Raw genomic sequence first — 49702 nt, forward strand, 5'->3', positions numbered from 1 at the left:
GAAAGATCTAGTCTAATTGTGTAAATTTCACTGTGATCGCCTGCTGGCAAGCCTTTCCATCACTGGCTAAGCGCTAAAAGCTCTCGATTTGCGAATCACAGTGATGGCTTCCTCGGGCAGAACTGGTGGGGTGACACCCAATGCCCGGCAAGTGAGCAATTTTAATGCGGTGACCTCGATCACCTCCGTGATATCCGCTGCCGACCGTAGATTACAGGCTGCCACCACCAGCCCGTGATTCTGCATCAGTACTGCCGCTTCGTTACCCAGCGCTTCAGCCACTGCGTCTCCGAGTGCAGGGCTGCCCGGCATGATGAAAGGTACCACTGGGATGTCGCCCAGCATGGCTGCTTCGTAGGAGATGGGTAAGAATTTTGTCCCGCTAAGGGCCAGCAAGGTAGCCTGGGGAGCGTGGGTGTGTATCACCGCTTCCACGTCTGGCCTGCTCCGATAAATGGCACAGTGCACCCGGTGCTCACTGGATGGAATGTAACCCGTCTCCGCCTTGACTGTGCCTTCCAGGTCGATGTGCACCAGCATTTGTGCTTGCAAGTGGCCTTTAAATATGGCAGCTGGACTGATCCAGATTTCCTGGGGGTTTTCTTCATTGCGGGCACTGATATTGCCTCCCGTGGCTGTCAACAGACCCAGGTCGTATAACCGTCGGGAGATTTCTACAATCTGCAGGCGTATATCGCTTTGGGTTGCCGGGGTTGGGATCAACATGAGTACCCTCCAGCTTAATTGATGGATAGTTCCAGGCGTTGATATTAAGATTATAGTATGAATGCGTAAACACATAGCGGCCGCCTTATTCTGTTTTATGTTATAGTTTGACAGGCAGCGTTGAGGAGTTCGCCAGACTAGTATGAGGGGTTGGTTGAACCAATCAAGCTGCAAGAATATCGTGGAGGAAAATGAAGATGGCAGATGTCCAACCTTACCTGCAAAAGATCGTTGACCAGTTCAGTAAGCCCCAGGTGCAAACCAGCTTGAAGGGTTTCACGCGGGTGATCCTGTTTCGGTTCACAGATACGCGCGAAGACTGGTTGATTCACACTGTGGATGGGAAAGGGGCATCGCTGGAGAAGTCTACCGTTTCCAATCCAGATCTGGTTGTGACAACCACCACTGAGGTGTTAACCGGGGTGATGGATCGCCGGATCAATGCTATGGCCGCCTATATGGGGCGCAGGATCCAGGTTAAAGGCCCCATGGAAGACCTGATGAGGTTGCAGAAACTGCTGTTTTAACCTTAACTCAAGCGAGGCATTAGGGGATGGCAGTTATGAAGCGTGCGGTTGAGAAGAGGTCAGCGAGCTTCTTGCTGGGGATGAACACCCTGATCCTGGGGGCTAACCTGGTGTGGGTGTCGTACAACACGATCCTGCTGCCTACGCTGGTGGAAAAAGTGGCGAGTGGTAATAAAGCCCTGGTAGTAGGTTTGATTGGTTTTTTTGGCACCCTGCTTGCCCTGCTGGTCAGCATCCTGTGGGGCATTCTCAGCGACCATTCCACCAGCCGTTTTGGCAAGCGCAGCCCAGCCATCCTGACCGGAGCGCTGATCGCCCTACCGCTTATTATCTTGCCAACCCTGCTGCTGGCACCTTCTTTAACAAATACGCTCTTACCCTTTGCCCTGGTGATCATTATCGTCAGCTACTTCGGCATGCAGTTCTCCACCAATATGAGCAATGGTGCCTGGTGGCCGCTGCTGGTGGATGTTGTGCCCGAGAATCAACGTGGCTTGGCTTCGGGCATTGGGGGATTCTTAACCCTCCTGGGAGCAGCGGCAGGCATCCTGGTCGTCACCAGCTTGAACCAGAACGGGCAGACAGCCTGGGCCTTGTGGTTGATCGCCATCGTGTTTACCCTGACGGGGGTGATCAATGTGTGGGTTATCAGAGGTAGCGATCATCCCGCTGATAGCACTGAGCGCCTCAACATATGGAATGCCCTCGTGGATATTTTCAACGTGCGCAGGCGTGTGGTGGTGTTTTTCTGGCTGGTATTGGCCCTGTTGCTGGCCAATATGGGCATCAACAGCCTGCAATTTTATGCCCGCTATTTCTTCCAGGTATATTTTCCTCAGGTCAGCCCGGATGCAGCTTACCGGGCCATGGGTGGCATTAGCCTGATTGTCACCATGCTGGCTGCCTTACTCTCCGGCCTGCTTTCTGACAAAATCGGTCGGCGGGCAATGATCTTATGGGCCATGCTCACCTGTGCCTTGTGTACATTCTTGATGGGCTTTACCAGTAATTTTGCTGCCTTCCTGTTATTGGCTGGTTTACGGGCCGCTACCACGGGGCCCATCCTGGCCACTGCCCCGGCCCTAGCCAGCGATCTCTCGCCCAAAGACGAGGCTGGGCGCTATATGGCTTATAACAACCTCTCCACCGGCTTATCGGGTGGTATTTCCGCCCTGGTATTTGGTATCTTATTAGTCAATATGACCAGGACCACCTTCATGTACCTGTTTGTCATCTCAGCCGCCTTGTTTCTGGCGGGGGGGCTGGTCTTTTCGTCGTGCGTTTCTCAAAAGAAGCTGGATGAGCAGTTCAAGGCTGCAGAGGAGATCGGAGAGACGATATGAAAGAGTAGATCTTCGTGGCGCCGCATTTCGACGATATTGTGCTTTCGGCTGGGGGCCTGGTGTGGGAGCTGACCCAACGGGGAGATCGAGTGGAGATCTGGACTGTTTGTGCCGGCGCTCTGCCCGACGGCAAACCGTTGCCAGATTACGCCAGGATGTTGCACATCTTCTTCGAGCTGGAAGGGAAGGATGTGCCCTATGAACGCAGCCTAGAGGATGCCGCTTGCTGCCGGGTGTTGAGAGCTGCCTATCGGCGCTATACCGTGCCGGATTGTATTTACCGCTTCCACCCTGGCACCGATGACCCGCTAATCAAATTACCTGATGACATTGAAGCAGAGCCTGAGCCAGAGGAAACTTATATTATCCCAACGGTCACCGATTTTCTGCGTAAGAATTTACCCTCTGAATGCGAGCTGGTCATCCCGCTCAGCATTGGCCATCATCGCGACCATGTGATCGTGCGCAGGGCTGCCGAAGGATTAAGCATCCCCTTGTGGCACTATGTTGATTACCCGTATATCATCCGGGAGCAGGTTGATTTGGCGGAATGGATTCCGGTAGGCGCTGAGCAGTTCTCGTTGGCCGTTTCTCCCGAGGGGTTACAAGCCTGGCAGAATGGCATAGCTTGCCATCGCTCACAGATCGTGTTCTTCTGGCCAGACCTGGACGCGATGCGGCTCGGTATTGAAGAGTACGCTAAATCAGGTGGGGGTTTTACTCTACGGCGTTTTTAGAGTACCTGCTTCAACCACCTCGTGCCGTTGCGGATCCTTCATCTGGGTAATCACTCCCAGGATGACCAACAATAAGACCACAGATAGAACCAGTGATGGAGTAAATGTGCCATCTGCGCTCTTCATGGCTTCCATAAGATAGACATAAGCCACGGATACCTGCCCGAACCACTGTAATATGCCGGCAGACGTTCCTTCAGGGGCAGGGTAGGTGACCTCAGCCACATATTGCATCCCGATCGGCGCCACGCTGATCAGGAAGAATCCCAGGAAAAACGCCGATATCAGCAATAACCACATGCTTTGGGCGAAGGTGACTCCGATCAGGCCTGGAATAGCCAGGGCGACTCCCAGGAACATATACCGTTGGCGCTTATGCTGTTTATCCGAAATGGCCGGGATGACCACCGCACCCAGGATGCCGCCCAGGATCATAATCGCGCCCATCGTACCTGCGTCCGTGGGGGTAAATCCCCGTGGGCGGATGATGTTCTCAATCCAGGTGCTGATGCCGTTAAACAACCCCAAGCCGACGAAGTAGACGATCACGAACAGCCAAAATGGTACTGATCGCACGATCTGCTTCAAGCCGTCCAGCATCAGTGAGCGCACTTCCATTCCTGGCGGGCAAGGTGGGGTGGCTGGATGCTCACGCGAAAGGATGATGAAGAGCACTGCACTGACCGCTGCCACTGCGCCAAATATGACCTGTACGGTTGGGATCGGCATAGACTCGGTCAGGATGGGTGTGAGCGCCATGCCTACGGCGGTTCCCAGCAGGTTGGCCAACGTGACCAGCCCAACAGCCGTAGCGCGTTCATTTATAGAAAACCAGTTGGCAGGTACTTTGGTCCACGCATTCATCAAAAACGGCTGGCCAATTGCAATGCCGATCGTGCTTAGCAAGACCAGGGTATAGTTAGCCCCTACCAGCCCACGGATTAATCCAAACACACCGATAAAAACAGCTCCGATGCTAACTGCTAAGCGGAAGCCGTACCGATCGATCACCCACGAAACCGGTATGGAAAGCGAGATGACGTAAACGAGCATAAAGGTCATAGCCAGCAGGCCAATTTGAGTGTCGGTGACACCATAAAAGTCTGCAGCCGGCCCGGTGATGGGCGCATAAGTGATCCACAACATTTGCACAGCTAGGTTGACCAGCATGAATACCCCCAGCACCACCCAGCGGTAACCATAGACACGGTACGTTTGTTCATTCATGATGACATCTCCGCTATAGCATGCAGGATACGCTTGTGATTAAGAAAGATTTCCACGAATAAGCTATTGTATACCCGAGGTAGGAAAATTCCAACCGAATCTCATCCGACATGCTAACAACCGGAATGATTTCTCCCTGTCTTTCGATGGGTCAATGATGAACCTTACGCCAGATAGTCATTTTCTGCCTGGCGTAGATCGTTTAGATGTGCATTGAAATAACCGTCGTTCAGGAAATCGATGCCCCAGTCTGGAGAATTTTGGGTGTGCACACCCATGTGCCAGAGGTAGCGGGCACATACAAACAGGGGAATTGCTTCCTCATCCCATTCGTGGAGGTGACGTGTTTCCTGGTAGCTTTTCAAATAAGGCTGCCATCGGGCTGCCACTGCATCTTCCAGGCGGCAGCACCACAGGAAAACCGCCAGGTCATAAGCCCGGAAACCGTAACCCCCGCAGTCAAAGTCATAAAAGGTCAGGGTGCCGTCAGGGGTAAGGTTGGCATGGTAACCTTGCAGGTCACCGTGGCATGTGCCTTGCTCAAGTAGATCTGCCGGCATTGCCAGGATGCGCTGGCGCAGCAATCCGCTGAAGTGCAGCAGGTAGCTCCAGTCATCCGGTCGGTTCACCAGGAACGGCTGGATATTGCGTATTGGCTGATCGATGAAATGGTCAAGATCCAGGTGGAAGCGCAAGTGTGGGCTGGAAAAATCATCCAGGGCGTTGTGCATGTGTGCCACAGCCCGCCCATAACGCTGGGCCTTTTCGGCTGGCTCGTTATCATACGAAATCTCTCCACCAGGTGCTTCTGTAAAGAGCGCCAGGTAGCGCGTGCCTTCTGGGGCGGGTACTGCGTAGAAATAATGGCCATCCTTGTCAGGGATAGGTTGAATAGCCGGATAACCCTTTCTCTTCAGGTGATTGAGCACATCCAGCTCATAGCGAATATCCGCTAATGTTCGCCATTTTGAGCGATATGCCCGCAAGTAATAGGTGATGCCTTTGCTACTCAGGATGCGATAGGTGTGATTGAATCCACCAGAATAGAATTGGCAGTCTTTCACTACTCCTATTCCAAAGCAGGGCAGGACTTTTTTGACGAGTGCTTCAGGCGCCAGGATGGAGGCGATCGTTGGAAAAGTGTCTGTGGGTGGTTTCATAATATTACCTGTGTTGATTATCGGCACACATGGATGGATTCCAGCACCCACCCACGATCAAATTTTACAAGTTTGATATGCAGGTAGTGTGTGCGAGGGCCGTGGCCTCCCAGGTGCAACACACTTTCGTGGTCGGGAAAGGAGGTAATACGACCACCATCCAGGAATACGCTCTCCAACGTATCGGTTGCCTCGATCTCCCGCAGGGATGCAAAGATGCGTTCTTTCCAAAAACTACTGGTATCTTGGGAAAAGGCCGCATAAAGCGTGCGCGGGTCATCCTGTTCCAAGCAGGCACGCATAAACCCGATTGCTTGCTTTGGGTTTGTAAAAAGCGGTTGGGTCGGCATGTTCAGCTCTTCTCGCTGGCGATTATGAGTGTTAATGGATTTCGTCCTGTTCATACTCTGTTAAAGATTATCGCACATATTTATGAACCCGTTATTGCAGATACCGATGGCAAAAGCTGTCGGAAAGGAGCCTGCTGGCGAACCTGCTAATACCGATCCAACAGTGTTTTTTTGGTTTGTTCCGTTGATTGAGCACCAGGTGTTCTAATGAATCATTGAAGGTAAAGCATGTTTTGTGAGTAGATCGTAGCGCTGATAACACACCTCGGATTGCTCCTAGTATGGGCACCGTCAGGAGAAATAAAAAAAACCTCCTGCACATATTATTCATGCAGGAGGGGTTATTTTTATTGAAGTGGAAAGCTTAAGGGATAACTTGGCAATCATGACGTTCGCAGTAGTCCGAACCAGTGTAATAGTTATCTGGGACCGCAGTCGGTGGAACGGGTGGGTGCAGGAAGATGTTGTCAGACCCGGCCAATCTTTCTTCGGACGCAGATTCAACTGAGTTGGCTGCTGGTGCTGATTGGGCAGAAAAAACTAGCACCGCAAGCAAGACAACTACCAGTAATCCGGCTATAAGCATGATCCTCATCGCAATTTTCTTAGTCATTTTGACCTCCTTTCTTGTTGAATTAGGAAAACTATCTTGCAAATACTTTAGTGTGGTCTTGTTGTTTTTTTGCACGCTGCTCATAATTACTCTCTCTATTTGGAACTCCTTTCTCTGTGGTCTGGCTGAAAGATCCTTTCACTGTTTATTTATTCTGTTCATAGCATAGCGAAAAATGATCGCAAAGCCACGAGCCTTCGTGGGCGATTTTTTTATACTGAGGATGTATTTACAAAGATTCCCTGGGGTTAATTGGTTTGCCCAAAAGTAGCATTCACATTAACACATCGTCATACGCTCGAGTTAAACAGAGAGGGGTTGCCAGCCTCAGAAGTATTACCGGCAACCCCTCCAAAGTATTGTTGTATTCTATTAATCCGTCATTCCCGGCGGACGATTCCCTCTTGCCAGGCATACGCGGCAGCCTGTGTGCGGTCAGCCAAATGTAATTTACTCAGGATATTACTGACATGCCCCTTAACCGTGCCCATGCTGATCACAAGCTCATCAGCAATCCTTTCGTTTGAATAACCTTTAGCGATCAGCTTAAGCACTTCCATTTCACGCTCAGTTAGTGTAATGAAGGGAGTTGCTTCTTGCGGATCGAGATTACGGAATGTTTTGATCACCCGTGCAGCTATCCTGGGGTGTAGGGTGGCGTCTCCGCGCGCTGCCCGGCGGATGGCTTCTGCAAGTTCCGATGCCTTTACGTCTTTAAGCAGATATGATATTGCCCCTGCTTGAAGCGCAGGAAAAATATATTCGTCTTGATGAAAAGAAGTCAGGATTATGATCTGAGTGCGCGGGCTGATGTCCTTAACCTTTCGGGTAGCCTCAATCCCATCCATGCCGGGCATGACCAGGTCCATTAAAACCACGTCTGGGACAAGTTCTTGGGCCAGTTTTACAGCCTCTCCACCGGTCCCTGCCTGGGCAATAACAGTTATATCAGGTTGGGCTTCCAGGTAGCTGCTAGCCCCCTGGCGCACCATTTCATGGTCGTCTACGATCATCACAGTGATTACACTCATTGAATCCGCCATACCGCCTCCTTACCCCTGGTTAGGGAGAGTAACAACGATTTCGGTCCCCTGGTCTAGTCCACTCTTCACAGAAAAACTGCCACCTAAGACCTCGCTACGCTCTCGCATCGAGGAAAGACCCAGCCCACTATGTGGTGCATTAACATCAAACCCCTTGCCATTGTCCTGGATGATCATGGTCACCATATTTGATTCCATTTTCAGTAATAACTCTGCTCGGCTGGCGGAGCTATGCCGAACAATATTTGCCAGGGCTTCTTGCGTAATGCGGAACAGGGCCTCCCTGTTTTCTAAGGATATATTATCACTACCTTCAATATTAATGATCGCTTCAATATTACTTCTCTGAGACCAATCAAAGGTATATTCTCTCAGTATTTCCTGAAAATCCTGTTTGTCGAGCGCTTGTGGTCGTAATTCGTGGACTAAATTAGTGAGCTCCTTGCGGACTGCATCAACCAGAGCATCCGCTTCTTCGAGGTGTTTTTTCGCATCCTGTGGGTCACTTTCAAATAAGGTCAGAGCAGTTCCCAATTGAAACGAGGCCGCCAGTGCTTGCTGTTTGGCGCTGTCATGCAGGTCGCGCGCCAGGCGGTTGCGCTCTTCAGATACCGCCATTTCTTGGCGTCTGCGCATCAGCTCTTGCAATTGTTTAGCCATATTATTCAAGCGCAGGGCCAATTGAGTAATTTCATCCTCAGAGGTGTCAACAATAAAACTCGAGAAATCACCTTCACTCCAGCCATCGATGGTGGTGGACAACCGCTTAAATCGTTCAGATAACCCGCGCGCAAAAAAAGCACCGAAGAGCGTCCCCATGAGACCTATTCCAAAGAGAAAAACCAGCAAACTTTTTCCAGCAATATTTAAGATTTGTGATGGAACGATTTCCTGCGTGGGGAAGGCATCCACAAAAAGCACCCACACTCCTTCAACATGATTTTCCTTTGTGCCAGCGTAATTGATAATCGGGACTGCTAACACAAATCGATGGTTTGGCTCGTATACGGTAACCAGTTTTTCCGGATTGGTTTCTCCAGCTAATGCAGCTTTGTAAGGAGCCTCTAAATCGATATATTGGGTGGGATCGAATTGTTCTCCAACGGCTAAATCCGTGGAACCCATCCCATTCATTCCTAATATCGTTCCATCTGCTCCAATAATGAGAGAACGAAAAATGGCGATCGTGTTTACATTAAACTGTAACGCTCCGACCCGCAGAATCTCAAAACCAGTGATATTAGCACCAGTATCTTCGTATAATATACGCAATAACTTCGTGTCTACTGGAGACTGGGAGAGAATATGGCTGAGTAGAGGTATGGAATTTCTTTGTAAATGCCATATGATTCCCTCTGGAGTTAATCTATTGATAGGGATAAATATGCGGGGTAATATCAGTCCTCCAAGGATTACCAGGACCACCAGGAAGGCACTCATTGTCACAATTGTATAATTAAGGGTTAATTTCCAGCGTAATTTACGAAAGATATTCATGCATCTACCTCCTCCGGCTGATTATTCGCATGCTCTTTCATAGATTGCACCTCGCATCAGCTTCCTGGCAATTCTTTTCCGCAAGCCTGATGATTTTTAAAAATTTTGTCATTATATTAGCATAGCACAAATTGGGAACACAGAAACCCATCTGGAGGATGGTTTCTTGCCAGCCTATAGATTTGTTTCTTATTTAATTCTCCTGGTGCTAGACAGTTCATCATGGTCCCCCATAAAAAAACTGGCTGGGTGCTCCCAGCCAGTAATTACCTGTTGTTTCCTTTATTCCTCACGCGTCCGCCGCGGGGGGAACAGGATCACCTCGCGGATATTGGGGTTACCGGTGAGCAGCATCACCAGGCGGTCGACACCCATGCCGAATCCGCCGTTGGGTGGCATACCATAGCGCATGGCGCGCAGATAATCTTCATCCATGGGGTGGCGCTCTTCGTCCTCGGCCGCGTAATCGCGGCCCATTTCCAAAAAGCGTTTCTCCTGGTCAAGCGGGTCGTTCAGCTCAGTGAAAGCGTTGCACAGCTCGAAGCCTGCCACGTATCCCTCAAAACGTTCCACAGTCAGCGGATCGCCCGGTTTGCTCTTGGCCAGGGGCGAAATGTCGCGTGGGTAATCATATAAGAAGGTGGGTTGGATGAGCGTGGGTTCCAGGAAGTCTGACAGCAGCTGATCGATCAGCTTGCCGCGCGATTCACCAGGCTTGCTTTCAATACCCCGTTCCTTCATCGCTGCCTCCAGGCTGTGGGCAGTGGGGTATTGGGCGATGTCAATCCCCGAGCTGTTGATCAATCCTTGCCGTAATTCCAGGCGCGGCCATGGAATATCGAAGCTGATCTCGTGACCATCATAGGTGACTTTTCGGGTGCCCAGCACGCGGTCGCACACGTAGGCGATCATCTGCTCAGTCATCTCCATCACCTTCAGGTAATCGGCATAGGCACAGTAAAACTCCAGTTGAGTGAACTCAGGGTTGTGTTTGTACGACACACCCTCATTACGGAAATCGCGCCCGATCTCATACACGCGCTCGAGACCCCCCACCAGCAGGCGCTTGAGATACAGCTCAAACGAAATGCGCAGGTACAGGTCCTGGTGCAACTGGTTGTGGTGGGTGATGAACGGTTTGGCAGCAGCCCCCCCGTAGATGGGCTGTAAGATCGGCGTTTCAACTTCCAGGAAACCCTGCCCGTCCAGGTAACTGCGTAAGGCAGATACAATGGCTGTCCTGTTCTTGAAGATCTGGCGTACTTCCGGGTTAACCGCCAGGTCAGCATAGCGCTGGCGATAGCGCGTCTCAGGGTCTGCCAGTAGGGCATGGCGAACGATCTCTCCCTCCACCACTTCGTCCTTGGCAGCGGGCAACGGCGCGATGGCCTTGGCCAGCATCTGGAATGCTTCTACCCGTACTGAAACCTCTCCTGCTCGAGTGCGGAACACCTCACCAGTGGCCTGGACAAAATCACCCAGGTCAAACTGATGGTTGAACAGGTCAAGCTGTTCCTGACCGATATCATTGGCACGCAAGAACAACTGCAGCCTGCCTTCGCCATCCTCAATGTGCGCAAAGGTGATCTTTCCCATCGGGCGTATGGAGCGCAGTCGGCCAGCCACAGCCACCCGCACTGGCGCTCCCTGCTGCCCCTCAGCGGCTGCTACTTCAGCGGCTTCAAACTCACGGTAAGCTGCCTGGCTGGTGTGGGTACGCAGCGTGCGGGTAGGGTAGGGTTCGATCCCTATGAGGCGCAATTGCTCGATTTTTTCCAATCGGTTCTGTTCGAGGTTGGATAATTCGTTCGTCATAGCATTTCTCCACGCGATCTACATTATTAAGCAAAAACCCCGCGCAAGGAAACCAAGCGCGGGGCCGATTCTAAGCCCCTTGTTTACTCCACCTTCACCAGGCTTACGGCGAAAGAGCCACCGGGTGCATCTACGCGGACCACATCGCCGGGGTGATGATCCATCAGGGCTCGCCCGAGTGGCGACTCGTTGGAGATGCGCCCATCGCGCGGTGATGCTTCAGCTGGGCCCACAATGGTGTAAACTTCCTCAGGATTATCGCCTTCCTTTATCGTAACGGTCGAGCCAACCTGGACGTGATCTTCCTTGGCAGCTTCTTCGATCACATGCGCGTTCGCCAAAAGCATCTCCAGGTCCTGGATGCGTCCTTCTACGAAAGCCTGCTCGTTTTTCGCTGCTTCGTACTCAGCATCTTCAATTAGCTCTCCGCCTTCCATTGCCTCATGTAATCGTTCGGCAACTTCGTGGCGTTTTATCGTTCGCAAGTATTCCAGTTCTTCCTGTAGTTTCTGGAAGCCTTGCTTGGTCAAGAATGAGGGAGGCATCTTCCTAATCCTATCTATAAATATTAAAGAACCACTCCCCCAAAGCGATTCTTTACATTAAATTGGGACACCGGTGCTAAAACCTGAAATGCCCCTTATGAAAAGTATGCGGTATGTAGGGAAACGACTTTTCCCGTATACCGCGGCGTGATTTTAGCACAGATTCAATGGAATCGCAAGATGATTCGGGTCTCGCACGATCTTGTCAAGGGGCAGCTTGCTGTTTTGATAATTCTATTTCATCTGTTTATTCTGGTTAATCTTGCCATGGCCAATCGATGAGCTGCCACTTCCCTTGGCTGGCCGCCGGGTACCCTCCGAAGGTGTACCAGACTTGTTTCTCAGCAGGGCAGGCTACGTTTGCGTACACGGTCCACCAGTTTTCCCGGTGGGCTTCGATCCGTCCATCGGCCAGGCTGGCAATCAGGTCTTCAGGATAGCTGATTTCCCCTTGTCGATTGACTAATCTCTCAGTCATGCGGGCTAAAAGTTCTTCCCGCAGCTTAGAATTTTGGTAGCCTTCAGGCAAAGGCCGGTTGCAGAAGTGATTGGTTCCCACCAGCCAGCCTTGCGCCGGAGTGCGCTTAAATACCTGGCTGCAAGAGCATTCATAGATAGCATACTCATCGGTCTTGCCATCCACCGCGAACAGCATCATGCCTCCGTCTCGATCATTCAGCGCAAGGCTTTCTTCAACATCCATCAAGGTCTCGCAGGTTTCGAGCATGTCGGTCAACAATACGAAAGCCGGCATATGAGGTTTGCCAACTCGAGGCTTATCTTCGGCTAATAAAAAATTATAATGAAGCCACAGCCGCTCCTGGTTGATTCCGGTAGGGGTAACTACATCTCCTTCCATGCAAAAATTAATCGTGGGGATGCGTTCTGCCACCTCTTGGATGGTCAGATACCCCCACAGTTCAGGCACATTGATGTCATTGTTGCGACCAACCCAGGCATGCCCATCCAATGTACAGATGAACGCGCTGCACCGTAGATCCAGGAATTCATCCAGGTAGGCCCATTCCGCAATGGTCTGCAGCGGTAAGTGGGCGCCTTCTGCCAATCCATAGTATTCCTCCTGGAAGCGGGGCGGTAAGCCGGTCAGCCAGGTTAAAGCCCCCGTCTTAAGTTTTTCAATATTAGACATGCTAGGATTTTCCGGTCGTTTTTGCAGGTAGGTGTGGATATTTTGCTCCAGCCTGGCCCCTAGCGCCTGCCCCTTGGCAACCCCGATCTCATAGGCAGTACCCTTGAAATGACGTGTACGGGTGTCTGCGTTCATTCGTGGAGTTTCTTCCATAGGCGTACCTCTCCTTCCTGTAGCACGTGATAGGTTATTTCCTGCTTTATTTTTCCCATATCAACCTCAAAGGTGCTGCTCTGCGAGGCATGGGCGGCGATCGTGCAGCTCGCCTGCAAAGGCTGATAGATCGCCTTGCGGTGCTTTTACTGCGCACACCGTCCATATGCTCACGGGTTACCAGCCTTCACCTGCTCCCATGCGAGCCTACCGCACGAGAAGGCCACATCGTCAGAATGGGGAGAAGGTAAATCCAATGCACCTCATCATTGTACCGCACGAAGTCAGCATGGTATCCGTGCGGAACCTGCCTTGATTGCCATTTTACAAACTTGGTGTTATCATCTACCCGCACCAGGTATAGCTCATGACATCTGATCCATTTGCTCGCTCCCGATTGCGCAAGGTTTTAGTTGTCGTGATTCTCGCCACCATTCCATGTTATTGTACTGGCCTGGTAGCCGTGTTGCTTGCCCCAGGGTATCTCATCCGCTCTCCTGGCACCCCTACTCCTTCGCCAACCTGGACTCCCCTGGTGAGTTTAACCCCCACCATCAACTTTACCACCCTGCCGTTCGTGACCATCACCTCCGGGCCCAGCCCAACGCTGACAACCTCGGGGACAGTCACCTCCACTCCGACCATTACGCCAACACCCACGGTGACGGTGACGCCAACACCTTCCAATACACCATTCCTGCCGCCCACTTTCACCAAGACACCCAATTATTCTCCTACTTTCACGCGTACACCCACCCCAACCCGTACGCCTACCCCAAACACTAGCAGTACAGACTCCACCAATCCCTTAAAATTCCCTTCAACCACTCCTGGGCCTTCATCCAACAACTAAATCCCTCATCAACGATTACCTTGCCATTCAAACCAGATTACAGGCTGCAATATGACAGAATTACTCTCCTTGTTAACCGAATTAATCTCTGCACCAGGCATCAGTGGAAATGAAGGCGGCGTACGCCCACTTATCGAAAAAGCCTGGGCTCCGCTAACCGACCAGCTGACCGTCAGCAAGCTGGGAAGCCTGCATGGCTTGCAGAATGGCACCGGCGCCGCACCCCGCCCGAGTATCATTGTAGCCACCCATATGGATGCGATCGGCCTGATGGTGAATGCCATCGTCGATGGCTTCCTACGGGTCACCTCCATCGGGGGGATCGATGCGCGGATGTTGCCCGGGCAGATGGTGACCGTGCATGGACGCCAGGACTTGCCCGGCTTAATTATGGCTACCCCTGCCCGGCTTATGCCATCTTCGATCAAGCCCGGGGTGATACCCATGGAATACCTGCTGGTCGATGTAGGTTTGCTCCCCGACGAAGTTAGCAGCCTGGTGCGGGTGGGAGACACGGTTTCATTTGCCCAGGAGCCATTCGAAACTGGCGGTGAGACATTGACGGGCCATACCCTTGACAATCGGGCTTCGGTGGCGGCATTAACCCATTGCCTCGAGCTGCTGCGCGCCAGGCCCCACGTCTGGGATGTATGGGCAGTGGCTACTGTGCTGGAGGAAATCTCCTATGGAGGAGCGATTACATCAGCATTTCAGTTGCACCCCAGCCTGTGCATGACCATCGATGTGACCTTTGGTAGTGAGCCTGGCAGCCCCAGCCACCTGACCTTTCCATTGGGGAAGGGACCTACCCTTGGCTGGGGGCCGGTCGTGCATCCTTACCTGCATAAAACCATGAAAGAGCTTGCTCAACACTTAGAGATTCCAGTTGCTACCGAGCCGACCTCCCGCTATACGGGCACCGATGCGGACGCCATGGTCATGTCCGCGGAAGGTATCCCAAACCTGGTGATCGGCATCCCATTGCGCTATATGCACACACCGGTCGAGATGGTGGCATTAAAGGATATCAGCCGTGCTGGGCGACTGGCAGCGGAGTTTGTTGCTCAATTAGATGAAGAGTTCATGCAAAAACTGACCTGGGAAGATTAATTATGGCCGACATAACGCGCGACACGTATTCTCCCCGGATTGGGGATGAGCAAATTACTCTCCTGGAACGCCTGTCGAATGCCTGTGCAGTATCGGGCGATGAGGGGGAGGTACGTAAGATTGTGCTTAGCGAAGTTAAACCTCATGCCGATGAGGTCAAGGTCGACGCCTTGGGAAACGTGCTTGCCACCAAATACGGTTCTGGGGAGGGTCGCCTGCGCGTGATGCTGGCTGCTCACATGGATGAAGTGGGTTTCATGCTTACCCACAGCATGGGGGATGGCATCTACCGCTTTGAGGTGGTGGGGGGCATCTCTGCCTCTGACATGGCTGGTAAGGCGGTTTGGATCGGCAGGGAGCATATCCCTGGCGTGATCGGCATTACCCCAGTGCATCTCATGCATGATAGTGATCCGCAAAAGCCGGTTGATGCACAGGAGCTGCACATCGATGTGGGGACCGAGGTGGGCAAGGAGAAAGTGGGCGATCGTGCAACCTTTGCCACCAGGTTCACCCGGCTTGGTCCTAGCTTGCGTGGGAAAGCCCTGGATGACCGCCTGGGGGTAGCGTCGCTGATCGCGCTTGTCAAACACGCCCCGCCCAACATTGACCTGCTGGCCGCTTTCACCGTGCAGGAAGAGACTTCCCATTATGGTGCACGCGTGTCTGCTTATGCTCTCAACCCCCAGCTGGCGTTCATCCTGGAATCCACCCCGGCATTCGACCTGCCCGCCTGGGAGCTTGACGAAAACGACCGTTATAACACCAGGCTGGGGGCTGGGCCAGCAATATACGTGGCTGATTCCGCCACGCTGTACGATCCGCGGTTGATCCGTTACGTGACAGAAATTGCTGAAACCCATGGTATCCCTTACCAGATACGCCAGCCAGGCGGTGGCTCAACGGATGCCGCCGTGGTCCACAAGCAGCGCCTGGGGATTCCCAGCCTCGCCATCTCCGTTCCTGGCCGTAACCACCACAGCACCGCTGCCCTGGCGCGCCTGTCAGATTGGCAGCACACCTTCGATTTGGTATTTACGTTATTGTCCGTTCTGACCCCCGCCATTCTGGCCAGTGAGCGCTAAGCCTAGTGCTAAGCCTAGTGCGAAGCCTAGTGCTGAGCCTGCGGATAGGCTGGGTTATGTTTTAGAATTTTGCTTATTATGAATGATGATGTAGGAGAGCGCATGAAACCATTGATCCAAAAACTTGTTGAAACCCAGGGACCATCTGGATATGAAACCTCCATCCGTTCGGTCGTGCGGGCTGAAGTGGAGCCATTTGCTGATGAGGTGCGCGTGGATGCCCTGGGTAATTTGATCGCCCAGAAGGGCACCGCCAAGGCGGGTGGGCTAAAGATCATGCTGGCTGCCCACATCGACGAAATCGGGGTCATGGTCACTCAGGTGGATACCAATGGATTTGTCCGCTTCACCACCCTGGGCGGCGTGCGGGCTTACACGTGCGTGGGTGGCCGGGTGAGATTTTTAAATGGCGCAGCGGGCGTCATCCACATGGAACCCCTTGAAGATATGACCAGGGTGCCAACCTTCGAGCAGTTATATATCGATCTAGGTTGTTCCAGCCGTGACGAAACGCCGGTGCGCGTTGGTGACGTCGGGACGTTCGACCGCCCCTTCCTCGACCTGGGACAGCGCTTGGTGGCAAAATCGATGGATGACCGGATTGGGGCAGCCGTCCTGATTGAAACCTTGCGCCAGCTTCGCGATACACCTCACCAGCTGTACTTTGTCTTTAGCACCCAGGAGGAAGTCGGCGTACGTGGAGCGACGGCCGCCGCCTATGGGCTGGACCCTGATCTTGGCCTGGCTGTCGATGTGACTGCTACCGGCGATACCCCTCGCCGCACGAAAGTGCGTATGGAGGTCAGCCTGGGCAAGGGACCGGCCATTAAAGTACGCGACGGTGGTATGCTCGCCGATCGGCGGGTGGTGGATTGGATGATTAAGGGCGCCGAAAAGCGGGGCTTGCCCTATCAGATGGAAATTTTGGAAGGAGGTTCCACCGATGCGCGCGCCATGCAGCTGGCTCGGGCGGGTGTGCCGGCCGGATGCCTGTCCATCCCCTGCCGATATGTGCACTCGCCGTCAGAGATGGTGGACTTCGCGGATGTCGAGAACGCTGTCAGGCTGCTGGTTGAGTTGCTCAGCCAGCCCGTGCAGCTGTAAGTTATTTTATTAACCTGAATGAAGCTACATTATATTCGCTTCCTGGCTATGCTGGCGTTGGCAGCCCTGGTGGGCTGTACTGCCCTGCCCATCAGCCTGAGAGGTGGGCTCCAGGGTACTCAGGCGGATGGGGTGAGCACACCCACACCTGACCTGGGTTTTGAGACCGTGTATACACCCACGCCTTCTACTGCTTCGCCAGGCCAGACTGAGCCTTCCCCTGCCACTGGGACGACCTTGCGCCTGTGGGTACCGCCCGCATTTGACCCGGCTGGGACCAGTCAACAAAGCAAGTTAATGAAGGATCGCCTGGATCAATTTACCAGCGAGAACCCGGAGGTAAAACTGGAGCTGCGGGTCAAAGACCTGGAGGGAGCAGGCGGAATGCTCGAATCCCTGGTAACGGCCAACGTGGCTGCGCCGCTCACCCTGCCCGATCTGGTCCTTCTGCCACGCCCCTTGCTCGAATCGGCCACGCTTAAAGGCTTGCTTAGCCCCTATGATGCTATGACAGATGTGATGGACACCGAAAGCTGGTATGAATATGCCCACCAGCTTGCCCGCGTCCAGTCTGGCACGTATTGCATCCCCTTTGCCGGTGACACGATATTGCTGGCTTACCATCCTTCCATGCGCGAAACCTCACCAGCCAGCCTGGAAGATACCCTCGCGCTGGGTGAAGTATTCCTCTTTCCGGCTACAGATCCTCAAGCCGCCTTTACGCTCAATACTTATCTGGCGGATGGTGGTACTTTACAGGATGATCAGGGCCGGCCCGTCGTGGATGAAACCGTCTTAACCAGTGTGCTCGATAATTACCAACGCCTCACTCAGGCTGGGGTTATGCCATACTGGTTGACCCAATTTTCCACCGATGAGCAGGTCTGGGAATCCTTCTTGAGTACCCCTTATCCCGCTGTGGCAACCTGGGCTTCATCTTACCTGAAGCATCTGCAAGCAGGGGAAGGTGATTTGGCCGTAGCTCCATTGCCCACCTTGGATGGTAGCCGCTTTAGCCTCGCCTCTGGTTGGTGCTGGGCACTGGCAGGCCAAAACGCCGATAAACAGGTCCTGGCAGCCAAATTATCGGAGTATCTGGTGGACGAGAAATTCATGGGCGCCTTGACCTCTGCAGCTGGCTATCTGCCTCCCCGGAAGGATGCTTTGCAAAGCTGGCCGGACGTGGAGCTACGCCAGGTGATGGACACGATCTCTTCGTCTGCCCAGCTGCTTCCCCCGGTGGATCTGCTTGCGAGTATTGGCCCAGCCCTGGAACAGGCAGTGGTGGATATTTTGAAAGCTCAAACCGATCCGCAAACCGCCGCTGAAACCGCAGTGCGCCAGATCAACCAGCCATAAAGACTCAGGCTGGCCTAATCTGTGCAACTTGACGCATAGTTATTGCGATGTTATCATGCAGACCTATAGAGGTACATTCCTTTGAACCGTAGCTTCCGGTAAAATCACCGGAGGCAACCTCGGAATATAAAAATGCCAAAAGATCCATATCTCGACGAATTTCCAGCCGCCGAGGGTGAGGGGAAGTCGAAAGCGACCTCCTCAGGGAATAGAGAATCCAAAGAAAGCTGGTTAAACTTTATTGGGGGTAGATTGTCGCATGCTGGCCTGGGTGATACAGTTTATCGCCTGGGAACAGCCTTTTTAACCATTGCGATGATTCTGTTGGCAGTGGTGGGGATGCGCATTTTTTACCTGCATTTTCAAACAACGGACAGCATGCAACCGCAGCTGGCCGCCCAGGCAGCTGAAGCACCTACTCCAACACCCACAGCCGTGCCGGCTGTTCTGCCATCCTACACCAAAGAGTGGGCAGGGTTTGAACGCGGGATTTACCGCCTGGCCATGCTGCATACCACCATCCCATCCCGTCCCCGCACTGAGATTATCACCTACACCGTTCAGAAGGAAGATAATATCTTTAAAATTGCCGATATGTTCGGGCTAAAACCAGAGACCATCCTGTGGGGCAACCTATACACCCTGGCGGATAACCCTGAGCTGATCTATGAGGGCACGGTATTGAATATCATGCCCACTAATGGTACCTACCATCGCTGGTCAGCCGGTGAGGGCTTGAACGGTGTGGCGCACGGCTATAATGTCACCCCTGATGTGATCATCAGCTGGCCTGACAACCATCTTGACCCGGCGACGCTCGGTGATTACTCTAACCCGAACATCGAGGCGGGCACCATGCTCTTTGTGCCTGGAGGTACGCGCGACTTCGTCACCTGGAGCGCCCCGCGCATCTCGCGCAGCAACCCAGGTGTGGCCAAGATCCTTGGGCCGGGCTCATGTGGCACGATCGTGGATGGGGCGGTTGGCACGGGTGCATTCATCTGGCCGGCCAACAACCATAGCCTTTCGGGATATGATTACTCTCCTTCCACCAACCACTTTGGCATCGATATTGGTGGTGGGTTGGGTGACGCAATCTATGCTGCCGACAATGGCGTGGTGGTGTATGCTGGTTGGAATAACTGGGGTTACGGCAATGTGATCGTCATTGACCATGACGGCGGGTGGCAGACCCTGTATGCCCACCTCAGCTCACTGAACGTGGGCTGCGGCCAGAGCGTTTACCAGGGTGACGTGATCGGGGCCTTTGGTAGCACGGGCAATTCATCCGGTCCGCACCTGCACTTTGAGATGCTCAACGAGAGCTACGGCAAGGTCAACCCCTGGAACTTCCTGCCATAAATCGATAAAGATTAACCACAACGGACTCAAAGGACCGCACGCAAGGCGTGCAGGTGACCACGAAGGAAATTGCAAACTTCCTTCGTGTTTTATTTACTTACGATATCTTCACTCAAAGAAACAAATTAAGTTTTCTACTTTCTTTCCTAATCATGGTTGGACGCTAAACGCGAATATTGACCAATCTGCGAAATTTATGTAATTCGTGTAATCTGTGGTCACATCCCGTGCTGACGGGCGTGCTGGCGGTATTGGCAGTAGGCACACTTCTCGTTGGGTGGCGGAGGCTCAGGCAGCTCGAGCAGTGTGACGACCTGGTCGATAAAACTCAAGAAACCAGCCTCACGGTAGGGGATCTCCAGCCAGGTGGAGGTGAAATGGAAATTAATCTCTTCCGAGGTTTCATTAAACGTCGCATGGGGTGCTTCGATGAGCAGCCCCAACCGGGAGATTGGGCTCAGCCACAGTTTCTCGGGGGCGGGGTGCTCTAGCGCATAAGCGTAAGCGTGCAGCTGCCGGCTGTAGAAGGGAATTTGTGACGCTTTCGGTTCGGAGGTCTTAAAATCGACGACACCATAAGAGCCATCCTCAAAGCTAAGCATGGCATCCGTCTTCCCCCTCAGGAATACACTCAAGCTGTGGCCAGGCAGGCTGATGGGTTTAGACTCGACCCATTTCTCCGACACGCTGATGATCCCGGCTGGCATGGATGGATCGATCTCCGCCGCTGGGTGGCCGGCGAAGTGAGCTTTCATCAAGCGGTCGATGGCACCGAAGACGGCCGGGAAAGGGGCGGCAGGCCGGTTGATGCCGTGGATGTGTTTGAGGTAAAAGCAGCGTGGGCATTCATCCCACAGGAAGGTTAGCTCGGATGGGCTGAGTTTGATGGGTGTAGCAGGCATAGGTTCCTCCCCTTAGGTCTGGCTGGTGAAATCGACGGGTGCGCCTCGTTTGATCACTGCCTTTACCAGGTTGGTGGCGAAGCGGTAACCCAGCTGGCGGTAATCGCTGACGTTCAGGATGATCAGGTCAGCCTGTTTGCCTGGCTCGATGGAGCCAATCATGTTCGCCCGGCCGATGGCGGCTGCAGCATTGAGCGTAGCGGCAACTATTGCCTGGGCTGGGGTCAGGCGCAGGTAGCGGCAGGCCAGGGCAATGGTGAACTGCATGTCGCCACCCCAGGCCGTGCCGGGGTTGAGGTCAGTTGCCAGGGCCAGCAGCCCGCCTGCTTCCAGGATCGCTCTGGCGGGGGTGTATTCCCGCTCGGCCAGCCCGAAGGGCGTGCAGGGCAGGGCTACTGCTACCGTGTTCGTTTGGGCCAGGGCGTTAATGTCTGCGGGCGAAGTTTTAACCAGGTGGTCAGCTGAGACGGCGCCTAATTCGGCCGCCAGGCTGGCACCTCCCAGGTTGTCGAACTCATCCGCGTGGATCTTGAGCGGAAATCCTAAAAACCTGGCAGTCTCGAGAATTCGCCTCGATTGCGCCAGGCTGAATGCGCCCGTTTCGCAGAAGACGTCCACAAAGGGTAGGGGGCGGATCGGCAGGTGTGCCTGCCACCAGTGCTGCACGGCGGGGAGCATCTCGGAGCATAAGTAGGATGTGTAGCTGTCTTCGTTATCCTTATATTCAGGGGGGATGGCGTGCGCGCCCAGGAAGGTAGGCGCAAGCTCGAGTGGCCCTTCAGCGTCCAGGAGTAACAGGGCTTGCAGCATTCGTAACTCAGTCTCTGTCTGCAAGCCGTAACCGGTCTTGGCTTCGGCAGTCGTGGTGCCATGAGCGAGCATCTCACGGATGCGTGGGCGGGTCTGCTCAAGCAAGGTCTCAAGCGATGCCTCCCGGGTGATGCGCACAGTGGACAGGATGCCGCCACCTGCCGCCAGGATCTCCAGGTAGCTCTTTCCCTGCAGCCGCATCTCAAACTCGGCTGCACGGTCGCCCACCCACAGCAGGTGCGTGTGTGGGTCCACGAAGCCGGGCATTACCACCTGGCCTCCAGCACTCAGCGTTTCTTCCTGCGGGTAAGCCTGGCGTAAATCGCCGCTGGTGCCGACCGCCAAGATCTTGTTATCTCGGAAAAGCACCGCACCATCCGGGATGATCCCCAGGTTGCCGAGGTCAGCTCCGCGTTGGGGTGGACCGGCGATGGTGAGCAGTTGGGAGGCAGAGTGGAGCAGCATGTTCGTCTCCTTAAATGAATAACGAGCGGATATGATCTTCCCGCTCGTTATTATAATGGCCTTCCTGTGGGCGGAATAGGACTCGAACCTACGGCCTTCGCGATGTCAACGCGATGCTCTAACCAACTGAGCTATCCGCCCGCGCAGGTTTGCATTATACCATAGCGAAGGTAAACCGCAAGTGAGGGGCATTGTCAGGCCGGTTGTGGCCTGTTGCTTTATCCAGGCAAAGTTGTCTAGCCATCCCATGGTGGATATGATTAAATCGCCCAATTAATTAGCCACAGATTATATAATATGACCACAGCGTGCTTACCCGTCCCAATACCAAGGAGTTTTTCGCATGAATGAAGAATTATTCAATAAATTTGAAGCCCTAACCTTTGATGACGTGCTGATCGTCCCCGGCTACGCCGAAGTGTTGCCCGACCAGACGGATGTTAGTGGTCAGCTTACCCCCGGGATACGCTTGAATATCCCCATCGTCTCCGCCGCCATGGACACGGTGACCGAGGCGCGCTTGGCGATTGCCCTGGCTCGTGAGGGAGGCATTGGCATTATCCATCGCAACCAATCATCCCAGGAACAGGCAGCAGAGGTGGATAAGGTCAAACGCTCGCAGTCGGGGATGATTGTGGAGCCCATCATGCTGCATCCCACCGCCACCCTGGGCCAGGCCGAGGAGATCATGTCCACCTACCACATCAGTGGGGTACCGATCGTAGACGAAGGCGGAACGCTGCTGGGCATCCTGACCAACCGGGATGTGCGCTTCATTGAAGAGAAGGATTATGGCCTGCCTGTGGCGCAGTTCATGACGCCTCAGCCATTGGTGACTGCTCCGGTGGGGATCAGCCTGGAGGATGCCAAGCAGTTGCTGCAAAAACATAAAATCGAAAAGCTGCCCCTGGTCAATGAGGCAGGTATTGTCAAGGGATTGATCACGGTCAAGGATATTCAAAAGGCACGTGATTTTCCGTATGCCGCCAAAGACTCTCAGGGCAGGCTGCTGGTTGGGGCTGCGGTGGGGGTGGGAGCTGACCTGGAGGAGCGGGTGCAGCAGCTGGTGAAAGAAGAGGTGGACGTGTTGGTGGTCGATACCGCCCATGGGCACTCGGCCGGGGTCATCCGGGCCATCCAGCGCATCCATCACAACTGGCCCGACCTGCCGGTCGTCGCCGGGAACGTGGTCACCGCTGACGGAGTGGAAGCCCTGGTCAAAGCCGGGGCAAACGCCATCAAGGTTGGCGTGGGGGCCGGCTCAATCTGTACCACGCGCGTCATCTCAGGCGCAGGAATGCCTCAGGTTTCGGCTATTTATGAGTGTGCCCAGGCTGCGAAGAAATCAGGCATACCGCTCATTGCCGATGGGGGCATCAAGTACAGTGGAGATATAGTCAAGGCAGTTGTGGCCGGCGCTGACCTGGTTATGCTGGGCAGCTTGCTGGCCGGCTTGGATGAATCACCCGGTGAGGTGGTACTGTTCGAAGGTCGCCGCTTCAAAGAATACCGGGGTATGGGCAGCCTGGCGGCCATGCAGGGCTATGGCAAGGATCGTTACAGCAGTGCCCTGGGTGGCAGCGGCAAGCTGGTGCCGGAAGGTATTGAAGGGCGGGTGCCGTATAAGGGCAACGTCCACGATTATATTTACCAGCTGGTGGGCGGCTTGCGTTCAGGGATGGGGTATGCCGGCGCAACCACGCTGGAGGAGTTGCGCACGAAGGTCAAGCTGGTGCGCATCACCAATGCCGGCCTCATCGAGAGCCATCCGCATGATGTGATCATCACAAGGGAAGCACCCAATTACCAGCTGAACCAGTAGTATCCGGGTATTTTAGTCTGCCTGTCTTATATGCCTGGATTGTTCAGCGCTTTGCAGTCTTGGAGCTTTGTGGTTAAATTGCCGGATGACCTCTGCTGAGCGCCTGGACTGCCATTTTTTTAACCGCCCTACCTTGCAGGTGGCACGCGAGCTTCTCGGCACTCGCCTGGTACGCCTGGAGAATGGCGAAAGGACTGCCGGTATCATCGTTGAGACGGAAGCTTACCGGGGCGAGGAAGACCTGGGCTGCCACGCTCATGTGGGTCTAACTCCCCGTACCCGCGTCCTGTATGGTCCGCCGGGGCGGACTTATGTCTACTTCACCTATGGCCACTACTGGATGCTTAATTTTGTGGCAGAGCGTGAAGGTTTTCCGGCGGCTGTGCTCATCCGCGGCATCGTGCCCACCGTGGGTCTGGAGCGAATTTCTGCTCGCCGGGCAGGGCGACCGCCTGAGCATTGGACAGACGGCCCCGGCAAGCTCTGCCTGGCCCTGGCGATTGGCCGGCCGCAGAACGATCAGGACCTGTGTGCCCCTAAGGCGGAAATTTTTGTTGAATATGCTGAAACCTTCCCCGATGCGAGCGTGACGATTGGCCCGCGCGTGGGTTTATATAGTGTACCGGAGCCCTGGAAGAGCATCCCCTGGCGCTTCCAGGCTCATTATCAGCCTTAGAATAATTTTGTTTTTTACTGGTGTATCCAAGCCAAAGGAGCCATGAATGCCTCAAAATCGAATCTATCATAGCGTGGTGCTGGTCAAGCAGGTGCCAGACACGCATAACGTGACTGGCGAAGTGATGACCGCTGAAGGCACCATGAACCGCAGCGCCTTGCCAGCCATTTTCAATCCTGAAGACCTGAACGCCCTGGAAATGGCTCTCAGCCTGCGGGAGCAGCATGGCGGCAGTGTCACCGTCCTGACCATGGGGCCTATGCAGGCCGCGGATATCCTGCGTGAAGCCCTCTTCCGGGGTGCCGACCGGGTGGTGCTGCTCTCCGACCGAAAATTTGCCGGCGCAGATACCCAGGCTACCTCCTACACCCTGAAGTGCGCCGTTGAAAAGCTTGGCAGTTATGACCTGGTATTTTGTGGCCGGCAGGCTATCGATGGCGATACCGCCCAGGTAGGCCCCCAGGTGGCTGAAAAGCTGGGTGTACCACAGATCACCTACGCCGAAGCCGTGCTGGACCTGCAGGGCGATGAGATCATCGTCCGCCGGGCATTCGACCTGGGCACCGAGCTGGTGAGCTGCCAGCTACCCTGCCTGCTCACCGTGGTTACCACCGCCAACCGTCCACGCCCGGCTTCGGCGCGCAAACGCATCACATACAAGCTCGCCGCGGTTCCGGGTGAATACACCAAGCTGCTCAAGAAATGGGGCGAGTTCGCCGATGAGCAAGCCCTGGCTGATTATCTGGCACAGCGTAAGCTCAATATTGAAGTCTGGACAGCCGCCGACCTGCAGGTTGACGAAGCTCAGCTTGGTTTGGCTGGCTCACCCACTCAGGTCTATAAGGTCAACTATGTTGTCCTGGAAGCCACCGACAGCAAGGATGTCTTGCCGACTGCGGAGGGGATCCAGGGCCTGATCGCTGAGCTGGTCCAGGAATACATGGTGGGGTGAGGTGAGATATGGCAGCTGAACACAACGTTTGGGTATTTATTGAACAGGATGAAGGCCATATCGCCGAGGTCAGCCTGGAGTTGTTGGGTAAAGCTCGTGAGATTGCCGGAAAGCTGGGCGGTGAGGTGTGGGCAGTCGTATGCAGCAGCCACATCCCTGACTTGCCCCGGCAGGTCATTCAATATGGGGCAGACCAGGTGCTGCTGGTGGACCACCCCGAATTGGGGGTCTACCGCACCCTGCCCTACAGCCGGGCAATCACCGGGCTGGCTCGCCAATGGCAGCCATACATTTTCCTCATTGGGGCAACCCCCGTCGGCCGTGACCTGGCTCCGCGCATCGCCAGTGCTCTGAAAGTCGGCCTGACAGCCGACTGCACTGACCTACAGATCGGTAATTACACTTCAAAGAAGGAAAACACCATCTACAAGGACTTGCTCTACCAGGTGCGCCCGGCTTTTGGGGGCAATGTCATTGCCACGATCGTCAACCCGAAAACACGCCCGCAAATGGCCACCGTCCGTGAAGGGGTGATGCATAAAAATACCCCCGACTCATCTCGCAGGGGCAGGGTTGAAAAGGTAGAGGTGTCTTTTGAGCCAGGCGATTTTGCCTTGAGGGTATTAAGCCGCGAGACTCGCCAGCCCACCGTCAGGCTGAAGGATGCACCGGTGATCGTGGCAGCTGGGGCTGGCGTGGACAGCCCGGAGGAGTTTGAGCTGGTGCGCGAATTAGCCAACGTGTTGGGTGGCGAGGTGGGTGCTTCCCGCGCCGCAGTGGACGCAGGCTATATCTCCCGCGAGCACCAGATTGGTCAGACGGGCAGCACGGTGCGGCCACGCCTGTATATCGCAGCCGGCATCTCGGGGGCCATCCAGCACCGGGCTGGCATGGACCAATCCGGCAAGATCATTGCCATAAACAGCGATCCCAATGCACCCATCTTCCAGATAGCTCACTACAAGATCGTGGGCGATGTGGCAGAGGTGCTTCCCCTGCTGATCAAATCACTGCGCGAAAAAGCTCGTTAAAGGTGGAGTTGCCATGAGCGATAATTTTTTCCTCGATAATGCAGACCTGCAGTTCCGCCTGGAGCAGCTTTGCCTGCAGGACGTATTACAGATTAAAGAGAGGGGCTATACCTATGCTGGAGAGTACCCGGCCGCCCCCCGCCACTATGCCGATGCCAAGGATAACTACCGCCTGTTGCTGGAGGTACTGGGCGAGATCTGTGCCAGGGTGATCGAGCCCCGAGCAGCTGAGTCGGACCTGGAGGGAGCCCATTATGAGGATGGCCAGGTTACCTATACGGCAGCCATGCAGGAAGGCTTGCTGGCTCTCAAACAGGCAGATTTAATGGGTGCCATGTTGCCCTGGGAGTACGGCGGCTTGAATCTGCCCGAGTCAATCTTCCAGATGATGGTGGAGATCGTCTCACGCGCGGATGCCGCCCTGATGACCGTCTTTGGGCTGCAGGAGATCTCGGCTGCCATCAACGAGTATGGCACGCCTGAGCTGAAGGCCCGCCTGTTGCCGCGCTTCAGCCAGGATGGGGCTTCAGGGGCAATGATCCTGACCGAGCCAGATGCCGGTTCTGACCTGGGTTCAATTCAGACCAAAGCTACTTTAGATGAAGCCTCTGGTAAATGGTATATCGATGGGGTCAAGCGATTTGCCACCAACGGCTGTGCAGATATCCAGCTGGTGTTGGCGCGCAGCGAACCCGGTTCGAGCGATGCGCGTGGGCTGAGCCTGTTTGTCGTCGAGCGCGACGAGACGGTGCGCATCCGGCGCATCGAGAACAAGCTGGGCATCCATGCCTCCCCAACCTGTGAGGTGCAATACCAGCATACCCCGGCTGAGCTGCTGGGAAAACGCCGCTATGGTTTGATGCGTTATGCCATGGCGCTGATGAACGGCGCCAGGCTGGCCGTGGGCGCTCAGGCGGTGGGCATCGCTGAAGCAGCCTACCGTGAAGCTTACACCTATGCCAGGCAGCGCCATCAGTTCAATATGCCCATCTGTGAGCTGCCACCCGTCAGGCGCATGCTCACCTCCATGCGCGGAGAGATTGAAGCGGCGCGTGCCTTGAGCACCGAAACCGCCCGCTGGGTGGACCTGATCAAGGTATACGAACAGCTCTCGGAAGCCAGCCCAGCTCCCGACCCAGCCCTGCGGCAGAAGCTCAAACAGGCCACCAGCCTGGCTGAGACGCTCACCCCCCTGACCAAGTATTACTGTTCGGAGATGGGTAACCGGGTGTGTAATAAAGCCATGCAGGTGCATGGTGGGGTGGGCTATATGCGCGAGTTCAACGTCGAGCGTCACTATCGCGATATTCGTGTGACTAATGTATATGAAGGCACCAGCCAGCTACAGATCGTGGCTGCCACGGGCAAGCTGCTCGGGCATGCCCTCGATGGGTTGCTGGATGAGTGGGCTGGCCTGGATGTTGGGGCTGAGCAAGTTGACCTCAAGGAACAGCTGTGCGTAGAAACCAATCTATTCAAAACTACGACAGACTTCCTCAAGGATAAGGAACGCCAGGTGATCGATTATTACGCCTCCGATTTAGCAGATATGGCGGTTTTGCTGGTCAATGCCTGGCTGATGCTGCGCGATGCGGGCGTTTCCGAGCGAAAGGCCCATCTGGCTCGTGAATATATCACCGAGCACCTGGCCCAGGTTCAACTTGCCCGGCAGGCAATCCTGAACTCTGCTTGCCTCGATGATGAGATCTACAACACGCTGCTTAACGTTTGACAGAGAAGGGGATAGTATATGGGAATACTAGATGGCAAAAATGCATTGATCTTTGGCGTTGCCAACGAGCGCTCGATTGCCTGGGGCATCACCCAGGCTTTCCATGCCCAGGGTGCCCGGATTGGTCTCAGTTATGCCGGCGAGGTTCTGGAGAAGCGCGTGCGAACCCTGGCCAAGACCATTGACTGCACTTTCGTGGAGCCCTGTGATGTATCGAGCGACGATGAAATCCAGGCTCTGACCCGCAAGGCAGCCGAGGCGTTCGGGACGGTGGACATCCTGGTGCATGCTATTGGCTTTGCTAACCGCGAGGAGCTCAGCGGGCCGTACTACCACACCAGCCGGGTTGGTTTCCACACCGCTATGGATATCAGCGTTTACTCATTCACAGCCCTGGCGCAGGCATTCCAGCCATACTTCACCTATGGAAGCTCGCTGCTCACGCTCACCTACTACGGCTCAGAGAAGGTTGCTCCCGGCTACAACGTCATGGGTGTGGCCAAGGCTGCCCTGGAATCATCGCTGCGCTACCTGGCGTACGATTTCGGTCCCATGGGCGTACGTGTGAACGCTATCTCAGCCGGGCCGATCCGCACCCTGGCCGCCGCCGGTGTATCACGCTTCAAGGATATGTACCGGCACTTCACCGAGCTGGCTCCGTTGCAGCAGCATGTCACAATTGAAGATATCGGGGAAGTCGCCGTGTTCCTGTGCTCGAACATGGCCTCCAAGATCACTGGCGAAGTCCTGTACGTGGATTCGGGGTACAATATTATCGGTGTCCCTGAACCGCCTGAGTGCGAGTGAGCGGCACCTGAGGTGCGATGATGTTCCGCAAGAAAACCGACCCCAACCCAACTGTCCCTGCCCCGGCACTATCTACAGCTGTGCTGGACCGTATCACGTCTGTGTTGAGCTCGGGCATCACCTGGACCGGCAACCTGGGTGGGAGCGGTGGCGTGCGGATTGAGGGGACCTTCGAGGGCGAAATAGCCATCCGCGGCTTGCTGGTGGTGGGTGAGACCGGACGGGTGACGTGTCAAAACCTGCGTGCCAACACTGTTATCGTGGCAGGGGCAGTCAAAGGAGATATCACCGCTGAGCGCCTGGAGATTCGCTCCACCGGGAAGGTGTGGGGGAACGTGGTCACAGTGACCTTTTCAACGGAGGAGGGGGCTTTCCTGCGTGGACAGATCACCATGGAAGACAAGGTGGAAATCACCCTGGGAGCTCCCGCTGATGTGGTAGCGCAAGGCACCCCGCTCGATTTATCCTAGGTGACCAGAGCGCAACCTAAAGAGTTTCGATCCAAAGTAAGGGGGAATATTGGAAAAACATCACCATGATTTTGCGAGTTTATATACTCATGGCACAGCCATCGGCGCGTGGGTCGGAGCCGCCGCATAACACCCCGGTTTCAGCATTATGTCGGATGACCTGTCCACGGCCAAACAGCGCGCGTGCTGGTCCATTCACCGTGTACACTGAGTGCCCAAGCTGATTTAAACTTTCTGCCATCTCGAGAGAGATACCTTCTTCCAATGCCACTTTGCTTCCAGGGGTGCCATCATCAATACAGAAGCGTGGTCTGTCAAGTGCTGCTTGAGGATCTAATTTATCATCCCATAACCCCACCACAACCTGTGCATGACCCTGTGGTTGCATATATCCGCCCATCACACCAAAACTACTATAAAGCGTATTGCGCGGTCCCGACTGATTAATACTATCGACGGTGATCATTCCCGGGATGATGGTGTGATAGGGCCGTTTTCCTGGCATCAGGGCATTTGGATGAGATGGGTCGAGTGCGAATCCCAGGCCTCGGTTTTGCAGGCTGAAACCCCAGCCAGATGGAACAATTCCAGTACCGAAGCCCATATAATTGCTGTTAATGAAAGAACAGGCATTGCCTTCACCATCCACCACGCTGAGGTAGACGGTATCGGAATTGGAGGTGGGTGTCCCGTGTTGCTGATCAATCTCAGCCCGGTCAGGATTGATCAGCTTGCGCCGCTCGGCGGCATACTCCTTGGAGAGCAGCCACTCCAGCGGAGCAGGGTTGAATGCTGGGTCAGCCACGTACCAGCGCGTGTCGGCAAAAGCCAGGCGCATGGCTTCGATCATCAGGTGCAGCCTTTGAGCTGATAGAGGCAGCAGGGAGGCGAGGTCATAACCTTCCAGCAGGTTGAGGGCCAGCAGCGCGGCTAGGCCTTGCCCGTTGGGAGGGCACTCCCACACCCGCAGGCCGTGGTAGGTAGTGCTGATGGGGCTATCCCAGGTGGAGCTATGGGCCGCCAGGTCTTCCACACTCAGGCAGCCCCCTGCCTGCTGGACCACATGGGCAATGGCCTCAGCAATCTCACTCTGGTAATAGGCAGCCTTGCCCCCTTCAGCAATCGCCTGCAGGGTACGGGCCAGGCCAGGGTTACGAAAAATTTCACCTTCCCGCGGAGCGCGCCCATCGATGGTCAGCTCTAGCCCGCCAGGAGCATTTCGAAGGCGTGGAGCAGCCGAGTTCCAATGATGAGCTGTGATGGGTGCGACCGGGAAACCCTGCTCTGCCAGACGTATGGCTGGCGATAGCACCGTCTGGCGTGGTAACCGCCCGTGGTGCTCCAATAAGTCACACCAGCCAGCACATGCCCCTGGGACCGTGATTGTGTACGGGTGAAACTGAGGTAGACGCTCGTCAAGTCCTTCCTTTGCCAGGCGGTCGATGCTTAAGCTGGCAGGCGACCGCCCTGAGCCATTTAAAGCACTGACTTGACCGTAAGCGGCTGTATAGTACAGGGCGAAACAGTCGCCACCCAGGCCAGTGGAAGTTGGTTCGGTGACATTCAAGGCGGCCGCTACTGCTACAGCCGCATCGGCCGCATTGCCTCCCCGCCTCAGGATCTCCAATCCAGCAGCTACGGCCAGTGGTTGGGAGGTCGCTACCATGCCGCCCGTGCTATAGACTGCCGAGCGGCGAGAGTTGAATTTCAATTCGGAATCAATGGGCATAAGCTACCTTCTTGATAAAAAACACACAGAGACCAAAGTCAAGGTTGGGCTCTGTGTGTTTGATCGAAGATGAATTTAAGGATTAACTGCAATCCCTTTACCTTGTGTGACTTCACCGATCACCCATATGGGTTGCTCGATTTGCGTTGCCCTGCTGAGCAGCTGGTCAAGCTTATCTTGTGCAACGGCTAGCAGCAGGCCGCCGCTGGTCTGCGAGTCAAATAGCGAAAGCTGGTCGGCCTCGTCCAGGCTCAGGTCGAAATGCACGCTGGATCCAAAATACAGGCGGTTGTCATACGTACCACCGGGGAAAATGTATTGCTCAGCGTACTTACGGGCACCGCTGATGAAAGGGATCTTCCGATATTCCAAGCGTATACCCACTCCGGAAGCTTCTGCCATCTCATAGGCATGCCCGAGCAAGCTAAATCCCGTGATGTCGGTGCCCGCCTGCAGATTAAATTCCTGCGCCAGCTCAGCGGCTGCCTTGTTCAGTTTTTTCATCCAGCCTACCGCTTCGGCTATGTCGGCTGGGTCGGCTTGCTCACGCTTGAGGGCAGTGGTGGTGGTGCCGAATCCGAGGGGCTTGGACAGTACCAGGCTATCTCCGACTTTTAAGCCCTTCTTGGTAAGCATGTGGCGCGGGTTGGTGAAGCCGATAACAACCAGGCCGTATTTCGGCTCCTTGTCTTGGACGGTGTGGCCCCCGGCGATCACCACGCCTGCCTGGCGGGCAATATCCGCCCCACCGCGCAGGATATCACTGATCACCTCGGTGGGCAGGTCAGGTGGCAGGGCGGCGATATTAAGCGCCAGGAAGGGTTTGCCACCCATGGCATACACGTCTGACAGGGCATTGGCGGCAGCAATCGCCCCGTAATCATAGGCATCATCCACTACCGGGGTGAAGAAATCCGTCGTCATCACCAGGGCGCGTTCGTCATCCAGCTGCCAGACGGCCGCGTCGTCAGGCTCCCCTAACCCGACCAGCAGGTTGGGGTAATCATTGGGGTTGAAAATCCCCTGCAGGGGGCGCAGCACCTGCGCCAGCGTTTCCGCATTCAGCTTTGATGCTCAACCAGCGCAGCTGGAGAGCGTTGTCAGGCGGATTTGCCGTCCGGAGGGTGCGTTTTCTGGTTTACTGGACATATTCTTCAATTCTTTAGATCATCCCTCCCTTACGGTGTCTCTTAGGGAGTAGGTGTTGGGGTTGCGGTGGGCAGGGTTGGCAGGGTCAACAGGTAGGGATTGTCGTTGGGGACAAGCATTACCTGGATGCCTGGGGCAAGCTCGTTGATATATTGATATAGCAACAGGTTGTCATTATTCTTGAGGGCGTTAGCGATCATCTGTAAAGCTTTCGCCTCTGCCTCTGCCTGCACCAGGCGTGCATCAGCAGCCCCTTGGGCATTGATCACCACGGCATCTGCCTGACCTTGCGCCACCTGGCGGGCTTGCTCAGCCTCCTGCTTCCTCTGCTGGACCACAAAAGCAGCCTGTTGGGCTAGCTGCTCAGCGATCTGCTTCTGCTCCACCGAGGCGGCGTATTCAGGCGAGAAGGTGATGTTGCGCAGGATGAAATCCACCAGGAGTAAGCCGTTTTCTGAGAGTTTTTCTGTCATCGCCTGGTTCATCTTGTTGGTCATTTCTACGCGCTTGCTGGTGACTACTTCCTCCACCCGGTACTGCGAGACTACATCTCGGATCACCCCACGCGATAAGGGTCGCACTAATCCATCGGTGTAGCGGTCTTGCCAATTGATGTGCAGTTGGACTACCTGGGCTGGGTCGATCGAATAAAGTACCGATGCGTCCACGAAGATCTCCTGCCCATCCGCAGTTCGGGCGGTGATCGAATCATCCCCCTGGATGGAGCCTTCACTGGGGGCGATCGACATGGTGTACGTCTGGCGTGAGATTGGGTAGGTGACCACACTCTCGAAGAAGGGGATGATCCAGCGCAGCCCGGGTTGTAAGGGCTGTGGCCTATATCCACCGGGCGCGATGGCTGAGATAACCACCCCACGATCCTCCGGCTGGACGAAAACCAGGCCGGCTGCCACTGTGGTCAAAACCACCGCGCCGGCAAGGACAATCAATGTGATGGTGACCGTACCTTTGACGTTTTTATTGCGCGAGGCACGCAATATCACAATGGCTATGAGGGCAATAAAAGCCATCCAGGCGCCCGCGGCGAAAAACTTGACAATACTTGCAACATTCATATGGAGCCTCCTGAGCAGGTTTCCTTTCGAAATCCTGATAGATTATACCCGTATTTCTACGGGAGCTTGTTTACCGGCAATCACCGGCTCACCCTTGATTTTAATGATGTTGCAAGCTTAATACCTGTGATAATCTGAGTTCTGGCCTGAAAAATGTGAAGTGTGATACCATCAGCATCATGGGGCATGCGACAGGCCGGGTGAGGGAGATCCGTATCGGGATGGGTGGCAAGTTGGAAGCTTATATTTCCTGTCCACCTGTGCTTGTTCCCTCTCCGGGGCAGTATACCCTGGGAATAGATGCGCATGACCCAAATGCAGTTTTGAGAACGCCGTTATTTCAGCTGGAAAGAGCCGAGCATGGTTTTTGGGCAGTGCCGCTGTTTCCGATTCAATGGGCTCCTGGAACAGACCTGGATTTGGTTGGTCCGCTGGGGTATGGATTCAACCTGCCACATAACATTCTCCGTCTGGGGCTGGTGGGCATGACAGAGACCATCGCTCGCCTGATACCGCTGATCCAGCATACAACTCAGAAGCCCACCAGTGTGGCTTTATTTACCGACCTGCCTGTGCCCATGTTACCTGCCTCTCTGGAAGTCCATCCCCTGGCTTCGATTAAAGATGAATTGAGTTGGCCGGATTTCATGGTGATCGACCTGCCCCTGGAATGCCTGGCTGGGCTACGAGATGTACTTGGGCTTGCTCACGGGCGTTCGCTGGCTTGCCCCGCGCAGGTATTGATTGCAGCTCCGTTTCCCTGTGCGGGGCTGGCCCAATGCGGGGCATGTGCCGTCCCCGGCCGGCGTGGCTGGAAGCTGGCCTGTGAAGATGGACCTGTATTTGATCTTAACGCCCTCAGGTGGTGAGGTGCAGCAGTGATATCCACCCATCTGCGCATAAGTTGCATGGATTTTCCGTAAGGAGCTTATGGCCAAGCATGATCTGAGCTTCCTTTTACCCGTCATGAATGCTGCGGGCTCATTAGGATTTACCCCCGATCTGCACGGGTCGTTGGATTGGTCCCGGTTTGGCGCGTTCATTACCAACCCCATCAGCTTGCTGCCTCGCACCCCCGCGCATGGCATGCGTTTCATTGATTACCCAGGCGGTTTCCTGCTGCATACGGGGTATCCCAACCCTGGCCTGACGCATGTGCAGCGCCAGCATGCCCGGCATTGGCAGCATGCCCCTGTACTGGTGATCGTGCACCTGCTGGGCGGGAGCCCGGAAGAGCTATCAACAATGACACGCCGCCTCGAAAATATGGAGGGTGTCAGCGGGCTGGAGGTGGGCTTCCCTTACGAAGCTGATTCCGGCATGGTTTCAGCTTGCCTCCAAGCCGCCAGCGGTGAACTGCCGGTGATCGCTCAACTGCCACCGGAGCGTTCCATGGAGCTTGCCTTGCTTGCCATTCAGGCTGGGGCTGCCATGGTCAGTCTGTCGGCCCCACGCGGCTTGCTCCCAACCCCAGGTGGTGAGCTGGTACAAGGCAGGCTGTTCGGACCAGCAGTTTTTCCCGCCGCATTGAAAGCGGTCAGCCGCCTGGCTCAGCTGGGTATCCCAACCATTGGTCGGGGTGGCATCTACGCTCAGGAGCATGTAATTGCCATGCAAAAGGCAGGGGCAGTAGCTGTCCAGCTCGATAGCGTCCTTTGGCGCGCAGCAGGCTACCGTATCTTAACTTGAGGGTATTGCCATGCAGGTATTGAAGATAGATTCACAGGTGAAAGCATTTATTCGCCTCGAGGATGGGGCTAACGTAGGCTTGATCCAGGCTGAGGCGGGCATGCTGTTGATCGATACCGCTTCCTCTCCGGCTGATATACGGGGTTTATTGTCGGCTGTCGATGCCCGACCCGAGCAAGTGAACCAGGTGGTCAATACTCATTTTCACACCGACCACACCTGGGGCAACCAGCTGTTTGACTGCCCGATCCTGGCCCACCGCCTGTGCCTGGAACGGATGCGCCTCTCCTTACAGGATGAATGGAGCGTGGCAGAGCTGCATGCATATGTTACCGAGTTAGAAAAGACCAACCCCCAAAAAGCTGAAGAGCTGCGCCTGCTGCTGCAGGAGCTACGCATAAAGCTGCCCAACCAGGTCTTTGAGCAAAAAGCTGAGGCTGAAATTGGTATCTTAAACTATATGGTGATCCACATGGGTGGGCACACCCCCGACTCAGCTATCGTATGGCTACCTGAGCGGGGTATCTTATTCGCGGCTGACCTGATCTTTCAGGGCCGCTACCCATATCTCTTTGACGCCAACATCCCTGATTGGATTGCCGCCTTGCAGCGTTTGATAGAATATCAGGCGCAGGTGATCATCCCCGGTCATGGGGTCCGTTGTAGTGATGCGGATATTGCCCATCTTAAAAATTATCTACAGGAGACGTGGGATCGAGCCCGTGAGCACATTCGGCAGGGGCACACTATCGAGGAAACTGTCATAGATGCCGCATTCCCAATCTTCGCACCTGGCAAGTACGAGAAACTTCACCAGGCGAATATCCGCTATATCTATGAGCAGATTGCCTCACCCCCTCTCGGTGAATGAGAAATATTGAAAATGGTTACGGATTAGCCGCCAGGAAATCCAGGGCATATTGGGCATCCTGGTAACCTGGGCGGTATTCCAGTGCCTTCTGCCAGTCAGCGGCAGCTTCCAGCTTCTTACCCATGCGGTACATGGCCCAACCGTGCCACAGCAATGCTTCCTCCGAATTGGGGGTACGCTCCAGGGCATATTCTGTCACCGTCAGCAGCTCAGCCGTCATCCCGGCGTGGAAATACGCAAAGAACGGCCCAAACTGGTAGCGCAGCATGCGCTGGTAAAGGCCAAGGTTTCGAGCGGTATCATAGGCGCTGGCAGCCTCGCCATTGCGGTCAAAATACACCAGGTTGCTGCCCAGGTTGAACCAGGCATAAGCGTTCTTGGGCTGGCTTTGCGTTTCTGCCTGCGAGACCTCCAGGGCATGCTGGCGATTGAGATCGGGGTCCCAGTTGCCTCCCAGGATATCCTTGACGGCCGCTTCTTGTGCAGGCGGATAGGCCAGCAGGTAAACCCGGTTAAAAATTTGCCAGTAGCTATCCAGTGTGCTGGCTGGGATGACCTGGTTGGGGCCATGGAAGCTGTCTTGCCCGGTGAAAGTGTCGCTGGTCTCGTCATAACCGGTCAGCAGCAGGTAATGTGCTGCCCACAGGTCATCGTTCGGCCAGTAGGGCTGTTCGAAAAAGAAGCTCTCTTCAATCATCACCGGGATGCCAGCGGCAATCAGTTGTTTCAATAGATCCAGATCACCCCCCACGCGGAATTCCGAATTTAGCCAGCCAGCATGCGTGCGCACGAAATATACCAGTTCTTCAGGGTTCACATTACGGTCTTCGGTGATCGGCTTTACCAGCTTGGAAATGTCTTCCTGGTTGCCTTGCCAGCCATAATAGCGCAGGTACAGTGCCAGGGTGGCCGGCCCGCAGTTGTTGGGGGTTTGCTGCTCCCATAAGGGAGCCGGCAGCTCAACCTTGCCCGGGATGGGCGTGGGGCTTGGCGCTGGCGTGGCTGTAGGGGCCTGGGTGGGTGATGGCTGGTCAGCTGCCAGAGCGGACAGTGGTGTGGCTATGCTCGTGGGGATTTGGGTGGGCAGCACGACAGCTTCAGCTGCCGTGGGGAAGGGTTTTACCGGGTGGATCACCCCCCGCAGGTAGGTCATGGCGATGTCCACTTGCCAATCGATCCTGGATCTGATGGAGGGTGTGTTAAAAGCGACAAAGATTAACATTGCCAGCCCGAGGATAGCCATGAGGCAGGCTATCAGCAGCTGTCTGGTGTGGGTTTTAAACATAGGCGCAATTCTACCATCTGACATTAATGGATTGATTAGAAATCTGTGAGCAGCCCACTTGCTGCTCATGAGATTTTCATCAGGGAGGAAAACCGCTCAATTATAATACCCGGCATGAAATATCACATTTGGACTGAGGGTTGCCAGATGAATGTAGCCGATTCTCAGCGCGTATCCTCTGCTCTCGAGCGCCTGGGGTTGAGCCTTTCGAACAGTGCTGAAGAAGCGGATGTCATCGTGCTCAACACTTGCGTGGTGCGCCAGAGTGCCGAGAATAAGGCGTCCGGAAGGCTCTTCTCATTAAAACCCTTGAAAGAGAAAAAACCTGAGCTGGTGATCAACCTGATGGGCTGCATGGTGGGTGTGAAAGGGCATGAGCAACTGCAAAAACGCTTCCCATTTGTGGATGTTTTTTCTCCACCCTCCGACCCAGCCCCCCTGATTGCCTTCCTGACCCAGGATGAAACCCACCGGATGGAAATGGAAGAGACCCGCAATCGCTTTGCCCTGATGGACGGCGATTTAAGCGCTGAATCGGCATTACCCCTGCCAGTCGCTGAGCGTGGCCGCCTGGTTTCAGCCCACGTTCCGGTGGTGTTGGGATGTTCGCATGCCTGTAGTTTTTGCATCATCCCCTACCGGCGGGGCGTGGAGCGCAGCCGCCCGGTGGATACGATCCTGGCTGAGGTGCGTGCCTTGGTGGCTCAAGGTGTGCGTGAGGTGACATTCCTGGGGCAGATTGTTGATCGCTATGGCAAGGATATCCCTGAAGGCCCCAATCTGGCCGGTCTGCTGCGCATGGCGCATGATATTGAGGGCTTGGAGCGCATCCGTTTCCTCACCTCACACCCCAACTGGATGACCGACGAGCTGCTGGACGCGGTTGCAGAACTGCCCAAGGTGGTGCCACACATTGAGGTCCCTGTCCAGGCAGGGGATGACCAGGTGTTAGCCAATATGCGGCGTGGTTATACCGCAGAGGAGTACCGCCGCCTGGTGGCTAAGATTCGTGCTCGTTTGGATGGGGATTTCCCGGGTGTTTCGATTGCCACGGATATCATCGTGGGCTTTCCTGGGGAGACTGTGGAGCAATTCCAACACACCTATGACCTGCTGGAAGAGCAACAGCTGGATGTGGCCCACCTGGCGCGTTATTCACCTCGCCCGGGGACGGTCGCTAACCGGCGTTTTGCCGATGATGTGGCAGAGGACGAAAAGATGCGCCGCTTCCGTCTCCTGGAAACCCAGCAGGAACGGATCGCTACTTCTATTGCCCAGCGTTATTTGGGCAAAACCGTGAATGTGCTCTTTGAAGAGCAGGTTAAAGGACGTTGGAAGGGGCGCACCACCACCAATAAGCTGGTTTTCCTTGAATCTGGGGATGATCTTACCGGACAGCGATTGGATGTGCGTATCAAATGGGCGGGTCCATGGTCAATGCAGGGAGAAATGCTGCGTTTGTAATTCCTTGTAAACCTGTTGAACATTCTCAAAGAAAATCGTGTATATTGTAATAGCGAGAGGTTTGTATCCGGATTTTGGGGTTCCCCCGGAACTTTATTCCTCTTGCGTGCGTCTTTAATTGTGTAATGATGTTTTATCTATGGAGGATCTTATGTTCGTGAAGAGAATACGCCCCTTGCTGTTCATAATTGGTGCCATGCTTCTCCTGGCAGCCTGCAATTTTCCGGGTGGCACCGAAGAACCGACGATGAGCCCCGATATGATCTATACGGCAGCTGCCCAAACCCTGACAGCCCAGGAAACCCAGGCTGCTTTGGGGACGCCGATCGTGCTGCCAAGCACGACCTCCACGGCGGTCCCGTTTGTGACCGTCACACCTGCGCTGCCGACGAATACCACTATCCCCACCAGCACGCTGCCGCCAACGAATACTCCCATCCCGCCGACAGCTACGCCCATCCCGATTCCCTGTGACCGGGCCTCCTTTGTCAAGGATGTGAGCGTCCCCGATAATACGGAGATCGCCGCCGGTGGCACTTTTGTGAAGACTTGGCGCTTGAAGAACAACGGTGCCTGCACATGGACTTCGGGTTATACCGTTTACTTCTACAATGGTGACGCCATGAGCGGTCCGGCTTCCACCCAGCTAACCAATGGCACTGTGCCGCCAGGCAGCACCATTGATGTTTCCGTGACCTTGATCGCGCCCACCACGCCGGGTACATACAAGGGTAACTGGCGCTTACGCAACGCGGGTGGCACGTCATTCGGCATTGGCGAAGGCGGTGACCAAAGCTTTTGGGTGCAGATCAAGTCAGTCACTCCCACTCCCACCCCGCAGCCGACTTCTTCTTACACGATGTCGTATGACTTTATTGCCAAGGGATCCAGCGCCACCTGGCGGAATGCCACCACTCAGCTTCCTTGGGGTGACCCCGATGACGACTCGCCCGGTGTGGCAGTCAACGTTGCTAATGTCAAGATGGAAGACGGGGGCACCTACGCCAGCTTGCTGGCCACCTATCCGCAGAAGATCACCGATGGGATGATCCTTGGTCTCTACCCCGCCTATACCATCCAGACCAATGATCACCTGCGGACCAAGATTGGCCTGCGTTATAACTGCGGAAATGGCAGTGTCAAGTTCCAGATCCGCTATATTGAAGGTGCCTCGGAGGTTACTGTGGGCGAATGGATAGAAAATTGTGACGGCATGCTGTCCTCCCTGGATGTCAACCTCTCCGCCCTGGTGGGCCACACGGTCCAGTTTGAGCTGGTAGTGTTTGCCAATGGCACCTGGAGTAACGATTATGCCTTGTGGGTGGCTCCCCGTATCGAAAGATAGGCGGGCAAAAGACATTTCCATAATACTCACATAGGGTTAAGGCGGCAGGGTAACCGTGGTATCATAAAGCCGGCGTACCTGCCGCCTCTTGCTGTTCTTCACGGGCAAGCTGCTTAAATAACTAGTTTAATAGGAGAATACCAGGGTAACTATCACTAACTACCCTACAAGATTGAGGAAAGAATGAAAAAGAAAGAATTGCTGTATATCATTGGGTTGCTGACCCTGCCGCTGATTCTGATCGGTTGCAGGTCAAAAGCAACTGCCTCCCCCACCGCCAACCCTGAGCTTATATACACTGCGGCTGCCCAAACTGCCGATGCGCGGCTGACGCAGATCTTCGCCTCCACCCCGTCAGCGACCCCCGTCACTCCCAGCCCGACCGTCGACCTCGTAAAGACCATGGCAGCCCAAACCGCGGCTGCCCTGCTGACCCAGTCAGTCGGTTTAACTCCCTCCCCAACGCGGACAGCTGGCACCACGCCAGTACCGCCAGGGCCATCGGGTGACCGGGCAATTTTCGTGGCTGACGTGTCCATCCCGGATGGGCAGGTGATTGCTCCAGGGGCTGCCTTCACCAAGATATGGAAGATCCAGAATGCTGGCAGCTCCACCTGGACGACATCCTATTCTCTGGCTTTTGTCAGTGGCGAGAAGATGGGCACCATCTCGTCGGTTTCCCTGCCACAGTCGGTCGCGCCTGGTGCTCAGATCGATATATCGGTTGATCTGGTAGCACCCACCACACCGGGCAGCTACCAGGGCTATTGGAAGATGAAAAATTCGGCCGGGCAGTTTTTTAACGATTCGGTCTACGTGTTGATCACTGTCGGTGCGGGAGGGGCAACCCCGACGGCGGGCACACCTGGTGTGACCCCCGTGTCCACCTCCACGGGCATCCCCAGTAACCCAGTGACCAGCCTGACCATGGCGGTTGACCAGGGTACCTACCAGGGACCTTGCCCACACTCATTCTTTTTCACTGCCACGTTCACGCTTAATCAAGCGGCGACCCTTACCTACGTCCTGGAAGCTGGTTCCGACACACCAGGTTTTACCTTTGTCTTGCCCGGGGCACAAACCCGTACGTTCGATGCCGGAACTTACTCTATCCCGTCTGAGTTGACTTTCATCAGTAGTGGGTCGGGTTGGGTGAGGTTGCATATCTCCAGCCCGGTGGACATGGCCTCCAACCAGGCGGCATTCAGCCTGACCTGTACCCCCTGAGGCACGCCTCCCAAGGGAAAGCATTGTAGCGCAAGAGTGATTCTTGCGCTACAATTTATTTAAAGCGGCTGCCCATCATGAATCTGACCCAGGTGATTAAAAAACAAGCTCGATCTCTCGGATTTTCTCTGGTGGGGGTCACTGGTTGTGACCCTGTACCTCATGTCGAAGTTTTCCAGGCCTGGCTTGCGCAAGGCCGGTGTGGCGAGATGGCATATTTAAATTCTGAACGTTCCCGGCAGATGCGCGCTCATCCAGGCTTATTGTTGCCGGGCTGTCGTTCGATCCTCGTATTGGCAACCCGTTACCTGACACCATCTCCCCTTCACCTGGGAGCAGGGCCGAACCATCAATTACATGGCAGGATCGCCGCCTACGCATGGGGAGAGGATTACCATGAAGTGCTCCCTGGGAGATTGCGTGCCTTGGTCGAGTATATTGAGGGCCAGGTAGGCCATGCAGTTCCCAACCGATGCTATACCGATACTGGCCCCATCCTGGAACGTGAGCTGGCCCAGCGCGCTGGTCTGGGTTGGATCGGCAAAAATACCAGCCTGATCAGCCCATCTGGCGGGTCATATTATCTTTTAGCTGAGGTCCTGCTCGGGTTGGAATTGGAGCCCGACCCGCCCGTTGTGGCTGACCGTTGCGGTACCTGCCAGCGGTGCGTTGCAGCCTGCCCAACCGCCTGCATCCTGCCTGACCGTACCCTGGATGCCCGGCGGTGTATTTCGTATCTGACCATCGAGTTGAAAGGCTCTATTCCTCCCGAATTGCGGACTTCCATACAAGGTTGGGTGTTCGGCTGCGACGTCTGCCAGCAGGTCTGCCCGTGGAATCGTTTTGCTGCTGGCGAGGAAAGTCCCTTGTTCGACCATCGGCTGGCTGATTCATCCCCCGACTTGCTGACCGAGTTGGGCCTTTCGAACGTGGCCTTCAACCGCAAGTATCGCCACAGCCCGCTTAGCCGTACGAAACGCAGGGGTTATTTGCGCAACATCTCCGTGGCCCTGGGCAACTTGCGAGATAATGGAGCCGTGCCCGCCTTGACGGAAGTTATAATGCATGAGCCCGAGGCATTGGTCCGCTCCCATGCAGCCTGGGCCCTGGGAAGGATCCGGACCCAGGCGTCTGAACAGGCATTAAAGCAAGCCTTGGACCGTGAAGCTGACGTGCTTGTGATCTCCGAGATTCATTCAGCGCTTGAGTCAATTGTGCCAAACTCGAATAACAGGTGAATGATTTGAACACTTTCCATAAAATGAAAACGATCGGCTTGTGTGTGTTTATGCTCATGCTGGTATTGAATGGCTGCCGCTACCCGAGCACAGCCATCCCCACGATATCCGGGTCAAAGCAGCCTACCGCAACGGCAGAACGTGCAATGATCCCCACATCCACCATCATGCACATTCCCACACCTACCCAGGCAGGAGTGTCACTGCCTTTGCTCATTCAGGCGATACCAGTGGGGAGCCCCACGCCTGCCCTGGCCAGCACAGTCATCCAGGTACCCACCGCGGCTGCATCCCCAACCCAGGCAATCACGCCTGCTCCGGCTGCAGATATCACCCTGTTGTTCACCGGGGTGATTGTACCCGCCCGCTGCGTGCAGAGTGCCATTGATGCCCGTGGAGATGCCAACTATGTCTATGGGGCTGTGCGCGATATCATCTCGAGTGCCGACCTGGCAGTGGGTACGCTGAACACCACCCTGAGTGACCTGTCCACCCACACCGGCTGTATCGTGACTTATGTATTGGTCAGCGATGCGCGCAGTGCGGTGGCGGCTGCTTCGGCCGGTTTTGACGTGATGAGTGTGGCAACCAATCACATCAAGAACTGCTCCGGGGCAAGCTGTGCCGATAGCTACAACCGGGCTTTCTTCGACACGCTTGATAACCTGCGGGCCAACAATATCCAACCGGTTGGGGCGGGGATGAATATGGAAGATGCCTTGCAGCCCGTGGTCATGGAAGTTAAAGGCATACGCTTTGGGATCGTCTCCCTTGGCATGGTGGAGCCGATGGCTTTCGCCGGGGCTGATTCCCCTGGCATCGCTCCGCTGACGGACGAGAACTTGCAAGCTGCCATCGCCAACGTCAAGGGCGAGTCGGACGTGGTCATCGTCATGCCCCACTGGGGCCCCGAAGACTCGGCTGACCCAACCAGCTACCAGCGGCATTTTGCCCAGGTGTCGGTGGATGCCGGGGCAGACGTGGTGGTGGGTAACCACACCCATGTCGTCCAGGCTATCCAGCAGATCAACGGTGTCGATGTATTTTATGGTCTGGGTAACTTCATCTTCGACCAAACCTGGGATCTGGCTCACCAGCAGGGGGTGATCCTGTTGCTGCATTTTTCCGGCATGCAGTATACGGGGTACGAGATCATCCCTACTCACGTGGATGGGGACGGAACCGTGCATATCGCTGGTCCGGATGAGGCAACTTCCATTATCGAACGTATCGAAGCCGCAAGTGCGCTCTTAAAGTAGCACCTGACCTGTCAGAGGAAACCAGGGCAAGGATCAGGCTGGAGTGCGGTATACTCATTGGACGAAAGTGGGAGGAGAGGACCATGCCAGACAACGATAAGCTCACCAGCATCATCATCTTCGGAGCCTCGGGCGATCTTACCTGGCGCAAGCTGGTGCCCGCCTTGTATAACAATTACATCAAAGGCCGCATGGTGAAATGTGACAGGATCATCGGTTTCGCCCGCCGCCCTTTCACCGATGAATCCTTCAGTGAACGTTTGCTTGAAGGGGTAAAGACCTTCAGTCCCGAGAGCTTTGATTCACAGCGCTGGGGCGAGTTTTCCACGAAGCTGATCTACTTCCAGGGCAACCTCGACGCCCCTGATGATTTCAACCGTTTGGGTTCGTTCCTCTCCGAACAGGAGGGCAAACCAGCCAACCGCCTGTATTACCTGGCGACCGCCCCTGAGCACTATATCCCGGTGGTCAACTGCCTGGGCCGTGCCCACCTGGCAGACCAGAGCGAGGGCTGGCGCAGGATCATTGTCGAAAAGCCGTTCGGAAATGATCTCAGCTCGGCTCGTGAGCTGAACAAGATTCTGCATTCCGTATTTGATGAAAGCCAGATCTACCGTATCGACCATTACCTGGGCAAGGAAACCGCCCAGAATATCCTGTTTTTCCGCTTCGCCAACACCATCTTCGAGCCGATCTGGAACCGGCGCTATGTGGACAACATCCAGATCACGGTATCGGAGACCGTGGATATCGAGCATCGGGCCGATTATTACGACAGCGTGGGCGTGTTACGTGATATGTTTCAGAATCACCTGCTCCAGCTGCTCTCATTGGTAGCCATGGAGCCCCCCGCCTCCTTTGAGGCTGATGCGGTGCGCAATGAGACCTTCAAGCTGCTCTCCTCCATTCGCCCGGTAGCGCTGACGGATACCGTGCGGGCCCAATACGAGGGTTACCGCCAGACTGAAGGGGTGGCAACTGATTCACAGACGCCCACCTATGCCGCGGTAAAACTGTACATCGATAACTGGCGCTGGAAGGGTGTGCCCTTCTATCTGCGCTCAGGCAAAAGCCTGGCACAGAAAACTTCCCAGGTCATTGTGGAATTTCAGCGCCCACCCCATTTGATGTTCCACCTGCCGGACGAGTACCAGTTTATCCCCAACATCCTGGCGCTGTGCATCCAACCAGACGAGGGCATCCACCTGATGTTTGAGGCCAAAGTACCGGATTCTGACCAGGACATGCGCAGCGTGGACATGGAATTCCACTATCGTGATTCTTTCGACTGTGTGCTGCCCGATGCATATGAGCGATTGCTTATGGAGGCCTTGCGTGGCGATGCTTCGCTCTTCACCCGCTCGGATGGGATTGAGGCCGCCTGGAAGCTGATCGATTCGATTACCCAAGGGTGGGAGGCCAGTAACATTCCTGAGCTGTCCCTTTATCGGCGGGGAAGCTGGGGTCCATCGGAGGCCGCTGCGCTGCTCGCCAGAGATAGCCGTTCGTGGCGCCTGGGCTGTGTGAGCGATTGACCTTCGGTATATTTGTTGCAAGGGGACGTTTAGGGCTTATACTTTACGTACTACACTTGGTAGTCCCCGAAGCAATCTCCTACTGACAAGACTCGATATATAGCAATTTTTATGATCTACCGTAAATGACCTATGACACCAACAGTAGATTATCATCCTGCTGCAATTGACCTAACCCAATCCGTCTGATACACTCTAGCTATGTCGCAATCCCTTTACCGAAAATGGCGCCCGTTGCACTGGGACCAGGTTATCGGCCAGGAACATGTGGTGCAAACCCTGCACAACGCCGTCACTGCCCAGCGCGTGGCGCATGCCTACCTGTTTGCCGGGCCGCGTGGCACCGGTAAGACGACCACTGCACGCATCCTGGCCAAGGCAGTCAACTGCCTTGACAAAGACCTTGCGAAACGTCCGTGCAATCAGTGCGAGCACTGCCAGGCTGTCAACCAGGGGCGCTTCCTTGACCTGATCGAGATCGACGCGGCATCCAATACCAGCGTGGATGACGTGCGCGACCTGCGCGATCGCATCAATTTTTCTCCCAATCAGGGCCACTACAAGGTCTATATCATCGATGAAGTCCACATGTTATCTACGGCGGCCTTCAATGCCCTGCTGAAGACCCTGGAGGAGCCCCCTCCACATGCCATCTTTATCCTGGCGACGACCGAGGTACACAAGATCCCCGCTACGGTGCTTTCACGCTGCCAGCGACACGAATTTCGCCGCATCCCCGTCAAGGAGATTGTCGAGAACCTTTCCCGGCTGGCAGAAGAAGAGAAGATCTCTGCTGAGCCGGAAGCCCTCAGCCTGGTTGCCCGCCAGGCTACCGGCTCAATGCGTGATGCTATCTCGCTGCTCGACCAGCTGTCATCAGCGGGTGATAATATCACCTTGCAGCTGGCCCAGGATGTGCTGGGAACAGCTACCAGCCAGGCGGTGCTTGAAGTCATTGAAGCGATGCTCAAACGCCAGTCCGCGCAGGGGCTCGAAGCCATCCACCGCAGCCTGGATGCAGGGTCTGACCCGCGCCAGTTTGCCCGGCAGATTGTGGAATACCTGCGTGGTTTACTGCTGGTGGCCCTGGGGAATGCCACCCAGGTGGACGCCACCACCGAAGTCCGCTCGCAGATGGCACGCCATGCCCAGGCACTTACCGTCAGTGAGCTACTTCGGGTGATTCAAGCCTTCAACCAGGCCGCTACCGAAACCCGGGGCAGCTGGCAGCCTGCCTTGCCTCTCGAGATTGCCTTTATCGAGGCGATTTCCACAGGCGGCGAAACCAGTGAAAACAAGCCAGCCCAGACAACACCTTCTCCACCAACATCGACGCTGGGTCCACCTGCCAGCAAGCCTGGCAGCCTGCCTAATGGCATGCCTGGTGGCTCGCCTATTGGTAAGCCCACCGGCCTGCCCGGTGCCCCGAAGGAAACTCGTTCTGATGCGCTTGCCGTGAGTGAAATCGACCCCGAGGATGCCATCACCAGCCAGCGTCTCGACCAGAGCTGGAACCTGGTCTTGGCGCAGCTGAAACGACAGAATCCCAGCTTGAATGCGCTGGTGAATTCGGTCAAGACCCGCTCGCTAAAAGGCAATAGCCTCACCCTGGGGATGAGTGGCGACGTGCTCAAAATGCGCCTGGAAGACCCAGCCAACATTGATCTGTTGGAGAAGGTGCTTAAGCAGGTCATGGGAAGTGATATTTATGTGAAAGTGATCTTAACCTCCGCAACCCGTAGCACACCTCCCACTGAAGTGGATAGCGACGGGATGGTGGCCTCCGCCTTACGCGACCTGGGCGGTGAGATCGTGGATATTCAATAATGTCAGGAGTGACGTATGCCGAAGTATCGACCTAGTTTTCAACAAAAAGGTGGGCAGATGGGCATGATGCAGCAGCTACAAAAGCTGCAGGAGCAGCTCGCCCAGGCTCAGGAACAGCTGGCTCTTGAGACGGTCAATTACTCTGCCGGAGGTGGTGCGATTAAGGTAACCATGACCGGTGATCAGAAATGCCAGGCAGTGGAGATTGACCCGGAGCTGCTCAAGGATGCCGATGTGGAGATGCTGCAAGATCTTGTGCTGACCGCCGTCAACGGGGCGCTGGACGCCTCGCGGGCTCTGGCTTCAGAGCGCTTAGGCCCCCTGACGGGAGGCCTGCCGTTCTAGGCTTTACATCCATTGCCATTTACGTACTTCCACTGAAATGTGAGAGCAATCCGCCGAAATCTTCTCGATCACTGTTGTTGCGCGACGCCTTTTGTCGAAGCAATCTTCCTTTTCCAACTCTGCTCAATTGACTTCCTGGTCACAGCCGACCAATTTCCGGGGTTGGAGATTGCTTCCCACTCGCTACGCTTGAGGCTTAGGTCATCCAAGCCCCGTCCTCTCCGCAGTGGCAATAAGTGAGTTTCTGTCGACCAGTTGTTCTTGAGAAAGGTTGATCCATGCTCCTGCCTGCACCCATTCAAAAATTGATTGATGCTTTTTCAAGGCTGCCGGGGATTGGCCCGAAGACGGCCAGCCGCCTGACTTTTTATCTGCTGAATGCCCCGGATGACATCGCGGAGGATTTGTCAGCGGCATTGCGCGGCTTGAAAACCGACACGGTGGATTGCCCGATCTGTTTCAATGTGACCAGTGCCGGGCGGACAGAGTGCGAAATTTGCGCCAGCCCCGAGCGCGACCCGGCGATTGTGTGCGTGGTAGAAGAACCACTGGATGTGCTGGCCATGGAGCGCACGGAAGGCTTCACCGGCCGGTACCATGTGTTGCGGGGCGTGCTTTCCCCGATCGAGGGGGTGGGACCCGAAGACCTGACCATGCGGGAATTATTCGAGCGCCTGAAATCTGGTGAGATAAAAGAGCTAATCCTGGCTACCAACCCGAGCATGGAGGGCGATGCCACGGCCATGTATATCCAGCAGCAAATCAGGCTGCCGGGCGTGAAGGTCACCCGCCTGGCACGGGGGCTGCCGATTGGGGGAGATCTGGAATATGCCGACCAGACCACCCTGTTGCGTGCCCTGCTGGGTCGCCAGGAGATGGGGTGAAGGCTTAAAACCGCAAACGAACACAGATAAACGCAGATAGTCGTTGAATACAGATTCACATAGATAAGCACGGATACAAATAAGCTATAGCCAGCATCGCCAGGTCTGGCTTCTGTTTTATTATCCCGCTTATCCTGGCTGTTTTTTGGTGAAGGCGGGCATTTCAGCAATCTTTGCTAGCACGACAAGAACCAATGAATAAGGACACATCGAAATTTAGAAATAAGTATAGGATACCATCCACCCGGTTGAAGGGGTGGGATTACCGATTTCCCGGGTATTATTTTGTTACGATTTGCACACGGGAACGGATTCCATGGTTTGGAGAGATAATACTGCTGAGATAGACCTTTCAGAGGTAGGCGAGGTTGCTGATCAATATTTACAACGTATTCCTGAAATCCATCCTAATGTTAGTCTGGATGCCTGGATAGTGATGCCGAATCATATACACGCGACAATTGTTATCAATGATGCGCCGGTAGGTGTTGTAGAGACGTCCCACTGGGACGTCTCTACAACGGGCGATCATCTCATATCTGGCAGCCTCGGTGCGATCATCAATCATTATAAAGCCGCCTGCACGAGACGCATCAGAGATCTGGGCTACGGTGTTTTTGCCTGGCAGCCACGCTTTTATGATCATATTATTCGAAATCAAAGATCGCACGATAGGATTCGTCAATATATTTGGCAGAATCCCACTAGATGGTCCGATGATGAAAATTATATAGAGACCACGCAGGGATGATAACAGTAGACCTGGAAGCTTACTGAAGAGAAAAAGTTTATAACAACGTCTCTTTGTTTATATATCGACGGTAAGAAGAAAAAGAAATCGTAATCACTAAAAAGGGTATTGTGGCTATAATTGCTAAATTGTCTTACAATTTGCTTCGTGTTTACCCTTGACAAAATGAATTTAAAGTATAGAATCAAAGTTCGCTGTTGAATACTTTGTTCTCGCCTCAATTAGGCAGAACACTAACAACCGAGCAAAAGAGCAAAGACGCACAAGCGTCAGAGACTAAAGTGTATACACTTCACAGTCTGGCGTGCCGATGTTAAACCTAACATCGGCAATTTAGTCTCTAAACAGCCTTGACAGGCTCTGGGGGCAGTGATAAAATCCTGCCCGCTCGATTGAAGGAACCTTAACAACTGAAGAGTGATAGGAAATCAGCCAGTCGTTATAACGACAAAAACGCAGACTTTACGCATCGAAAGATGCATAATTTTTTTGCGGAGAGTTTGATCCTGGCTCAGGATAAACGCTGGCGGCGTGCCTAATACATGCAAGTCGAACGAGGAGTCTTTGTAGCAATACGGGGACTTCCTAGTGGCGAATGGGTG

The 49702-nt window shown here is 54.9% G+C and carries 45 protein-coding genes, 1 tRNA gene and 1 rRNA gene; 29 read left to right on the forward strand and 18 right to left on the reverse strand.

Translation table 11 applies throughout. The features are described from left to right. Positions 1-66 precede the first annotated feature (66 nt). Positions 67-801 carry a hypothetical protein gene (locus C3F13_10800; protein PWB52790.1) on the reverse strand — a complete coding sequence of 245 codons (735 nt, stop codon included), beginning with the start codon at positions 799-801 and terminating at the stop codon, positions 67-69. A gap of 116 nt (positions 802-917) precedes the next feature. Between C3F13_10800 and C3F13_10805 the strand changes: the two genes are divergently transcribed. From C3F13_10805 to C3F13_10815, 3 genes are read left to right on the forward strand one after another with little or no spacing between them, the layout of a single operon-like run. Continuing rightward, the gene (locus tag C3F13_10805; protein ID PWB52791.1) at positions 918-1253 is read left to right on the forward strand and encodes a hypothetical protein; all 336 of its coding nucleotides are present in this window, start codon (positions 918-920) and stop codon (positions 1251-1253) included. 26 nt (positions 1254-1279) lie between these two features. Beyond that, the gene (locus tag C3F13_10810; GenBank protein PWB52792.1) at positions 1280-2596 is read left to right on the forward strand and encodes a hypothetical protein; all 1317 of its coding nucleotides are present in this window, start codon (positions 1280-1282) and stop codon (positions 2594-2596) included. A gap of 8 nt (positions 2597-2604) precedes the next feature. Beyond that, complete coding sequence (locus C3F13_10815) at positions 2605-3333, forward strand: hypothetical protein (GenBank protein PWB52793.1); 729 nt, start codon at positions 2605-2607, stop codon at positions 3331-3333. Here the strand turns inward: C3F13_10815 and C3F13_10820 are convergent. The 10 genes from C3F13_10820 to C3F13_10865 all read right to left on the reverse strand — a co-directional run bounded on the left by C3F13_10820 (position 3319) and on the right by C3F13_10865 (position 13612). Continuing rightward, entirely contained in the window at positions 3319-4560 is a 1242-nt protein-coding gene (locus tag C3F13_10820) for an MFS transporter (protein PWB52794.1), read from the reverse strand. The genes C3F13_10815 and C3F13_10820 overlap by 15 nt on opposite strands. A 164-nt stretch (positions 4561-4724) precedes the next feature. After that, positions 4725-5720 (reverse strand): hypothetical protein, encoded by a 996-nt coding sequence (locus C3F13_10825; protein PWB52795.1) that lies wholly within the window; start codon positions 5718-5720, stop codon positions 4725-4727. Between the two features lie 17 nt (positions 5721-5737). Continuing rightward, the gene (locus C3F13_10830; protein ID PWB52796.1) at positions 5738-6070 is read right to left on the reverse strand and encodes a hypothetical protein; all 333 of its coding nucleotides are present in this window, start codon (positions 6068-6070) and stop codon (positions 5738-5740) included. Between the two features lie 364 nt (positions 6071-6434). Continuing rightward, a complete protein-coding gene (locus C3F13_10835) occupies positions 6435-6683 on the reverse strand; it encodes a hypothetical protein (GenBank protein PWB52797.1) in 249 nt (82 codons plus the stop codon). Positions 6684-7063: 380 nt separating this feature from the next. After that, positions 7064-7714 carry a DNA-binding response regulator gene (locus tag C3F13_10840; GenBank protein ID PWB52834.1) on the reverse strand — a complete coding sequence of 217 codons (651 nt, stop codon included), beginning with the start codon at positions 7712-7714 and terminating at the stop codon, positions 7064-7066. A gap of 21 nt (positions 7715-7735) precedes the next feature. Then, positions 7736-9223 carry a hypothetical protein gene (locus C3F13_10845; protein ID PWB52798.1) on the reverse strand — a complete coding sequence of 496 codons (1488 nt, stop codon included), beginning with the start codon at positions 9221-9223 and terminating at the stop codon, positions 7736-7738. A 282-nt stretch (positions 9224-9505) separates the two neighbouring features. Further along, positions 9506-11038: a lysine--tRNA ligase gene (gene lysS / locus C3F13_10850; GenBank protein ID PWB52799.1), complete on the reverse strand. Its 1533-nt coding sequence runs from the start codon at positions 11036-11038 to the stop codon at positions 9506-9508. Positions 11039-11121: 83 nt separating this feature from the next. Further along, a complete protein-coding gene (locus C3F13_10855) occupies positions 11122-11583 on the reverse strand; it encodes a transcription elongation factor GreA (GenBank protein ID PWB52800.1) in 462 nt (153 codons plus the stop codon). Positions 11584-11839: 256 nt separating this feature from the next. Then, positions 11840-12868, reverse strand: coding sequence for a hypothetical protein (locus tag C3F13_10860; GenBank protein ID PWB52801.1), 1029 nt, complete (start codon positions 12866-12868; stop codon positions 11840-11842). Positions 12869-13327: 459 nt separating this feature from the next. Further along, positions 13328-13612 (reverse strand): hypothetical protein, encoded by a 285-nt coding sequence (locus C3F13_10865; GenBank protein ID PWB52802.1) that lies wholly within the window; start codon positions 13610-13612, stop codon positions 13328-13330. A gap of 178 nt (positions 13613-13790) precedes the next feature. On the opposite strand from C3F13_10865, the gene C3F13_10870 reads away from it, so the two are divergent. The 5 genes from C3F13_10870 (at position 13791) to C3F13_10890 (ending at position 19759) form a co-directional block, all read left to right on the forward strand. Then, the gene (locus tag C3F13_10870; protein PWB52803.1) at positions 13791-14849 is read left to right on the forward strand and encodes an aminopeptidase; all 1059 of its coding nucleotides are present in this window, start codon (positions 13791-13793) and stop codon (positions 14847-14849) included. A 2-nt stretch (positions 14850-14851) separates the two neighbouring features. Next, positions 14852-15934 carry a hypothetical protein gene (locus C3F13_10875; GenBank protein ID PWB52804.1) on the forward strand — a complete coding sequence of 361 codons (1083 nt, stop codon included), beginning with the start codon at positions 14852-14854 and terminating at the stop codon, positions 15932-15934. A gap of 102 nt (positions 15935-16036) precedes the next feature. Then, positions 16037-17038: an aminopeptidase gene (locus C3F13_10880; GenBank protein ID PWB52805.1), complete on the forward strand. Its 1002-nt coding sequence runs from the start codon at positions 16037-16039 to the stop codon at positions 17036-17038. Between the two features lie 18 nt (positions 17039-17056). Then, entirely contained in the window at positions 17057-18397 is a 1341-nt protein-coding gene (locus C3F13_10885; protein PWB52806.1) for a hypothetical protein, read from the forward strand. A 132-nt stretch (positions 18398-18529) separates the two neighbouring features. Then, positions 18530-19759, forward strand: a complete 1230-nt coding sequence (locus C3F13_10890; GenBank protein PWB52807.1) for a hypothetical protein — start codon at positions 18530-18532, stop codon at positions 19757-19759. Between the two features lie 218 nt (positions 19760-19977). Here C3F13_10890 and C3F13_10895 read toward each other — a convergent pair whose 3' ends face one another. From C3F13_10895 to C3F13_10905, 3 genes are all read right to left on the reverse strand, one after another. Further along, complete coding sequence (locus tag C3F13_10895) at positions 19978-20661, reverse strand: hypothetical protein (GenBank protein ID PWB52808.1); 684 nt, start codon at positions 20659-20661, stop codon at positions 19978-19980. A 12-nt stretch (positions 20662-20673) separates the two neighbouring features. Continuing rightward, the gene (locus tag C3F13_10900) at positions 20674-21936 is read right to left on the reverse strand and encodes an imidazolonepropionase (protein PWB52809.1); all 1263 of its coding nucleotides are present in this window, start codon (positions 21934-21936) and stop codon (positions 20674-20676) included. Positions 21937-22003: 67 nt separating this feature from the next. Then, a tRNA-Val gene (locus C3F13_10905) sits at positions 22004-22077 on the reverse strand. Between the two features lie 202 nt (positions 22078-22279). On the opposite strand from C3F13_10905, the gene C3F13_10910 reads away from it, so the two are divergent. The 7 genes from C3F13_10910 (at position 22280) to C3F13_10940 (ending at position 29426) form a co-directional block, all read left to right on the forward strand. Further along, on the forward strand, positions 22280-23758 hold the full coding sequence (locus C3F13_10910; protein PWB52810.1) for an IMP dehydrogenase: 1479 nt from the start codon (positions 22280-22282) through the stop codon (positions 23756-23758). Between the two features lie 85 nt (positions 23759-23843). Next, positions 23844-24434: a 3-methyladenine DNA glycosylase gene (locus C3F13_10915; protein PWB52811.1), complete on the forward strand. Its 591-nt coding sequence runs from the start codon at positions 23844-23846 to the stop codon at positions 24432-24434. A gap of 46 nt (positions 24435-24480) precedes the next feature. After that, positions 24481-25386: an electron transfer flavoprotein subunit beta gene (locus tag C3F13_10920; protein ID PWB52812.1), complete on the forward strand. Its 906-nt coding sequence runs from the start codon at positions 24481-24483 to the stop codon at positions 25384-25386. Between the two features lie 8 nt (positions 25387-25394). Then, positions 25395-26417: an electron transfer flavoprotein subunit alpha gene (locus C3F13_10925; GenBank protein ID PWB52813.1), complete on the forward strand. Its 1023-nt coding sequence runs from the start codon at positions 25395-25397 to the stop codon at positions 26415-26417. A gap of 13 nt (positions 26418-26430) precedes the next feature. After that, positions 26431-28149 (forward strand): acyl-CoA dehydrogenase, encoded by a 1719-nt coding sequence (locus C3F13_10930; protein ID PWB52814.1) that lies wholly within the window; start codon positions 26431-26433, stop codon positions 28147-28149. A gap of 18 nt (positions 28150-28167) precedes the next feature. After that, the gene (locus tag C3F13_10935; protein PWB52815.1) at positions 28168-28956 is read left to right on the forward strand and encodes an enoyl-[acyl-carrier-protein] reductase FabI; all 789 of its coding nucleotides are present in this window, start codon (positions 28168-28170) and stop codon (positions 28954-28956) included. 17 nt (positions 28957-28973) lie between these two features. Further along, the gene (locus C3F13_10940; GenBank protein ID PWB52816.1) at positions 28974-29426 is read left to right on the forward strand and encodes a hypothetical protein; all 453 of its coding nucleotides are present in this window, start codon (positions 28974-28976) and stop codon (positions 29424-29426) included. 79 nt (positions 29427-29505) lie between these two features. Here the strand turns inward: C3F13_10940 and C3F13_10945 are convergent, their stop codons facing one another. The 3 genes from C3F13_10945 to C3F13_10955 form a co-directional block, all read right to left on the reverse strand. After that, on the reverse strand, positions 29506-31155 hold the full coding sequence (locus C3F13_10945) for a gamma-glutamyltransferase (GenBank protein ID PWB52817.1): 1650 nt from the start codon (positions 31153-31155) through the stop codon (positions 29506-29508). Positions 31156-31230: 75 nt separating this feature from the next. After that, positions 31231-32304: a selenide, water dikinase SelD gene (selD, locus tag C3F13_10950; GenBank protein ID PWB52818.1), complete on the reverse strand. Its 1074-nt coding sequence runs from the start codon at positions 32302-32304 to the stop codon at positions 31231-31233. A 41-nt stretch (positions 32305-32345) separates the two neighbouring features. After that, entirely contained in the window at positions 32346-33380 is a 1035-nt protein-coding gene (locus C3F13_10955) for a hypothetical protein (GenBank protein ID PWB52819.1), read from the reverse strand. A gap of 221 nt (positions 33381-33601) precedes the next feature. Here C3F13_10955 and C3F13_10960 point away from each other — a divergent pair, with 221 nt between their 5' ends. The 3 genes from C3F13_10960 (at position 33602) to C3F13_10970 (ending at position 35940) form a co-directional block, all read left to right on the forward strand. Further along, positions 33602-34249: a hypothetical protein gene (locus tag C3F13_10960; GenBank protein ID PWB52820.1), complete on the forward strand. Its 648-nt coding sequence runs from the start codon at positions 33602-33604 to the stop codon at positions 34247-34249. A 61-nt stretch (positions 34250-34310) separates the two neighbouring features. Next, positions 34311-35069, forward strand: a complete 759-nt coding sequence (locus C3F13_10965; GenBank protein PWB52821.1) for a hypothetical protein — start codon at positions 34311-34313, stop codon at positions 35067-35069. Between the two features lie 10 nt (positions 35070-35079). Continuing rightward, positions 35080-35940: a hypothetical protein gene (locus C3F13_10970; protein PWB52822.1), complete on the forward strand. Its 861-nt coding sequence runs from the start codon at positions 35080-35082 to the stop codon at positions 35938-35940. 16 nt (positions 35941-35956) lie between these two features. Here C3F13_10970 and C3F13_10975 read toward each other — a convergent pair whose 3' ends face one another. Further along, positions 35957-37294, reverse strand: coding sequence for a hypothetical protein (locus C3F13_10975; GenBank protein ID PWB52823.1), 1338 nt, complete (start codon positions 37292-37294; stop codon positions 35957-35959). A gap of 45 nt (positions 37295-37339) precedes the next feature. Between C3F13_10975 and miaB the strand changes: the two genes are divergently transcribed. From miaB to C3F13_11030, 11 genes are all read left to right on the forward strand, one after another. Then, on the forward strand, positions 37340-38689 hold the full coding sequence (miaB, locus tag C3F13_10980; GenBank protein ID PWB52824.1) for a tRNA (N6-isopentenyl adenosine(37)-C2)-methylthiotransferase MiaB: 1350 nt from the start codon (positions 37340-37342) through the stop codon (positions 38687-38689). A gap of 151 nt (positions 38690-38840) precedes the next feature. Continuing rightward, a complete protein-coding gene (locus C3F13_10985; GenBank protein ID PWB52825.1) occupies positions 38841-40034 on the forward strand; it encodes a hypothetical protein in 1194 nt (397 codons plus the stop codon). A 183-nt stretch (positions 40035-40217) separates the two neighbouring features. Beyond that, positions 40218-41261 carry a hypothetical protein gene (locus tag C3F13_10990; protein ID PWB52826.1) on the forward strand — a complete coding sequence of 348 codons (1044 nt, stop codon included), beginning with the start codon at positions 40218-40220 and terminating at the stop codon, positions 41259-41261. A 77-nt stretch (positions 41262-41338) separates the two neighbouring features. Beyond that, positions 41339-42499, forward strand: a complete 1161-nt coding sequence (gene queG / locus C3F13_10995; GenBank protein PWB52827.1) for a tRNA epoxyqueuosine(34) reductase QueG — start codon at positions 41339-41341, stop codon at positions 42497-42499. A gap of 23 nt (positions 42500-42522) precedes the next feature. Then, positions 42523-43758, forward strand: a complete 1236-nt coding sequence (locus tag C3F13_11000) for a hypothetical protein (protein ID PWB52828.1) — start codon at positions 42523-42525, stop codon at positions 43756-43758. 83 nt (positions 43759-43841) lie between these two features. After that, positions 43842-45293 (forward strand): glucose-6-phosphate dehydrogenase, encoded by a 1452-nt coding sequence (zwf, locus tag C3F13_11005; GenBank protein ID PWB52829.1) that lies wholly within the window; start codon positions 43842-43844, stop codon positions 45291-45293. Between the two features lie 201 nt (positions 45294-45494). Further along, a complete protein-coding gene (locus tag C3F13_11010) occupies positions 45495-47120 on the forward strand; it encodes a DNA polymerase III subunit gamma/tau (protein PWB52830.1) in 1626 nt (541 codons plus the stop codon). Between the two features lie 57 nt (positions 47121-47177). Further along, positions 47178-47465, forward strand: a complete 288-nt coding sequence (locus C3F13_11015) for a YbaB/EbfC family nucleoid-associated protein (GenBank protein ID PWB52831.1) — start codon at positions 47178-47180, stop codon at positions 47463-47465. A 278-nt stretch (positions 47466-47743) separates the two neighbouring features. Further along, positions 47744-48349, forward strand: coding sequence for a recombination protein RecR (locus C3F13_11020; protein ID PWB52832.1), 606 nt, complete (start codon positions 47744-47746; stop codon positions 48347-48349). Between the two features lie 316 nt (positions 48350-48665). Further along, entirely contained in the window at positions 48666-49100 is a 435-nt protein-coding gene (locus C3F13_11025) for a hypothetical protein (protein PWB52833.1), read from the forward strand. A gap of 486 nt (positions 49101-49586) precedes the next feature. Beyond that, a 16S ribosomal RNA gene (locus C3F13_11030) occupies positions 49587-49702 on the forward strand; the annotation flags it as partial.

The sequence above is a fragment of the Anaerolineales bacterium genome (genome assembly GCA_003105035.1).
In the GTDB taxonomy this organism is placed as follows: domain Bacteria; phylum Chloroflexota; class Anaerolineae; order Anaerolineales; family UBA4823; genus FEB-25.

Excerpts from the sequence above, each read along its gene's own strand:
- C3F13_10885 (PWB52806.1), top strand. The coding sequence starts at position 17,057 with ATGAAGCTACATTATATTCGCTTCCTGGCTATGCTGGCGTTGGCAGCC.
- C3F13_10985 (PWB52825.1), top strand. The coding sequence starts at position 38,841 with ATGTTCGTGAAGAGAATACGCCCCTTGCTGTTCATAATTGGTGCCATG.
- C3F13_10880 (PWB52805.1), top strand. The coding sequence starts at position 16,037 with ATGAAACCATTGATCCAAAAACTTGTTGAAACCCAGGGACCATCTGGA.
- C3F13_11015 (PWB52831.1), top strand. The coding sequence starts at position 47,178 with ATGGGCATGATGCAGCAGCTACAAAAGCTGCAGGAGCAGCTCGCCCAG.
- C3F13_10845 (PWB52798.1), bottom strand. The coding sequence starts at position 9,223 with ATGAATATCTTTCGTAAATTACGCTGGAAATTAACCCTTAATTATACA.
- C3F13_10855 (PWB52800.1), bottom strand. The coding sequence starts at position 11,583 with ATGCCTCCCTCATTCTTGACCAAGCAAGGCTTCCAGAAACTACAGGAA.
- C3F13_10875 (PWB52804.1), top strand. The coding sequence starts at position 14,852 with ATGGCCGACATAACGCGCGACACGTATTCTCCCCGGATTGGGGATGAG.
- C3F13_10805 (PWB52791.1), top strand. The coding sequence starts at position 918 with ATGAAGATGGCAGATGTCCAACCTTACCTGCAAAAGATCGTTGACCAG.
- C3F13_10820 (PWB52794.1), bottom strand. The coding sequence starts at position 4,560 with ATGAATGAACAAACGTACCGTGTCTATGGTTACCGCTGGGTGGTGCTG.
- C3F13_10895 (PWB52808.1), bottom strand. The coding sequence starts at position 20,661 with ATGCCTGCTACACCCATCAAACTCAGCCCATCCGAGCTAACCTTCCTG.
- zwf (PWB52829.1), top strand. The coding sequence starts at position 43,842 with ATGCCAGACAACGATAAGCTCACCAGCATCATCATCTTCGGAGCCTCG.
- C3F13_10870 (PWB52803.1), top strand. The coding sequence starts at position 13,791 with ATGACAGAATTACTCTCCTTGTTAACCGAATTAATCTCTGCACCAGGC.
- miaB (PWB52824.1), top strand. The coding sequence starts at position 37,340 with ATGAAATATCACATTTGGACTGAGGGTTGCCAGATGAATGTAGCCGAT.
- C3F13_10835 (PWB52797.1), bottom strand. The coding sequence starts at position 6,683 with ATGACTAAGAAAATTGCGATGAGGATCATGCTTATAGCCGGATTACTG.
- C3F13_10800 (PWB52790.1), bottom strand. The coding sequence starts at position 801 with ATGTGTTTACGCATTCATACTATAATCTTAATATCAACGCCTGGAACT.
- C3F13_10955 (PWB52819.1), bottom strand. The coding sequence starts at position 33,380 with ATGAATGTTGCAAGTATTGTCAAGTTTTTCGCCGCGGGCGCCTGGATG.
- C3F13_11025 (PWB52833.1), top strand. The coding sequence starts at position 48,666 with ATGGTTTGGAGAGATAATACTGCTGAGATAGACCTTTCAGAGGTAGGC.
- C3F13_10910 (PWB52810.1), top strand. The coding sequence starts at position 22,280 with ATGAATGAAGAATTATTCAATAAATTTGAAGCCCTAACCTTTGATGAC.
- C3F13_11020 (PWB52832.1), top strand. The coding sequence starts at position 47,744 with ATGCTCCTGCCTGCACCCATTCAAAAATTGATTGATGCTTTTTCAAGG.
- C3F13_10965 (PWB52821.1), top strand. The coding sequence starts at position 34,311 with ATGGCCAAGCATGATCTGAGCTTCCTTTTACCCGTCATGAATGCTGCG.
- C3F13_10990 (PWB52826.1), top strand. The coding sequence starts at position 40,218 with ATGAAAAAGAAAGAATTGCTGTATATCATTGGGTTGCTGACCCTGCCG.
- C3F13_11000 (PWB52828.1), top strand. The coding sequence starts at position 42,523 with ATGAAAACGATCGGCTTGTGTGTGTTTATGCTCATGCTGGTATTGAAT.
- C3F13_10930 (PWB52814.1), top strand. The coding sequence starts at position 26,431 with ATGAGCGATAATTTTTTCCTCGATAATGCAGACCTGCAGTTCCGCCTG.
- C3F13_10920 (PWB52812.1), top strand. The coding sequence starts at position 24,481 with ATGCCTCAAAATCGAATCTATCATAGCGTGGTGCTGGTCAAGCAGGTG.
- C3F13_10915 (PWB52811.1), top strand. The coding sequence starts at position 23,844 with ATGACCTCTGCTGAGCGCCTGGACTGCCATTTTTTTAACCGCCCTACC.
- C3F13_10830 (PWB52796.1), bottom strand. The coding sequence starts at position 6,070 with ATGCCGACCCAACCGCTTTTTACAAACCCAAAGCAAGCAATCGGGTTT.
- C3F13_10970 (PWB52822.1), top strand. The coding sequence starts at position 35,080 with ATGCAGGTATTGAAGATAGATTCACAGGTGAAAGCATTTATTCGCCTC.
- C3F13_10810 (PWB52792.1), top strand. The coding sequence starts at position 1,280 with ATGGCAGTTATGAAGCGTGCGGTTGAGAAGAGGTCAGCGAGCTTCTTG.
- C3F13_10860 (PWB52801.1), bottom strand. The coding sequence starts at position 12,868 with ATGAACGCAGACACCCGTACACGTCATTTCAAGGGTACTGCCTATGAG.
- C3F13_11010 (PWB52830.1), top strand. The coding sequence starts at position 45,495 with ATGTCGCAATCCCTTTACCGAAAATGGCGCCCGTTGCACTGGGACCAG.
- C3F13_10840 (PWB52834.1), bottom strand. The coding sequence starts at position 7,714 with ATGAGTGTAATCACTGTGATGATCGTAGACGACCATGAAATGGTGCGC.
- C3F13_10945 (PWB52817.1), bottom strand. The coding sequence starts at position 31,155 with ATGCCCATTGATTCCGAATTGAAATTCAACTCTCGCCGCTCGGCAGTC.
- C3F13_10960 (PWB52820.1), top strand. The coding sequence starts at position 33,602 with ATGGGTGGCAAGTTGGAAGCTTATATTTCCTGTCCACCTGTGCTTGTT.
- C3F13_10890 (PWB52807.1), top strand. The coding sequence starts at position 18,530 with ATGCCAAAAGATCCATATCTCGACGAATTTCCAGCCGCCGAGGGTGAG.
- lysS (PWB52799.1), bottom strand. The coding sequence starts at position 11,038 with ATGACGAACGAATTATCCAACCTCGAACAGAACCGATTGGAAAAAATC.
- C3F13_10825 (PWB52795.1), bottom strand. The coding sequence starts at position 5,720 with ATGAAACCACCCACAGACACTTTTCCAACGATCGCCTCCATCCTGGCG.
- C3F13_10925 (PWB52813.1), top strand. The coding sequence starts at position 25,395 with ATGGCAGCTGAACACAACGTTTGGGTATTTATTGAACAGGATGAAGGC.
- C3F13_10975 (PWB52823.1), bottom strand. The coding sequence starts at position 37,294 with ATGAGCAGCAAGTGGGCTGCTCACAGATTTCTAATCAATCCATTAATG.
- queG (PWB52827.1), top strand. The coding sequence starts at position 41,339 with ATGAATCTGACCCAGGTGATTAAAAAACAAGCTCGATCTCTCGGATTT.
- C3F13_10940 (PWB52816.1), top strand. The coding sequence starts at position 28,974 with ATGATGTTCCGCAAGAAAACCGACCCCAACCCAACTGTCCCTGCCCCG.
- C3F13_10900 (PWB52809.1), bottom strand. The coding sequence starts at position 21,936 with ATGCTGCTCCACTCTGCCTCCCAACTGCTCACCATCGCCGGTCCACCC.
- C3F13_10935 (PWB52815.1), top strand. The coding sequence starts at position 28,168 with ATGGGAATACTAGATGGCAAAAATGCATTGATCTTTGGCGTTGCCAAC.